This window comes from Mesorhizobium sp. M0862 (genome assembly GCF_040319795.1).
In the GTDB taxonomy this organism is placed as follows: Bacteria; Pseudomonadota; Alphaproteobacteria; order Rhizobiales; family Rhizobiaceae; genus Mesorhizobium.
Genome location: NZ_JAMYOJ010000005.1, coordinates 163,945 through 219,476, shown reverse-complemented (window position 1 = coordinate 219,476; position 55,532 = coordinate 163,945). Strand labels below are relative to the sequence as shown.

Genomic DNA, 55,532 nt, shown 5'->3' with positions numbered 1-55,532 from the left:
CAACACGCTAACGCGGACGAAGGACGTGTTCGTCCCGATCGACCTGTCGAATGTGCGCATGTATGTCTGCGGCCCAACCGTCTACGACTTTGCCCATATCGGCAATGCGCGTCCGGCTATCGTCTTCGACGTGCTGTTCCGTTTGCTGCGTCACCTCTACGGCGAGACTGGTGTCACGTATGTGCGCAACATCACAGATGTCGACGACAAGATTAACGCCCGCGCGCTGCGCGATTTCGGCGCCGAGATCGCGTCGGGAAACCTGACGCTCAACGAAGCGATCCGCCGCGTCACCGAAAAGACCGCCGATCAGTACCACAAGGATGTCGCCGCACTAGGCTGCTTGCCGCCGACGGTCGAGCCGCGCGCCACCGAGTTCGTGGCGCGCCGCGCCGACGGCAAGGTTGACATGATCACCCTCATCGAACGTTTGATCGAACGCGGCCACGCCTATGTCGCCGCCGGCGAAGTGCTGTTCGACACCGCCTCGATGCCGGAATATGGCGAGCTGTCGAAGCGTAATCTCGACGAACAGCAGGCCGGTGCGCGAATTGCCGTCGACGCTCACAAGAAGAACCCGGGCGATTTCGTGCTGTGGAAATTGTCGTCACCGGAAGAGCCCGGCTGGGACAGCCCATGGGGCAGGGGCCGGCCCGGTTGGCACATCGAATGCTCGGCCATGTCGGCCGCCTATCTCGGCGATGTCTTCGATATCCATGGCGGCGGCTTGGACCTGATCTTCCCCCACCATGAGAACGAGATCGCCCAGTCGCGTTGCGCCCACGGCACCGACGTCATGGCCAATGTCTGGATGCACAACGGCTTCCTGCAGGTCGAGGGCCAGAAAATGTCGAAGAGCCTCGGCAATTTCTACGCCATCGCCGAACTGCTGGAGACCGACACTTTCGGCGGCCGCAAATGGCCGGGCGAGGTGCTGCGGCTGGCGATGCTGATGACGCATTACCGCGAGCCGATCGACTTTTCCGTACGCAAGCTGGAAGAGGCCGAGAATACGCTGCGCAAATGGAAGCGCGCCGCCGATCTCGCCCCGTCGGCAGGGCAAGTTCCGGCGGAGGTTGTGGCGGCGCTGTCTGACGACCTCGCCACCTATGCCGCCTTCCAGCAGCTCACGCAGCTTGCCGGTGAGGCCGCGGAGGGCAACGAAGCGGCCGCATCGCTGAAGGCATCGCTGTTGTTCCTCGGCTTCGATATCGGCGCGGCCAAGGTCGACGAGGTTGCGGTCGCCAAGGCGATCGCCAAGCGCTTGGAACTGATCGCAGCGAAAAACTGGGCCGAAGCCGATCGCATCCGCGATGAGCTTCTGGCGCAGGGCGTGCAGCTGAAAGACGGCAAGGATCCTATCACTGGCGAACGCGTGACGACGTGGGAGGTAAAGCGGTGAGGGTGGCGCGAGACACCGTTGTAAGATTGGCGAAGGCCGGAGCGACAGCCAATCTCCCCCCTTGCGGGGGAGATGTCCGGCAGGACAGAGGGGGGTGTGAAGGAACGCCAGCGTTCCTTCTTGCCCACTTTCATTTCGGTCACTTTCTGAGAACGCAATGGCTGCCGGTTGAGACGCTGGCGGGACAGCACTCCCCTCTGTCCTGCCGGACATCTCCCCCGCAAGGGGGGAGATCAGCCCTCGCCTCGGTTTTCGCTAATCGCCAGCGCGGAGTGGCCTGAGCATGGGTCACGACCTCGTTCCATCGCGTCAGCGCAAGAATGCAAAGTCCATGCGTCGCGTCATGACCGATGCCGAGCTGAAACTGTGGAATGAGTTGCGGGCTCACCGGCTGATGGGGATGAGCTTTCGCCGACAGGTACCGATTAGGCCCTACATTGTCGACTTCGCCTGTTCGGCCCACCACCTCGTAGTCGAGGTTGATGGCAGTCAGCATGCCGACGTAGAAGATGCAGAACGCGACAAGGCACGCAGCGCTCAATTGAGTGCCAGTGGCTGGACCATCCTGCGCTTCTGGAACGACGACGTCATCCGCGATATCGACAATGTCTGCCAGCACATCGTGATCGAGGCCGGCTTGGCCGGCGCCGACGTGCCGGCGCCAGCAAGGGAGGAACTTGTTTCATGATCGACCATCTCGGCATCAATGTCGCCGATTTCGGCGCGTCGAAAGCCTTTTATGACCAGGCGATGGCGCCGCTTGGCGCCTCGCTGATCTACATGGTGCCACTGGAATATACCGGCGGCGCCAAGGTCGGCGGTTATGGCCGCGACCGGCCGGTGTTCTGGCTGCAGGCCAGCGATGACAAGCCGAGGACCCATCAGCACGTCGCCTTCACCGCGCGCAGCCGCGCCGAGGTCGACGCCTTCCATGCCGCGGCGCTCGCCGCCGGCGGCAAGGACAATGGCGGGCCGGGGCTGCGCCCGCATTATCACCCGGACTATTACGGCGCCTTCGTCTTGGATCCCGACGGCAACAATGTCGAGGCCGTCTGCCATGCGCCCGAATGACTATGAAACGGAGTGAAACGCCATGAGCCTCGACAACCGGCCGATCTACACCGGCGGCTGCCAGTGCGGCGCGGTGCGCTTTCGCGTCGAGGGTGCGCTGGGTGACGCCTCGATCTGCCATTGCCGCATGTGCCAGAAGGCGTTCGGCTCATTTTACGCGCCCCTGGTCTCGGTGCGTGGCGCCAAACTCGACTGGACGCGCGGCGAACCGAAATATTTCGCCTCGTCCAGCCATGTCGATCGTGGCTTTTGCGCCAATTGCGGCACGCCGCTGACCTTTACCGCGCCCGACGGCATCGGCCTCGCCATTGGCGCCTTCGACAATCCGGCTGATATCGTGCCGCTGATCCAGTGGGGCACGGAGGCAAAACTTCCCTATGTCGATACCATCCCGCAATTGCCGGCCGAGGACACTATGGCCGACATGTCGTCGGCGCCTTATCTCGCCGAGCTCGTCTCCTACCAGCATCCCGACCATGACACCGACCAATGGGACACCGAACACCGGCCGCCAGAGGGAAAATCATGACGGATGAAGTTCGAACCGGCGGCTGCCAGTGCGGCGCCGTGCGTTTCCGCATCAAGGGCAAGCTCGGCCGGGCGTCCATCTGCCATTGCCGCATGTGCCAGAAACAGTTCGGGTCGTTTTTCGGCGCCCTGGTGACAGTGCCCAAGGATGGCGTCGAATGGGTGCGCGAGGAGCCGACCTACTTCCAGTCGTCGGTCAACATCGATCGCGGCTTCTGTGCCCGCTGCGGTACACCGCTGACCTATCGCCAACCTGGCGCACTGGAGATCGCCATCGGCGCCTTCGACGACCGCTCCGATCTGGCGCCGCAAATCCAGGTCAACTACGCGGTCCGATTGCCTTGGGTGGAAACGATCTTTGACCAGCCCGTGCATCAGGATCCGGATTTCTACTCCCGCCAGGAGCAGATCATCTCGTTCCAGCATCCCGACCACGAAACCACGGACTGGCCCGCGCACGGCCTGAAGATATGAGCAATGAAATGAACAGTGAACTTCGTACTCTTTATCCCGAGATCGAGGCCTTCGAGTCCGGCATGCTCGATGTCGGCGACGGCCATCATATCTATTGGGAGCGCTCCGGCACCAGGGGCGCCAAGCCGGCCGTGTTCCTGCATGGCGGTCCTGGCGGCGGCTTCTCGCCAAAACATCGGCAATTGTTCGACCCGAAGCTTTACGACGTCATCCTGTTCGACCAGCGCGGCTGCGGGAAATCGACACCCAACGCCTCGCTCGAGGCCAACACCACCTGGCACCTGGTTGCCGACATCGAGCGGCTGCGTGAGATGTGCGGCTTCGAAAAATGGCTGGTGTTCGGCGGCTCGTGGGGCTCGACGCTGGCGCTGGCCTATGCCGAGACGCATCCTAATCGCGTCAGCGAGCTTGTCGTGCGCGGCATCTACACGCTGACCCGCGCCGAGCTCGAATGGTACTATCAGTTCGGCGTCTCCGAGATGTTCCCCGACAAATGGGAGCGTTTCCTGGCGCCAATTCCTGAAGCCGAGCGCGGCGACATGATGGCCGCTTACCGCAGGCGGTTGGTCGGCGCCGATGGCAAGGCGCAGCTGGAAGCCGCCCTTGCCTGGAGCCTGTGGGAAGGTGAGACGATCACGCTGCTACCGGAGCCGGAGACCAGCGACAAGTTCGGCGAGGACCACTTCGCCATCGCCTTTGCCCGCATCGAGAACCACTATTTCGTCCACGCCGGCTGGCTGGAGGAGGGGCAGCTTCTGCGCGATGCCCATAAGCTCGCGGATATTCCCGGCACAATCGTCCACGGCCGCTACGACATGCCGTGCCCGGCGCGCTATGCCTGGGCCCTGCACAAGGCCTGGCCGAAGGCGGATTTCCACCTCATTGAAGGCGCCGGCCATTCCTATTCGGAGCCGGGGATTCTGGATCGGCTGATACGCGCGACGGATGGGTTTGCGAGGAAATGACAGCGCGTGGCACCCCCCTCTGTCCTGCCGGACATCTCCCCCTCAAGGGGGGAGATTGGCTGTCATCGGCGCTTTCGCAAATCTTCATCGCTGCAGGAAACGATCCGACGCTAAAGCTGCCGATCTTCCCCCTTGAGGGGGAGATGGCCGGCAGGCCAGAGGGGGGTGCTCGCGCGCCAACAGAACAATGACCAAACAACGCCTCTATCTCTTCGACACAACCCTCCGCGATGGCCAGCAGACGCCGGGCATCGACTTTTCCGTCGAGGACAAGATCGCGATTGCCAAGCTGCTCGATGAGTTCGGCATGGACTATGTCGAAGGCGGCTATCCCGGCGCCAATCCGACCGACACCGCCTTCTTCCAGCAGAAGCGCACGGCGAAGGCAAAGTTCGTCGCCTTCGGCATGACCAAGCGGGCAGGCGTGTCGGCATCCAACGACCCGGGCCTGGCAGCGCTCGTGCAGTCCAAGTCCGACGCCATCTGCTTCGTCGCCAAGAGCTGGGACTATCATGTCCGCGTCGCGCTCGGCTGCACCAATGAGGAAAACCTCGACTCCATCAAGGCTTCGGTCGAAGCAGCAATCGCCGCGGGCAAGGAAGCGATGGTCGATTGCGAGCATTTCTTCGACGGCTTCAAGGCCAATCCGGACTACGCACTGGCCTGCGCCAGGACTGCCTATGAAGCCGGCGCGCGCTGGGTGGTGTTGTGCGACACCAATGGCGGCACGCAGCCCTCGGAAGTGCGCGCCATCGTCGACAAGGTCATTGTTTCAGGTATTCCGGGCGGCCATCTCGGCATCCATGCCCATGACGACACCGGCCAGGCGGTGGCCAATTCGCTCGCCGCCGTCGAGGCCGGCGTGCGCCAGATCCAAGGCACGCTGAACGGCATCGGCGAGCGCTGCGGCAACGCCAATCTGGTCTCGATCGTACCGACGCTGGCGCTGAAGCCGGCCTTCGCCGATCGGTTTGAAACCGGCATCTCGGCCGAGGCGCTGACCGGGATATCCCGGCTTTCCCGCGCCTTCGACGAATTGCTGAACCGCGCTCCGGAAGCGCAGGCGCCCTATGTCGGCGCCTCGGCCTTCGCCACCAAGGCCGGCATCCATGCCTCCGCACTGGCCAAGGAGCCGGCGACCTATGAACATGTGCCGCCCGAGGCGGTAGGCAACCGCCGCCGCGTTATGGTTTCGGACCAGGGCGGCAAGGCCAATTTCCTCGCCGAGCTGAAGCGGCGCGGCATCGATGTGCCCAGAGACGACCATCGTCTCGATGCGCTGATCTCGGTGGTCAAGGAGCGCGAGGCCGAGGGCTACGCCTATGAGGGCGCCGATGCCTCCTTCGAGCTGTTGGCGCGCAAAATGCTGCACGGCCTGCCGGAGTTCTTCAACGTCACTTCGTTCCGCTGCATGGTCGAGCGCCGCTTCGATGCCAACGGCCAGTTGAAGACGGTCTCCGAAGCCATCGTCAAGGTGATGGTCGAGGGCGAGGAGAAGATGTCGGTGGCCGAAGGCCACGGCCCGGTCAACGCGCTCGACATCGCGTTGCGCAAGGACCTCGGCAAATTCCAGAGCGAGATCGCCGACATGGAGCTCGCCGATTTCAAGGTGCGTATCCTCAATGGCGGCACCGAGGCGATCACCCGCGTCCTGATCGAATCGCATGACGGCACCGGCGCCCGCTGGTGGACGGTCGGCGTCTCGGAAAACATCATCGACGCCTCCTTCCAGGCGCTGATGGATTCGATCGTCTACAAGCTGATGAAGAACCGCGACATGGCGGGATTGGTGGCGGCGGAGTAAGCTTGCAGGACTTGGGTTCCTCGCCCCTCGAAGTGGGGCGAGGAACTGGCGGCGCCCCTTGAACCATCAGCGGAAGTCCATTGATCCATCATAATTTTGCGATGGTTTTGGATGGCCCACTGGGCCATAGCGTTTGCCATGGCCAGCAACACGATCCAGCCCGACGCCGACTCCAAAGCCCGTAGCGGCTTTCTCCTCGCGCTCGGCGCTTATCTGCTATGGGGGCTGTTGCCCTTCTACATGAAGGCGGTTGCGCATCTGCCGCTGATCGAGGTGATCGCCCACCGCATCGTCTGGTCGGTGCCGATTGCTGCTGCAGTGCTGGTCTGGGCCGGCCGCACAGCCGATTTCAAGGCGGCGATCCGCTCGCCGCGCAGCATCGCCATGGCGGCGCTGACGGCGACCCTGATCTCCGTCAACTGGGCCATCTATGTCTGGGCGATCTCGGTCGACCGCACCGTCGAGACCGCGCTCGGATACTACATCAACCCATTAGTTAGCATCGTCGTCGGCGCGTTGTTGCTCGGCGAGAAGCTCGACCGGCTGCAGATCGCGGCCGTGTTGCTGGCGGCGGTCGCAGTTGCCGTTCTGACCGTCGATGCCGGCAAATTGCCTTGGGTGTCGTTGGCGCTGGCGTTTTCCTTCGCTGCCTATGGGTTCTTCCGCAAGACGCTGCCGATCGGCCCGAGCCAGGGCTTTCTGCTCGAAGTGCTTTTGCTGTCGGTGCCGGCGCTTGCCTACATCGTCTTCCTGGTCGTCAACGGCCAGGACCATTTCATCTCCAGCAACGGCACCGATATGGCTTTGCTCATCGGCTGCGGCCCAGTCACCTCGGTGCCGCTGCTTCTGTTCGCCTTCGGCGCCAAGCTTCTGCGCCTCTCCACCATCGGCATCATGCAGTACATCGCACCGACCATGGTGTTCCTGATCGCCGTGCTGATTTTCGACGAGCCGTTCGGCACCACGCAAGCAATTGCCTTCGCGCTGATCTGGGCGGCATTGGCGATGTATTCCTGGTCGATGTTTCGTGGCCGTGAAATCAGCCCGGTGGCGTTGGCCCCGAAGTAGGGAGCCTTTCGATGTACGTGCTGCATATCGCCAACAAGAACTATTCGTCATGGTCGCTGCGGCCATGGGTGCTGATGCGCACCCTCGACATTCCGTTCGAGGAGCAATTGACGCCGTTTCCGACCGGGCCCAGTTTCGATCTTTACCGGGCGTTCTCGCCCAGCGGGCGCGTGCCTTGCCTGGTGGATGACGGCTGGGCTGTCTGGGATTCGCTGGCTATTGCCGAGTATCTCGCCGAGCGCCACCATGGTGTGTGGCCTGCCGAGGCCAAGGCGCGAGCCTGGGCGCGCTCGGCCGCCGCCGAAATGCATTCTGGTTTCACGGCCTTGCGCGGCGCATGCCCGATGAATTGCGGCTTGCGGGTGAAACCGTTGCCGATGTCGGACGCGCTGAAGCAGGATCTGTTCCGTTTGGGCGATCTCTGGAACGATGGCCTTGCCCTGTTCGGCGGGCCGTTCCTTGCCGGCGGCCATTTTACCGCCGTCGACGCCTTCTTTGCTCCGGTGGCGTTCCGTGTGCTATCCTATGGGCTGTCTTTCGAAGGGGCAGCTGCAGCCTATCCCCCGCAATTGCTTGGCCTGCCGGCCATGCAGGAATGGTATGCGGCGGGTCTCGCCGAGACCTGGCGGGAGCCGGACCATGAGGCGGAGGTCGCTGCCGCCGGCACCATCGTCGAGGATCTTCGCGCTACGGCGTGATGGGCATTCCAGGAAAAGCGCGCCGCGTTCCCTTGGGAATTGCGTGAAAACAAAGGGATCGGGGCGTTACGTCCGCCCGAGCCGCCTTACGAACATGTAGGTCGCCGCGGCGATCACGATCGAAACCGCCGAGACCACCCAGAAGCCCATCGGCGTATTGACCATGGGCAGGCCACCGACATTCATGCCGAACAGGCCTGATATGATGGTCATCGGCAACAGCACCGCCGTCATCACCGACAGCACATAGAGCAGCTGGTTGGACTGCATTGTCAGCTTGGCCATCAACTCGTCCTGCAGCAACCTTGCGCGTGCCTGCAACTGCTCGCCGTCGTGATAGAGCGTGTGTGCCCGGTGCGAGAGCCTTGTCGCCATGTCATTGATCCGATCGGGCAGCTCATTGCGATGCGAATGGTCGAGATGGCGAAAAAGGTTTGTGAGCGTCGCCATCTGCCGGTGGATGACCACCAGTTGACGGCGCGCCTCGACCAGCGACTGCCGCTCGCCGTGCCAGGCATCGCGCACGATACGGTCCTCGATGCCGTCCAGCGTATCGCCAAGACCGTGGAGCTCGGCCGCCATGCCGTCGAGCGACTGGCCCATGACCGCTTCGACCAGGTCGGCGGGGGAGCGGAATTTGCGCGAGCCGCTCTCCACCGCCTTGCGGATGAGATCGACCGATTCCAGTGGCTGCTTGCGCGCGCCGATCAGCGTGTTATCGTTGAGCGCAAAACGGAAATGGCCGAGCCCGCGCGTTTCCGCCGAATAGTCGTGGCGCAGATCCGGCAGGTCGCCATAAAGCCAGGCATCCTCGAGATCGATGTGGCAACCCTGGCTGGCGCCGAGGAAAGCTTCGCGAACCGGCCCGGGCAGAGCCTGCTCGGCGGCGATCTCATGACGGGCGCGCAGGTCGGACAGCTGGTAGCTGCGCCATGTCCATGCAACCTCGGCCGCGTCCTTGGTGCGCAGGCCCTCGGCGGTGAAATGGTAGATGAAGAACAGCCCGTGCTCGTCGGGCAGGCAAGGCGACAGGCCTTCCGTGTTGAGAGCAATGTTCACGGCTCGCCTCGCCAAGAAATTTCGACCAGGTTCAGATTTCGACTATGCCGACGCGCGGATGCCGACCCGTCCTTCGTAACACGAGTGAGGCGGGTTCCGTGTGACGGTTTCTTGACAGGCGATCACAGTTTGTCGAGCAGCGTTTAGAGTGTTTGCTGCTATCGCCGACGAATGGAGCTCACCCATCGCAACGGTCCGGTCAATCGCCAGCCGCGTGACGCAAGCGCCGCATCGCGCTCCGCCACCAGGTCGTCTCGGATCCTGGCCAGCGCGCTACGCTCGGCTACGAGGCCGTCTTGGGCCAGGGCGAGCGCGTCACGCTCCGCCATGAAGCTGTCTCGGGCTTGGATGAGGTCCTGCTGGGCGTGAGCAAGCGCATCACGCTCCGCCATGAAGCTGTCTCGGGCTTGGATGAGGTCCTGCTGGGCGTGAGCAAGCGCGTCACGCTCCGCCATGAAGCTGTCTCGGTCTCGGATGAGGGCCTGTTGGGCGTCAGCGAGGGCGTCACGCTCGACGATGCCCTTTTCCAGTTCGCCGTGTAGCCGTTTAGCGGCCAGGTTCCCTGCGGCAACGGCCTTGCCAACCACATCGCAGCTCTCATCGAACGTCGCCCGCACCCTGTCGAGCTGGTCGCGCAAGTCCTGGCTGTCGCCTTCAGACGCCATACTGCGCAAAATGGCATAGGCGCTGCGGACTAATGGCGTGTCATCCGGATGGTTTTGCAGATCAGCGACCGAGGCCCGCTGATGATGCAGGTCCTTGTCCAGGAACTCGGCGATTGCGGTGTCGGCCTGATCGGACGTGACAGGCCAGACGATTCCGGTCTCCCTGGCCGCGCGGTCCATCTGATGTCGCCAGTCGCTCAACAGGTCTTCGTGGCGCAGGATACAGCGCGGCATGTGTCGCGAATGATGCTCCGCTTCGAGCACGTGCCTGAGCCACAGCATGAACGCTGTCGGCAGTTCCATTTGATCCCGTTCCTGCAGCGAACAGGCGACTTCGAGCGGGTTGCGGACAGGCAGAAATGCGATCGGGTCAATCCTGAGATCGGCCAGGATCGAGGCTATGAAGGGGAGGAACCGGCAGATCCGCGGATCCTTGACGAAAAACAGGGGGGCATCGCCGAACTCGCTGGCAATGATCGCCGTCATCATGGGCCGAAATCGCTCGGCTGCCGGCGACTGCAGCCACTGCCGATCTAGCGGCAGCCAATCTTGCCAGGAGGAGGCGGCCGCCGTGAGCAGGTGGTCGTCGGCGATGGTGAGTGGGGTACTTTCCCAATGTCCCTTGGGATTGTGGAGGCTCCCGGGCAGCAGATGTTTCGGCGGCGTGGCTCCATGCGCGGCGACGAGGGCGCCGAGCGCCGAGGTGCCGCTGCGGTGCATTCCGAGGACCAGGATCGCCGTCCTTGGTTCCGACGCGATCTCGCCCTTCGCGGCCTTCAATCGCTCGCGCGGATTCATCTCCCCTTTGTCTCGCTCTCCAAATTTCCGTTCCCGCCCAATGTTCTCCGTTAACCAACTGCGAAGCGGGCTGCAAATGGAAATCGTCGCCAACGTGCTTACATTGCGCACAAGACGGAGCTCAAGAAAAGCTGGACAGATCGAAGTCAGCTGCCCCAACGCTACAGATCCTTGCCAAGCAGATGCAGTCGATCAGTGGCTTCGCATTGGACTTCTGCTTCTGGGCCAGGCTGGCCTTGTTGCTGTCGCCGATCCAGGTGTTGCCCAGTGTTTCGTAGCCGGCAGCCTTGAGCGCCAGCACGACGCGGCGCAGTTGGTGCGCCAGGCCGACGACACCAACCGGGCTCAATTCCTGGCCGCCTGCGCCAAGGCCGGCTTCGTCCTCACATCTTGTCAATTACAGACTGCACGCCTTCCGTCGGCGCATCGACCGACGACCCCGCCACCATGATGGCGGCGACGATGGCCTCGGGGTCTTCGACCACCAGCGGCTTGACCCGTTGCGCGGTGTGGATGAAGCCTTCGCTGGCCATATGGTCGAGCAGCGCCAGCATCGGATCCCAGAATCCTTGAACGTTGGCGAAGACGATCGGCTTGCGGTGATGGCCGAGCTGGCCCCAGGTCATGATCTCGACGATTTCCTCGACCGTGCCGATGCCGCCGGGCAGCGCCACAAAGGCGTCGGATTTCTCGAACATCTTGTGCTTGCGCTCGTGCATGTTGTCGGTGATCAGCAACTCGTCGAGCCGGTCAAGCGCGGTTTCGGTCGCCTCCTTGTTGATGAGGAAGCGCGGAATGATGCCCGTTACCTTGCCGCCGGCCTTGAGCGCGCCTTCGGCGACTGCGCCCATAATGCCTTTGGTGCCGCCGCCATAGACCAGCCGCAGGCCGGCTTTGGCGAGCGAGCGGCCAAGCAGGTGCCCGGCCTTGGCATAGATTTCATCGCGGCCCGGAGACGAGCCGCAATAGACGCAGACGGATCGAATCGTGTTCATTCGTGATTGGTGATTGGGTCTGAATGCGGGGTCAAGCCCCAAGGGCTGACAAGCCCGGGCTTTTTCTTGTCGGTGCCGGCAAAACACGCTAGACCGGCTTCAGGTGGCTAAGGGGTAGGGGAAATATGGCTGTTAATCCATTGAAGGCGTTTCTGTTCGCGGCCGGTGGGACCGTCGCGGTCGTCGGAACCGCCTATGTATCGGGCGCACTCGACCCGTATCTGAATCCCACGCCGCCTGCGGCGATTGCATCGCTGACGCCGCCGGCTGAAAAGCCGGCCGATCCGGGGACCGAGGGAAGGCTGCCGCCGGCGCCCGCCGCGCCCACCGATGCCAAGGCTCCCGCAGCACCCGCGCCTGCCGACGCAACGGCTCCCGCGACCGAAGCTGCGGCTCCGGCGGCACCTGCCGCGCCCGTTGCTGCCCCAGCAACCCCAGCACCGGCCGCGGCCGGCCCGGTTGCGCCGAGCTTCGACGTCGTGCGCGTCGAAAGCAACGGCTCGATCGTCGTTGCCGGCAATGCTGCGCCCAATTCGAAGATCGAGATCCTCAACGGCTCCTCGGTGCTTGGCTCGACTGTCGCCGGTCCGGACGGCGCCTTCGTCATCGTTCTCGATGATCCGCTGAAGCCCGGCGACTATACGATTGCGTTGCGCGCGACGGCCGGCGATGTGGTTACCCCTTCCGTGCAGACCGCCGTCGTTTCGGTTCCCAAGGACGCCGCCGGCCAGGTGCTGGCGATGGTCGAGGAACCCGGCAAGCCGGCCGAGCTGCTTAGCGTCCCGGCGCCTGAGACCAAGCCCGCGGCGCCGGGCGCCGGCGATCAGGCTGCTGCCCCGGCCGCCGATGCACCTGCCGCGACCGCACCCGCCGCTCCCGCTGAAACCGCGCCTGCAGCTCCGGCTGTGGAAGCCGCCGCCGCTCCGGCAACACCGGTGCCGGCACCGGCGGCACCGGCAACGCCGCCGGCTGCCGCCGTGGCTGAACCCAAGATCGTCGTCGAAGCGGTCGAGATCGACGGCGACAAAATTTTCGTTGCCGGTCTGGCTGACGCCGGCCGCAAGGTGCGCGCCTATGCCAACGATATCCTGCTTGGTGATGCGGTGACCTCGCCCGACGGTCATTTCCTGGTCGAGGCGACGCGCGATATCCCGGTCGGCAACTACACCATCCATGTCGACGGTCTCGATGCGGACGGCGTGAAGGTGGTAGCGCGTGCCGCCGTGCCGTTCGAGCGCGAACCCGGCGAGGCGATCGCCGCCGTGGCGCCCGCGGAGGCCAAGCCCGCCGAGACCAAGCCCGCCGAAGCAAAGCTTGCTGAGCCGGCCGCACCGGCTGCTGCCGAAGCACCGGCCGCTCCGAAGCCTGCGGCGCCAGCCATTGTCGCGGCTGCCCCTGCGAAGCCCGCACCGGCTGCTGCCGCATCCGCACCAGCCGCACCGGCGGCTGAAGCCCCGGCTCCGGCTGCCCCGGCGGTTGCCGAGGCACCTGCGTCACCGGCAGCGCCCGCCGCTGAGGCTTCAGCCGTCGTCGCGGCGGCAACGCCCGACGTGCCCGAGACGGTGGCGCCAAAGCTCGAACATGCCGACGGCGCGGTCATCATCCGCAGGCACGACACGCTGTGGCGGATCTCGCGGCGCGTCTACGGTCACGGCGTGCGCTTCTCGACCATCTATCTCGCCAACCAGGACCAGATCAGCGATCCCGACCGCATCTGGCCGGGGCAGGTGTTCAAGGTTCCGGAAAAGTCCAAGGAAGGCGAAGCCGCCGACCTCAAGGCGATGGGCGAGCAAGCGACGACGGCGCAGACGAAGACGCAGTAGTTTGGCGATTGGCTAATCTCCCCCCAAGTGGGGGAGATTGCCGGCAGGCCAGAGGGGGTCGCCGCGCATAGAACGCCGACCTTCTCTTTGCTGCAAACGACGTTGCGTCAGGACGTACCGACCCCCTCTGTCGCCTTCGGCGACATCTCCCTCTCGAGGGGGGAGATTAGGTCGCTCTACCCATCGGGTTAGCTTGCCACGCACCCGTTCATCGTCTATCGCCGATGAACGATGGCAGACTCGCTCGCTGAACCAGACCACGCAAACTGCGCACCGCCCCAAAGCCGCGCCGTTGCCGCGAGCTTCGCCGCACTCTCGCACCCGGCGCGCATCGAGATCCTTAGACATCTCTCGGCCAGCAATTCCTGCTGCTGCCGCGAGGTGGTCGATCATCTCGATCTGGCGCAGTCCACCGTGTCCCAGCATCTGAAGATCCTGGTCGAAGCCGGGCTGGTCCGCTTCGAGCCCGACCGCCAGCGCTCGCGCTATCAACTCGACCGCGCCGCGCTCGCCGACGTTTCCGCATCGCTGACCGCACTCGTCAATTCCTGCTGCTCCGGCCGCTGATTTCTCACCCAAAAGGCAAGACAAGGTGGCAGAAAAAACCGTTTCCGATAGCTCGACCTTCGGCACCTTGCGCAATCTGTGGCCCTATATGTGGCCGGCCGACCGCGCCGATCTCAGGGCACGCGTCACTTGGGCAACGCTGCTTCTGGTCGTTGCCAAGTTGACACTGGTTGCCGGGCCGTACTTCTTCAAATGGGCGACCGATTCTCTAGCCGGTGACGCCAAATCGCCGCCGCCGCTGCCATCCTTCCTGCTGGCGCCGGTGATGCTGGTCGTCGCCTACAATGTCGTGCGGCTGGTGCAACTCGGCTTCAACCAGCTGCGCGATGCGCTGTTTGCCCGCGTTGGCCAGTATGCGGTGCGCCAGCTTGCGTTCCGCACCTTCGTTCACATGCACCAGTTGTCGCTGCGCTTTCACCTCGAGCGCCGCACCGGCGGCCTGTCGCGCATCATCGAGCGCGGCACCAAGGGCATCGAGACGATCGTGCGCTTCATCATGCTGAACACGGCGCCGACCATCCTCGAATTCGCGCTGACCACCGGCATCTTCGCCTACACTTATGGCTGGAAATATGTGGTCGTGGTGGCGGCCACGGTGTGGCTCTACGTCTGGTTCACGGTGCGCGCCAGCGACTGGCGCATCTCGATCCGCCGCGACATGAACGACAGCGACACCGACGCCAACACCAAGGCGATCGACTCGCTGCTCAACTACGAGACCGTCAAATACTTCAACAACGAGGGTATGGAGGCTGAGCGCTTCGACCGTTCGATGGCGCGCTATGAAATGGCGGCGACCAGGATATGGACCTCGCTCGGCTGGCTGAATTTCGGCCAGGGCATCATCTTCGGTCTCGGCACCGTCATCGTCATGTGCATGTCGGCGCTGGAGGTGCAGGCCGGCACGCAGACGGTCGGCGATTTCGTCTTCATCAACGCCATGCTGATGCAGCTTTCGGTGCCGCTCAATTTCATCGGCTTCATCTACCGCGAAATCCGCCAGGGGCTGACCGACATCGAGCAGATGTTCGACCTGCTCGATGTGCCGCAGGAAATCACCGACAAGCCGGATGCCAAGCCGCTCACTGTTACAGCCGGCAAGGTCGAGTTCCGCGACGTGCACTTCGCCTACGACCCCAGCCGCAAGATTCTGAAGGGCGTCTCCTTCGAAGTTCCGGCCGGCAAGACGGTGGCCATCGTGGGCCCGTCCGGCGCCGGCAAGTCGACGATTTCGCGGCTCTTGTTCCGCTTCTACGACGTCCAGGGCGGTCAGGTGCTGATCGACGGCCAGGATGTCCGTGATGTGACGCAGGCGAGCCTGCGCGGCGCCATCGGCATGGTGCCGCAGGACACCGTGCTGTTCAACGACACCGTCGCCTACAACATCCGTTACGGCCGCATCGGCGCCAGCGAGGAAGACATGCAGAAAGCCGCCGAGCTTGCCCAGATCGGCCCGTTCATCGAACGACTGCCCGAAGGCTACCGCTCGATGGTCGGCGAGCGCGGGCTAAAACTGTCGGGCGGCGAAAAGCAGCGCGTGGCGATTGCCCGCACGATTTTGAAGGCGCCGCCGATCCTGATGCTCGACGAGGCGACCTCGGCGCTGGATAGCCACACCGAGCAGGAGATCCAGGCCGCCCTCGACCTGGTCAGCAAGGGCCGCACCACCATCGTCATTGCCCACCGCCTGTCGACGGTGATCACCGCCGACGAGATCATCGTACTCAAGGACGGCGAGATCGCCGAACGCGGCACCCATGCCGAGCTGATGCGCCAACATGGCCTCTACGCCTCGATGTGGGATCGCCAGCGCGAGGCGACGGAAGCCGAAGAGCGTCTGCGCATTGCACGCGAGAGCGATGAGCTGGGGGTGGTCGTCCGCAGAAGGACGTCGGAGGTGAACTAGGGGCGGAGCGCTATCTCCCCCCTTGAGGGGGAGATGTCGCCGAAGGCGACAGAGGGGGTCGCAGCGCGTGGAGCGCTAACCTTCATCGGTCGCAAGGGGGGCGCATCCAGTCGAACCGACCCCCTCTGGCCTGCCGGCCATCTCCCCCTCAAGGGGGGAGATATGCAGCGTCGTCGCCATCATCACCACCGAAAGTTTCCCCTTGACCTCAACCTAAGTTGAGATCGCAAACCCGTTCCTGAGCCACCGAACCCAAGTCGTTCAAGAACGGAGACAGATTCAAATGGATAAACTTGCCGAGGCAGCCGTGTTCAGGGTCGACAAATTCGTCGTTCCTGCCGAGGCCCGTGAAGAAATCCTTCGCAAGGTCAGGGCGACTCATGAATTGCTGCGTCTGCAGCAAGGCTTCGTCCAGGATTTCGTGCTCGAGCAATTTTCGGGCCCGGGCGAGTTCAACCTGGTCACCATTGTCGAATGGGAAAACCAGGCGGCCGTCGACAATGTCGTGCCGATCGTCAAGGCAGCCCATGAGCGGGCGGGCTTCAACCCGCAGGAGACCATTGCCCGGCTGGGTGTGAAGGCCGATATCGCCAACTATCAGCGTCTACCCGAGATGTAAGACGGCCAGCCGACGCCATGTGCGGGCGCTTCGACGCTCAGCACCTGGCCAGTGCGGGCATCGCTGATCATGTTCTCGAAACCACGCCATTCGGCGGCGACGATGAACAGTGTCGTGCCATCCGGCCCGCCCAGCATGCAGGCAAAGCAGCCGCGATCGGCATCGACTGTCTGCAACACCTCGCCACCTTCCCGCACCCGCACGCAGCGCTTGTTGGGAACATCCGCGTACCAGGCAGCCCCTTCGGCATCGAGGCAGATGCCGTCGGGAAAGCCATCGAGATCGGCCCAGACCCGGCGGTTGGAAAGCCCGCCATCCTCCGCGATATCGAAGGCGGTCAGCCGGTTGGCATGCGACTCCGCCACGATCAGTGTCCTGTTGTCCGGCGTCACCGCCATGCCGTTGGCGAAAGCGATGTTCTCGGCCACTTGTCGAACCGAGCCGTCCGGCGTGATCAGCACGATGGTGCCGGGCCCGAAATGCTCGCCCGGTGCAGGCGCCGACCCGCCGCCATTGACATAGATGTTGCCGCGCCCGTCGACGACGATCTCGTTCCACGGGCTCTTTGACAGTTCTCTCAAATCGGCATGGGTGGCGAGCGTCCCGTCCGCGTCCTGCCGCAGCAACAGCCCTTCGCGCCCCGAAATGACCAGCAGCCGCCCGTCCGGCAGCCAGTCGATCGAATAGGGTAGTATCGCAGGCACCGTGAGCATCACCTCGCTCTTGCCGCCCACACCCACCGCGACGATCTCGCCGGTGCCCCAATTACAGACCCAAAGTCGTCCCTCGTGCCAGCGCGGCGACTCCCCGAAAGCGAGGCCTTCTGTAATGACCTTGGCGTTCAAGGCGACTGATTTCGAGGATGGCATTGCGGATCCCTTGGTTTGTCGCCTCGCCGCAATTCGGCATTGTCGCGAAGCGCTTTCCTGCCAAGGACGTGTGAATCTGTGGCGCCCCGACATGACCGACAATTTTGGCAAACCATCGTGCGGATGCCTCTGGATCAGAGTGCCTTTAATCCTTGAGGGCAGCGGAAATAACCCGTTCGCGCAAGTTTTGCGACCAAGAGAGTATTTTCGATGTTCGGTTTCTTTTCCCGCAAATCCAAGAAAACGCCCGAGAAGTCGGCATCAGATTCTGGAAAGCAGTTGGAATTCGGCCTGCCGTTGCCAGTCGTCGTACTGCGTTCGAACGTCGAGGATCCTGATGAAAAGCCGTTTTTTCTCGTCTTCGCTGTCATGCAATTCGTCACAGCGATGGTTTCCAAAGGACTCTATCGTTATCCCGAAATCGACACCAAGGCGATGCAGGTCCTTCATGCCGACTCGTACTCTTCGGAGGTAAAGAACGGCGGCCATAGTCAATTCATCCACAATGCCGGGCAGGAAATCGGCGCCATGATTGCCAACGCACGAGCTGGACTCACTGCTTGTGGCGCAAAGGGCCAGCTTGCGACTTTGGAAAAGATGTCCAGCTGGATTGCAGACCATCCCAACGAAGCCGCCCGGCAGACGGGCTTCGAGGGCGGGCGGGATGATTTTCTCGATACACTTGATCATGCGTTCTACGTTGCGGATGAGGCCGCGCCCATGGAAAACCTTTTGGCGCGCTGGATCGCGTCATGGCCTGATCTGCAAGTTGTCGATAGTGACGATTACGACGACGTCATACACCGGCTGGTGATGGCCAATCCGAAGCGCGAAGGCAGGCTTCTTCATAAGTCCGTTGGCAACTTGGCAGGCCAGATGATCTTGAGCTGGCGCGATGTCGGGGCCGGCCTTGCCTGCGCCAAGATCGCGCCGCCCGAGATCAAAATCGCGTTCGGCATGGCAAGGATGCTGAACATAGAAGGAGAGAAACAGCTGGTTTTTCAACTTCAGACCAGCGCGAAGAAGACCCGACTATGCAGTGCGACGGAGACACACGTCACAGTCTACGAGTACATCGCTCCAGAAGAGTTGCTTGTCATACCGCCAGGCGAGAGCCCGCTAGCGGCTAACGCCCCGAAAGTTGGCGCCAAGCTTGGCATTGCTGAAGAGCCCGAGATCACAGCGGTCATTGAGTTGGCGGAACAATACCATGCTCCCGCCGCCGTCGACCTCCTGCTCCGCAAGGCAGGCTTCGACCCGACGGATGCCATCGTTTCTGCGAATTCGGTGGTGCAGAAGGAGGAAGGAGCAATCGTGAATTGGGTGGTGCTGGCATCAGGCCAAGTCTTCATTTTCCAATCGTTGCGGAACGGCGGTGTGCTCTTGCGCGGTAAGGATGATGAAAGCCTCGCTGAGGCCGCTATGGCCGAGCTCAATGCCCACTTTGATCGCTCCGCTGCGGCGGGTTAGCGACAGCAAGCCTACTTTTTCTCAGTCAGGAAGAACGTGCCATCGGCATGGCCGTTGGCACCGCATGACAGGGGCTCCGATCTGCCATCCTTGCCGGCGCCGCTCTGCTCGACGACAAGCGCATCGCCGTCGCGTCGGAAGGTAAAGACAAAACCGGTTGGGTTGTCGTTGTCGACGGCACGGTCGACCAGCCGCAGAGTGTTGCGCTCCTCGACCGTGCCGTCGATCTCGCATGACCCACTTTCCGAGACTGGATTGGAAACGACATCTTCCGAGATTTCGACCTTGCCTCCGCCAACAGCCTTGATGTCGACGCTGCCGCGCACGCTGCTCCATGTGCCGATCAAACCTGCATCGGGGGGCTTGCGTATGCCGGACAGGAAGGTTGCGGGGTCGCGCAGGAATTCGCCGAGATCGAAAGTCTGTTGGTCCTTGGGCGAACTTTCGTTGAAGCCGGCGATCTGGTCGCGATACGCGATGAAATCGCTTTGGTCGTCCCGCAGCGCCTTGCCGGCATGAGCATCGAGCCTCTTCAGCAGCGCGGTATAATTCTTCGCGACGTCGGCATCGGCTTGCGCCAGGACCGGATCGGCGCAAATGGCCTTTTCCGCCACGCTGGCGGCCTTGGCGCAGTCGAAGGATGGCTTGCCTTGCGCAACTGCGTGGTCGCTCGCTGCCACAAGTACGGTCAAAACGGCACCCACGGCTGACGATCGTATGGCAACAAGATACGTTTTGCCTGAATTTGGCGCCATGGCAGTCGGCCTTTTCGCCGCACGTTCAGCCGGCGTTGGCTCGAATTCTGGCGGCAAAGCAGCCGACAGGCAAGCACGTCACCGTTCCTGCCGGCTGCGGACGATGCGGCCTTGCCCAATGTTGCGTTGCGGCAACGGAGCCTTTCCGGTATTGAGGCCGGACCTGAAACAGGGACCGCCCCCATCCCATGAGCCCCATCCGATGAGCCTTGTCGATTCGATCAAGAATGCCTTCGTTCCGATCCATCGCGAGGGCTATCCGTTCATTGCCGCCTTTGGTGCGGGCACGCTGTTCCTCGGCTATTTCTCCTCGGTGCTGTTCTGGATCGGCCTGATCCTGACCGCCTGGTGCGTCTATTTCTTCCGTGACCCCGGGCGTGTCACCCCGGTCGATGACAGGCTGGTGGTCAGTCCCGCCGACGGCGTCATCTCGGCGGTCGGCCCGGCCGTGCCGCCGCGCGAGCTTGGCCTCGGCAACACCGAGATGACCCGCATCTCAGTGTTCATGAACGTCTTTTCCTGCCATGTGAACCGCGCTCCGGTGCGCGGCCGCATCATCAAAATCGAGCACCGGCCGGGCAAGTTCCTCAATGCCGAACTCGACAAGGCAAGCTCGGAGAACGAGCGCAACGGGCTGGTCATAGACAGTCCCAACGGCATCGTTGTCGCCGTGCAGATCGCCGGCCTGGTGGCACGCCGCATCGTCTGCTGGGCCGAGACCGGCGGTTCGATCGCCATCGGCGAACGCTTCGGCTTGATCCGCTTCGGCTCGCGCGTCGATGTCTTCCTGCCTTCGACCGCGGTGCCGCGCGTCGCCGTCGGCCAGACGGCGGTCGGAGGTGAAACTGTGCTCGCCGAATTCGGCGGCATCGCCGCAACCCCGCTCGTCAGGATCTCGTAAGCGGTGGGCGCGCCGTTTAAAAAGTTCGAGGCACATGGCAGCGGCGGCCCTCGCATCCGCGAAATTCCGATGCGCATGGTGCTGCCCAATCTGGTGACCGTGCTTGCCATCTGCGCCGGCCTGTCCGGCATCCGCTTCGGCTTCGAGGGCCGTTTCGAGCCGGCCGTGGTGATGGTGCTGCTCGCAGCCTTCCTGGACGGCATAGACGGGCGCCTGGCGCGCATGTTGAAGGCGACATCCAAATTCGGCGCGCAGATGGATTCGCTGGCCGACATCGTCAATTTCGGCGTCGCACCAGCACTGGTGCTCTACGCCTTCCTGCTCGACCGCGCCGGCTCATTCGGCTGGATCGCAGCCCTTCTGTTCACCATCGCCTGTGGCCTGCGGCTCGCCCGCTTCAACGTGCTCGACGAAGATCATGACCGGCCGATCTGGCAGAGCGAATACTTCGTCGGCGTGCCGGCGCCGGCTGGCGCCGTGCTGGTTATGCTGCCGCTCTATCTGTCGTTCCTGCGGCTCGGTCTCGAGCCCGACCGCCTGACGGCCTTCGTCGCCACCGGCTTCACCGTCCTGGTCGCTTTCCTGCTGGTCAGCCGGCTGCCGGTCTATTCCGGCAAAAGCCTGAAAGTGCCGGGCGACAAGGTGCTGCCGATCATCCTGGCGGTCGTGCTCTACGTGCTGCTGTTGATGACCTATCCCTGGTACACGCTGACTGCCTCTGTCGCGGGCTATCTCATCTTCCTGCCTTTCAGCGTGCGGGCGTATTCGAAGCGCGCCAAGCGCGAGGGCGAAAAAGTGCCGCCTTCGGATATCGGGTAGTTGTTATCTCCCCCCAGGGGGAGATGTCGCCGAAGGCGACAGAGGGGGTCGGTACGCCCCGGACGCGACCTCGTTTGAGCGAAGAGGACGTCGGCGCTTCACGCGAGGTGACCCCCTCTGGCCTGCCGGCGATCTCCCCCTCGAGGAGGGAGATAAGCTAAGCCGCCAGGCCCAACCCCAGCTTCTCGATCGCCAGGTTCTGCGTCGAGACATAATCCGTCTTGCCGGAACCCAGCACCGGGATCTCCTCGACCTTGACGATGTCGTTGGGCACCATCAGCTCGGCCGCCCCTGCTTTCTTGCCGAAGGCGCGCAGTTCTTCCGGATCGGCGTCGTCGGCGGTGGTGACCAGCACGATGCGCTCGCCGCGCCTCTTGTCCGGCACCGCCACCGCGGCGTGGCGCTCTTCCGGCCACAGCGACTGCACCAGCATCTCGACGGCACCCAACGACACCATCTCGCCAGCGATCTTGGCGAAGCGTTTTGCCCGGCCGCGAATGGTGATGAAGCCTTCGCGGTCTACCGAGACGATGTCGCCGGTGTCGTGCCAGCCGTCCAGCGGCTGCAATTCGCCGGGCCGGTCAGCGGTCATGTAGCCCATCATCAAATTCGGCCCGTCGAGCCACAGGCGGCCGGCACCCTCGATACCCTGGACCGGTTCGAGCTTCATGCGCATCGCCGGCAACAACCGTCCGACCGTGCCGTCGCGACCATGGATGGCGGTGTTGACGGCGACGACCGGAGCGGCCTCCGTCAGCCCGAACCCCTCGATGATCGAGGCATCGAAGCGCTCACGATAAACGCGCCGCGTCTCCGGCTTCACCGCTTCCGCGCCGGCGACGACGAAGCGCAGGCTGGAGAAATCGCCATCCTTGGCCGTGCGGGCATAGTTGGCAAGGAAAGTGTCGGTGCCGAACATGATGGTCGGCTTCACCTTGCGGGCGATCTCCGGGATGATCTTGTAGTGCAGCGGTGACGGGTAGAGGAACAGTTTCACCCCGGTCACCAGCGGCAGGATGGTGCCGCCGGTCAGGCCGAAAGAGTGAAAAACCGGCAGTACGTTGAGCAGGATGTCGGAGGGCGAAATGGTAATGCGCGCCTCAGCCTGCATGGCGTTGGCGTGGAGATTGCGATGCGACAGCACCACGGCCTTGGGCGTGCCTTCCGAGCCTGAGGTGAACAGGATTGCGGCGGGCTTGGCCGCAGCCTGCCGCTGCAGCGGGAACCGCCAGAGCACCGCTGCTGCGAGCCTTTCCAGTGTGGTGACGCTTGCGCGCACATCCTCCAGCCACAGCATCTTGGCGCCGCCGGCCTCGACCGCGGCGATGATGTCGGCAAGCGCCGCCTTCTCGACGAACGCGCGCGAGGAAACCACTGTTCGGATGACTGCCGTGCGCACCGCGGCGGTTACGCTGGCCGGCCCTGCCGTGTAGTTGATCATCGCCGCTACCCGGCCGGCCGAGAGCAGGCCGACGAAGGACAGCACCACGCCATTGGCGTTGGGCAGCAAAACCCCGACCGCTTCGCCGGGCGCCGCCACCGCCTCGAAACGGCGGCCGAGCACGCGCGCGCCGATGAACATTTTTCGATAGCTGAGCGAGCCGCTGATCACATCCTCGATGATCGGGTGCGAGGCGCCGGTGCGATCCGCGGCATCGCGCATGGCCAGGAACAGGCCGCGATCGAGGTTGCTGCCATAAAGCCGCGCCTCGGCGATGCGGTCGAACAACGCATTTGTGTTGGAAGCCTGGTCGGGGTTGCGCGCCACCAGTTCGGCAATCGTCATTGGTTCCAGCACGCTGATCGAGAGTTTTGGGAACCAGTGGCGCGGCGCCCGGTTCTTTGGCGTCAAGGAAACCGGCAGGTCGCGCGCGCCGGTGACGAAGATCGGCACGATGCGGGCGTCGGCCTGCATGGCGATGCGGGTGACGGCGCGGAACAGGCGAAACGTCTTCACATCGGGCTCGACGTCATCGGGCAGATAGACTGCAAGCCGGCCTTTACCCTTCAGCACCCTGACCAGCCGCCGGCTGACGAAGAGATGCTCGGCGTTGAAGGCGATGGTGCGGCCAAGCTCGCGCCAAGGCTCCATCCAGGGCGAGCGCGCCGAGGCCTCGTCGAGAATGTGCAGCGTGTCGTCGGGCAGCAGCGACAGCATCAGCGCCGGCTCGAAGCGCGACTGGTGCGAGACCACATAGATCACCGGCGTCGGCGCGTTGCGGGCAATGCGGATGCGCCGGTCCTCCATCCGGTAGGTAAGCTTGAACGGCACATAGAGCAGCGCCTGGGTGAAGCGCAGGTCCAGGCGAAAGGTCTCGATCGCGCCAATCAGCAGCCAGGCCACCACGAGGCCTGCAAGCAGCGCCAGTGCCAGGATCATGCCGCGTCTCTCCCAACGGTCCGGTATGCGGCTCTTCGTCCGCTTGGAGAGCAGAGGGTAGCGCAATGGGGGGCAAGGTCAATGCGCGGGTGCGAGGGAGCGGTGTTCCACCTGACCTCACCAGGCAATGATCCAAACGCAGACCTTGAAATATTGCGACACGTGTCGTAAATAAAGCGACACGTGACGGAGAGGTAATATGGCCAGTTCCCCGGTGGGTTTTGCCGAGGCACCGCATATGGAGCCGGAGTTCGAACGGATGGTCGACCTGTTTGGTGGACGGAAGGTTCTTGGATTCTCGGTAGCCAGTCCTCTTGAGGCACATGAAATGATCCTGCATGGAATTCCGGGCCAGGCGCTCGAAAGCCTCGTCAGGCATCTGATGGTCATTGATCCCGCCGATGCGTTTGAGACCGCGTTCGGCATGAGCGAGCGGACATTTCAGCGGCGCAAAGCGGATCACTCCAAGACCCTCAGTCGGGAGCAAGGTTCCAGAACCTGGAACTTCGCCAAGCTCCTGACAAAGGCCACGTCCGTGCTCGGGACTCAGGAAGAAGCGGAAAAATGGATGATCGAGCCTGCCATGGGTTTGGACAATCGCCGGCCGATCGATCTGCTGGCCACGGCGGCGGGCACTGCGCTTGTGCAGGAGTTTCTTGAGCGGCTCGACTATGGTGTCTACGCGTGACGCCTTTGCCGGGCTCCCTCGGAACAGGGCAGGTTTTGGGCTGGAGGCTTGATCATAGACGCTTCAAGGCGAGCTGGGACAGTGGCGAAGGAGCCTTCAAGCTTGGGGGAAGGTGGAACAGCAAAGGGATCAGAGCCGTATATGCGTCCATCGACCCGTCGACCGCCATCTTGGAGGTGGCGGTCCACAAGGGGTTTCGCACGCTGGATGCTGTCCCTCACGTGCTGACGGCATTCGACATCGTCGATCCATCAGAGATTTATGTGGTCCAAACCGACGATATTCCGAACGCGAACTGGCTGCGTCCCGGCATCCCAGGCGCGGGACAGCAGCAGTTCGGCGATGGTCTGCTGGCAAAGCATCCGTTCTTTCTGATCCCCAGCGCGGTATCCCAGCACAGCTGGAACCTGGTATTCGATCCCAATCGGGCGGCAGGCCTTTATAGCTTGCATCTCCGGGAGGATTTCGTGCTTGATACAAGGCTTCATCCTCCCGCTGGGTAGCAATCAGGCCGTGGCCTTCAGCCGCCCACTGATGAACCGGAACTCCTGCGACTTGCCGCCATAACCGTAAGCAGCGGCCGGGACTTCATGCACGAAGGCATAGCTTTCCTCGTGCACACCACCCAGCAACTTACCAAAGGCCTCAAAGATCGCCTTCAGATAAGCCTCCAGTTCCAGCTTGGTGTTGGTGCCGTCGACCACCTTGATGTCGAGCCAGAAGGTGTTGGCGCCATGCTCCGCCAGCGATTTGCCGCCGGCGAACCAATGCTGCGGGTCGACATAGGTGACGGCGACGGCGGTAATCGTCGGGTCCTTGCGCAGATGGGTTGCCGTCAGCTCGGTGATTTCCTTGGCGATTGTGGCGGACAGCTTGGCGTCGGGCTTGCCGGTGACGCTGATGTTGATGATGGGCATTTTTCTCTCCTTCGTTTGAGCGGCGTCTGTTTGCCGTTGGAGAGACAATGCCATCATCTTTGAATCAAAAAAATCGAATTGTTTCGAACAAAAGGTTCTGTATTATCGAAGCATGCAAGCTCTCGATCCCGATCTGCTCAAAACCTTCCTTGCCTTTGTCGATGGCGGCTCGCTGGCTCAGGCTGCGTCTGCTGTCGGCCGCTCGCCCTCGGCGGTGACCGCGCAGATGCAGCGTCTGGAGGAGATCGTCGGCGAACCGCTGCTGGTGGCGCAGGGGCGCGGGCGCGGGCTGACGCCGGCCGGCGAGGATCTTGTCGGTCATGCCCGCCGCATTCTTGCCGTGCACAGCGAGGCCTGGCTGGCGCTCAAGGGCGCGCGTGCCGCTGGTCGCGTCGCCATCGGCACGACACAGGATTTCGCCGATAGCGGCCTGCCGGAGCTGCTGCGCGCCTTCGCGACCAGCCATCCGCGCGTCAGGGTCGAACTCCGCGTTGGCCGTTCGGCCGAGCTTGGCGAGGCGCTGCAGGCCGGGCAGCTCGATCTGGCCGTTGTCATGCGCAAGACGCCGGCCAATGACGAAGTCGGGCTGTTCAGTGAGCCGATGCTGTGGCTGTGCTCGCAAAAAGGGCTTGCCGTGCGGGAAGAGGAATTGCCGCTGGCGCTGCTCGACCCCTATTGCGGCTTTCGCGAAGCAGCACTCGCGGCCCTCGATGCTGCCGGCCGCCGCTACCGCATTGCCGCCGGCAGCGCCAGCCTTGCCGGCTTGCGCACGGCGGTCAATGCCGGCATCGCGCTGACCTTGCGCACCGCCCGCTTTGCCCATTCAGGCATTGCCGAAGCACCGCGCGAATTCGCCCTGCCGCCGGTGCCGACAGCGCAATTCGCGATAAAACTCGGCCAGGGCGCCGAGCGGCCGGCGCGCGATCTTGCCATCCTGCTCAGCGACAACCTCGCCTTGCCCGGCTTTGCCGGCTGATGTCCAAAGAAAAAGCCGACCTTTACGGTCGGCTTTGAGGAGGACGGGTCGAGGGGTTTGGGGGGACTTGGGGGGTGACCCGTCGCACATAAAACTGCCTGATCCGCATGATGGTTCCATGACTTGGAAAATAATTATTGGGTTGCCGCACTTTTTCTCGCGGCCAGCCAGTCGCGCCCCGCATGGGCGAAAACCGCGCACAGTACTATGGCGCCGCCGATCAGGCTGGCGGCCGGCGCGATCTCGCCGAGGAACAGGAAGGCGAACAGGATCGCAAACGGCACTTCGGCGGCACCGAGAAGGCCGGACTCGGGCGCAGGGATCAGCCGCGAGCCTTCCGTCCACAGGATCGACGCCGCCGCGAACGATCCTCCGAAGGCGACGAGCAGCACGGCGTCGCGAGCAGAAATCGCCAGGGGGTCGGTGACGAACCAGCCGAGCACGAACAGCAGAAGCGCCGAGACTGCGCCCGCCCACACCACCGGCGTGTCGCGGAAGGCGCGCACCATGATCATGTAGAGCGCGCTGCCGGCGGTCATCAGCAGCGCGAGCCCATCGCCAAACAGATGACCGCTGCCGAAGCCGGAGCCGACCATCATCGCCACGCCGCACAGCGAAACGGCGGCGGCGGCAAGCGTCTGCGCCCGGAACGGCTCGCGCACCAGCACGAAGGCGAGCAGCGCGGTGATGAAGGGCGCGGTGGCGTAGATGACCGCGACATTGGCGACATAGGTGAATTTGAACGCCGAGATGAAGGCGATGCTGGCCGCGGCGCCCTCGAGGGCCAGCAACCAGCCGCGCCAGCCAAGCCGCAAGCTTTCCCGCCCGCCGGAGCGGCGCCGGCGCCACAGCACATAGAAGGTGATCAGGATCGCGCCGACAAAGCCGCGCCAGCAAGTGATGGTCAGCGGGTCGGCGTGGATCGATTTGGTCAGCACGCCGGTCAGGGCGAAGAAAGCCGCCGAGGCCGCCACCAGCATGATGCCGAGCGTACGATCGGCAGCGGTATCTGTGGTGCCTGGGCCGTCGAGCGCTTCCGTCATCTCAGCAGCCTATCCGTCTTCTCCTGCCACCATGCTGTCAGCACGGGGTACTCATAGCCGCTTGCGGAAATGCTCGTTGCCGATGATCAGCAGGCCGGCGCCGACGATCAACGCCGCCCCCAGAAACACCTCGCGACGCGGCACGTCGCCCCAGATCGCAAAGCCGAGCCCGAAGGCCCAGACCAATGAGGTGTATTCGAACGGCGCCACGATCGACACCGGCGCCCGCTTCATGCCTTCGAACAGCATAAATTGCGCCACGCCGCCGAGCGCGCCGACGCTGATCAAAAGCAGCAACTGGCGCCAGTCCGGCATCTGCCAGACCAACAGCGCCGGCACCGTGGAAAACACCAGGAAGTAGAAATTGTTGAGCACAAGCTGGATCAGCGTGCGCTCGGCCAGCGCCGTCTTGCGCAACAGCACCACGGCAATGCCCCACAGCACTGCCGCAGCCAGTACCAAGAGCATCGGCACGGACAAGCCGAGACGAGTGGGATCACAGGCGATGAAGACGCCGACGAAGCCGATGAACACCGCCAGCCAGCGCAACAGCGGCACCTTTTCGCCAAGCATCACCACCGACAGCACGGTGACGATGATCGGGGCGGCGTAATAGATGGTGGTGAGTTCGGCCAGCTGCAGGGAGCGGGCCGCGTTGTAGTAGCAGAGCCAGGCGCCGAGCGTGAAGGCGCTGCGCACCAGCATCGGCCGCACGATGGGCGAGCGCATTGTGTCGGCAAAGATGGGCGGTCCGCCGATTGCAGCACAGCCGATAAGCACAGCGATCGAGCGGAAGAACATGATCTGCCAGACGCTGATGCCGACGACCAGAAGCTTGATCGCGGCGTCCTGCGTCGAAAACAGGAAATAGGCGCAGCCGGTGAACAGGATGCCGGCAAGCACCCTTTCGCGGGTTTCCAGAATGGCAATATCGGCCATGCGGCGTGTCCGGCGCTGTCAAGAGGACGAAGAAGAAGCCTGCCCCAATCAGGCTCCCATTGCAGGCTACACGGGCGAAAGCCTGCGGGGCGCTACGCCAGTGGCAAGCTTGCGTTGGCGCAGCCTGGCCGACAGCGTGGGCACGCCGTTCACTGTGTTGCCTGGTAGAGCTCCGAAGCGGCCTCCTTCAGGGCGCGCCGGCCGCCCGGCCTGAGATACATCATGTGGCCGCCCTCGATGACGTCGAGACGGATGGGTTTTGCCCCGCCGAGCGTCGGGATTTGGCTCACCAGATAGCGTGAGGCCAGATAGGGAGTGACCAGATCGGTGTCGCCGTTGACGATCACCACGCCGAGCCCCGGGTTGAGCGAGCGCGCCCGCTGCAGATCGTCCATCACCCCGGCATAGCCTTGCCGCGAGCCGCCATAGTCCCAGGCGTGGGTCACATCGCCATTGAGCAACCTGTAGCTGACATCGGTGCGAAAATTCAGCTCGTCGCGCGCATAACCGACAAAGGCCGAGGTCAGCGCCGGCACGCTGCGGTCGAGCACCGGATCCGGGCCGGCGCTGCGGGCGCTCTCCGGGGCGATGTCGCTGGTGGCGATGGTGCCGTCATACGGGCTGAGCACTTTGCCACTGGGGCGCTGGAATTCGCGCGCGAACAGGGCGGTCGGGATGCGGGCGAAATTGCGTTGCACGAGGTCGAGCGGCAGGCCGGTGATCTCGGCCACGCGCTGGCTGGCCAGCCGCCCACCCTGTTCCAGCCCGCCGGCCAGAGCGGTGAGGTAGTCACCCATAGCATAGTGTTCGACCTCGGCGAGCTTTTCGCGCAGCGCCTCGCCGCTGAGGCCTTCGCTGCGCAGGCGCACCGCCGCCAGCGAGGGCAGTTCCAGCGCCCAATGCAGTGGCTGGAATTCGTCGGGCAGCACCAGCGTGAACTCCAGTGCAGGCGAGATCAGCACGATGCCGTTGGGGCTCAGGCCGACATCTTCCTGCAGGGTCCTGGCGAGAAGTGCCGCGCGGAACCCGCCATAGCTTTCGCCGGCAAGGAAGAGCGGCGATCCGGTGCGGCCGTTCTGGGCGAGATAGAGCCGGATGAAAGCGCCGATCGAACTGGCGTCCTGGCTGACGCCCCAAAAATCTTTTGTGTCCTGGCCGGGGGCCTCGCGGCTGTAGCCGGTGCCGACCGGATCGACGAAGACGAGGTCGGTCATGTCGAGCCAGCTGTCGGGATTGTCGATCAGCTTTTGCGGCGGCGGCAGGAATTGGCCATCGGCGCCGGTCGCGACGACACGCGGGCCGAGTGCGCCGAGATGCAGATAGGCGGATGCCGCGCCCGGGCCGCCATTGAAGACGAAGGTGATGGGGCGAGCCTTCTCCGCGCCCGCCAGTGGCGGCAGCGTATAGGCGACATAGAAGATTTCCGCGGTGACCTCGCCCTTGCCGGATAGCAGTGACAGCGTGCCGGCCTTAGCCTGATAGTCCAGCTTGCGCCCGGCAATGGTGATTGAATGGCTGGTCGTCTGCGGTGCCGGCAGCAGCGACAGCACGCCGCCTGCCGGTGCGGGGCGCTCGGGCGTTTCGGCGACGACTGGCTGCGCGAAGGCTGCAAGCACCAACAGGGTAAGCGAGATCAGTTTCAGCTTGAACGGCATGATGCCTCCGCGGGAATGACTCTGCTTAGGTATGGCTCGGGCGGTCGAAGTCAAAGTAACTCTTCGCGAGCTAGCGTTCCTTCACGCCCCCTCTGTCCTGCCGGACATCCCCCACAGGGATGGAGATTGGATGTCGCGACCGCCTTCGCTAATCGCCGGCGTAGAAAGCGCCATCGGCGAAGCTGCAGATCTCCCCCCTGTGGGGAGGTGGCCGGCAGGCAGAGGGGGGCGCTGTCTCGCCGGCATATCAGTGCTATCAAAGCGCGACGGACTCGAAAAGGAATGCAACATGGACGCCACCGCACTCAAGGCCATGCAGGCACCGATCAAGGAGGCTTATCGCGACGATTCCTCGCGAGCGCTGATCACGCTTCGCGCCAAAGGCTCCATCGACGACCAGTCGATTGCCTGCAAGGTCGAGACGGGCAGGGCGCTGGCGGTCGCCGGCCTGCATCCGGCGACCGGCGGTTCCGGGCTCGAATTGTGTTCGGGCGATATGCTTTTGGAGGCGCTGGTGGCGTGCGCCGGCGTGACGCTGAAGGCAGTGGCGACGGCGCTGGAATTCAGGCTTGGCGCAGCCACCGTCGAGGCCGAAGGCGATCTCGACTTTCGCGGCACGCTGGGCGTGGCCAAGGACGCCCCCGTGGGCTTTCGCGCCATCCGGCTGAATTTCAACCTCGACACGGATGAGCCGCAGGCGCGCATCGATTCGCTCATCAAGCTGACCGAACGCTATTGCGTGGTGTTCCAGACCATCAACAGCAAGCCGGAGCTGACGGTGAGTGCGCGCGCCTGATCTCCCCCCTTGAGGGGGAGATGTCGCCGAAGGCGACAGAGGGGGTCGGGCCGACTGGACGCGACGCCCTTTGTGCGGAAGGAGGTTGGCACTCTACGCGAGGCGACCCCCTCTGGCCTGCCGGCCATCTCCCCCTCGAGGGGGGAGATTGCGCTACTGCGCAGCAGGCTCTTCCGCGTCGCCCTCATCGGTAAACGGCGAGGCGCTCGGCACGCAGTTGACCGCCCAGCCGGCCGGCGTCGGCTGCTTCTGATATTCGGTAATCGCGTTTGTGCACTGTTCGCGGGTGTCGAAGGTGCTGGGCAGCACCACCATGCCGCCTTGCGGGCCGGCGATCACCAGGTACCAGACCAATGCTACGCTGGGAGCAGCCATGGGAATTCCTCGCTTTGCTGAGTGTCGGAGTCGGGTCGACCCTAGCAACTCCCGGCTGATGGCGAAAGCAGGGCGAGCGGGGAGGGACCTGCCGGATCATCACAGACCCGTGAACGAACCGCTCCCAGACGTCTCTCAGTTCGTCGCAAAGCAGTAGAACAGGCCGTCGCCGCCGGTGCCTTTCAGCGCCTCCTGGCTGCAGCCGCCGCGCGAGGCATGCGAGGAGTTCCAGGATTTCGCCGCCGCCGACTCATCAAGGCCGGTGCGGTCGTGATGGCCCATCATCGCCGCGCCCTCCGCGCCGCTCAAGGTCCAGTCGCCGCAGGTCTGGTCGGCGAGCTTGGTGCCGTCAGGCTTCGAGCCGGTCAATATGTCGTGCCGGTTCGGCTTGTCGCCGCGGCCATTGACCACTTGGCCCTTCTCGGTCAGTGCCGTCTGCTTGTTGATGGCGTTGGCGTTGCTGTGCAGCGAGGCGACGTCATCGGCAATCTTCTCGCCCTTGGCGTTGACCCAGGGACCCTTGCCGATACGGTCGCGCGCATCGACATTGGCGCTCGAGAGATAGGCGTGCCATTCCTTGCCGGTAACCCCAGCCGCTTCCGCCAGCGAGGCGCAATGCGCGTCGGCACCCTTGAGACCGCCGAGATCGGCGCCCTTGCCGGAACCGACGCTGGTGACGAAGAAACTCATCTTGGCGTCTTGCGCCAGCGCCACCCCGGCTGTGGCGGCAATCGCGGCGGCGGCAACGAGAAGAAGTCTACGCATGTCGGTCCTCCGGTTTCGAATGTCCTACATTCGAAGAAACGTAACTGGAGGCCTGTTTAATCCCGCTACAACCCGGTTTATTCCGGCTGCCGGTAGGCGACGAAGCGGTTGTTCTTGACCTGGAAGATCAGCCCCGTCTCTTTCATCTCGGGGCTCGCCAGCGGCACGATGCGTTTTGCCACCTCTGACGGGTGCGGCAGCGTTTCCGGATCCTCGCCGGGCGCGGCCTGCGCACGCATGGCGGTGCGGGTGGCGCCGGGGTCGACCGCATTGATGCGGAGCGGCAGGCTCTGCGTCTCATGCGCCCAGGAACGCGTCATGGCTTCCACAGCCGCCTTCGACGCCGCATAGGGCGCCCAGAAGGCGCGCGCCGAATGCGCGGCCCCGGACGACATGAGAATGGCGCGGCCGGCGTCGGACAGCCTGAGCAGCGGGTCGACCGAGCGGATCAGCCGCCAGGTCGAGGTGACATTGATGGTCATAACCTTCTCGAAGGTTTTGGCCTCGACATGGCCGATCGGCGAGATGACGCCGAGCACACCGGCATTGGCCACCAGAATGTCGAGCTTGCCCCAGCGCTCGTGAATGGCGCCGCCCAGCCGGTCGATGCCGGCCATGTCTGAGAGGTCGAGAGGCACCAACGTCGCTTCGCCCTTGCCGGTTTTCGCGCGCTCGGCCTTGATCTGGTCGTCGAGTTCTTCCAGCCCGCCGACGGTCCGGGCTACCGCAATGACATGGGCCCCAGCGGCGGCAAGTTCCTTGGCGATGAAGTAGCCGATGCCGCGCGAGGCGCCGGTAACGACCGCGACGCGGCCGGAGAGGTCGAGGGTCATGCGAGCGCTTTCAAGGATAGCAGTTGGGCTTTACGCCCCGTTGTTCGCCAGCAGCGACAGCGTGCGCACATTGTCGTGACCTTCGAAGTCGAGCAGGCGGGTCGGGTACTGGCCGGTGAAACAGGCGTCGCAGAATTGCGGCTGCTCATTGTCGCGGCTGGCTTCGCCGACGGCGCGGTAGAGCCCGTCAATGGTGAGGAAGCCGAGCGAATCGACACGGATGAACTCGGCCATTTCCTCGATCGACATGCGCGATGCCAAAAGCTTCGACTTCTCCGGCGTGTCGACGCCGTAGAAGCACGACGCGCTGGTCGGCGGCGAGGCGATGCGCATATGCACTTCCTTGGCGCCGGCGTCGCGCACCATCTGCACGATTTTCTGGCTGGTGGTGCCGCGCACGATCGAATCGTCGACCAACACCACGCGCTTGCCCTCGATCATCCGGCGGTTGGCGTTGTGCTTGAGCTTGACGCCCATATGGCGGATCGAATCGCCGGGCTGGATGAAGGTTCGGCCGACATAGTGGTTGCGGATGATACCGAGTTCGAAGGGGATGCCTGCCGCCTGGGAGAAGCCGATTGCCGCCGGCGTGCCGGAATCCGGCACCGGCACGACGATATCGGCCTCGACCGGGCTTTCCTGCGCCAATTCGGCGCCGATACGCTTGCGCACTTCGTAGACATTGCGGCCTTCGACCGAGGAGTCCGGGCGGGCGAAATAGACATATTCGAAGATGCAGAAGCGGGTCTTCTGCGGCTCGAAGGGGAACAGGCTCTCGATGCCCTTCGAGGTCACCACGACCATTTCGCCGGGCTTCAGGTCGCGCACGAAGCGGGCGCCGATAATGTCGAGCGCGCAGGTTTCGGAGGCCAGGATCCAGGCGCCGTCCAGGTCGCCGAGCACCAGCGGGCGGATGCCGAGCGGATCGCGGCAGCCGATCATCTTCTTGGAGGTCATCGCGACCAGCGAGAAAGCGCCTTCGACCTGACGCACGGCGTCGATGAAGCGCGAATTCAAATCGCGTTCCTTACTGGTGGCAACGAGATGCAGCAGCGTCTCGGTGTCGGAGGTCGACGAGAAGATCGCGCCCTGCTTCTGCAGCGCGCGCTGCACGGTCATGGCGTTGGTGAGATTGCCGTTATGGGCGACGGCAAAGCCGCCATCGGCGAGTTCGGCGAAGAAGGGCTGGATGTTGCGCATGCCGGCGCCGCCGGTCGTGGCATAGCGCGTGTGGCCGATGGCACGGTTGCCTTGCAGGCTGTCGATGACGTGCTGCTTGGTGAAGGTGTCGCCGATCAGGCCGACATGGCGTTCGACATGGAACTGCGTGCCGTCATAGGAGACGATGCCGGCCGCTTCCTGGCCGCGATGCTGCAGCGCATGCAGGCCTAGCGTTACGATGGCCGCAGCGTCCTGCCGGCCGAAAATGCCGAACACCCCGCATTCGTCGTGGAAATGATCGTCTGCTTCGGCGGAAAGCACGTCGTCCGCGTCTGCCTTCGAAACTGCCATGGGGCTCAAGCTCCGCTAAAATGGCCATATAGTGCGATAGCGCCGCGAAAGCAACGTAGTCAGGCCGGAACTGCCGGGATGGCGCCTGTCCGGCACCATCCGTCCGTATCAGTTTGCCGGCGCGGCCGGAGCCGGAGCAGCGGGCGCGGGTGCGTTATCGGCCGGAGCGTCGGTCTCGTCGTCGGGCGCCGGCGTATCGTCACCGGTTGCCGGAGCATCCGCCGCCGGTGCATCGGCCGCCGGAGGCGTCTCGGCTGCCGCCTGATTCGGATTGAGCTTCTTCAGGATGGCGTTTTCCGGATCTTCGGGCAGCAGGCTTTCCAGCTTGGCGCCGATGGTCTCGAGCAGCGGCTTCGACTTGGCGTTGGCGATCCAGGCAGGGGCCTTGGCGCCGGCCAGCCAGTTGAAGAACAGTAGCGCCACGGCGACTACGAGGACGCCGCGCGCGGCGCCATAGAGGAAGCCCAGCGTACGGTCGAGCGCGCCGATCCTGGAATCGATGATCCAGTCGGCAAGCTTCATGGTGATGACGGAAACGACGATCAGCGCGATGAGGAAGACGATGCCGGCGGATGCCGCCATGGCGATCTTGTCGCTTTCGACATAGGGCTGAACGTAAGGCAGCACCGGCTTGTAGAAGAAGAATGCCGCCGCGGCGGCAGCCGCCCAGGACACGACGGACAGGATTTCGCGTGACAGGCCGCGAACCATGGCGAGCATCGCCGAGACCAGGGTGAAGCCGACGAGAATTCCGTCCAGCAGCGTAATCGGCATGTCTTTCGCCCCACTCAGATTGTCTTTTCACGGCTCGGGCGAGCCGCGTCAATCTTCCACGTCGACACGGCTGCGCCGTGAGCCGGCTATGCGTGCGACGAGATCGGCAAGTTCGGTCGGCTGGAAAGCGCCGGCCCCGATCCCCCCGACAACCTCCTCGCTGCCCAAGGGCAGAACCGCACTTCCAAAACCCAGCTTTTCGGCCTCTTTAAGGCGCTGCTGCGCATGCGCAACCGGCCTCACTGCACCCGACAGGCTGATTTCGCCGAAATAGACGCAATCGGCGGGAAGGGCAAGACCGGTGAGCGACGAAACCAGTGCAGCGGCAACCGCCAGATCGGCCGCCGGCTCGGAAATCCGGTAGCCGCCGGCGACGTTGAGGTAGACATCGTGGGTGCCGAAGCGCACGCCGCAATGGGCTTCGAGTACGGCAAGGATCATCGACAGCCGTGCGCCGTCCCAGCCGACGACGGCACGGCGCGGCGTGCCCAATGTGGACGGCGCCACCAGTGCCTGGATCTCGACCAGCACCGGACGTGTCCCTTCCATGCCGGCAAATACCGCGGCACCCGGCGATTTTGCGTGGCGTTCGCCGAGGAACAGCTCCGACGGATTGGCGACCTCGCGCAAGCCCTTGTCCGACATCTCGAAGACGCCGATCTCGTCGGTCGGCCCAAAACGGTTCTTCACCGTGCGCAGGATGCGGTAGTGATGGCCGCCTTCGCCTTCGAAATAGAGAACGGCGTCGACCATGTGCTCGACGACGCGCGGACCGGCGATCTGGCCTTCCTTGGTGACATGGCCGACCAGCACGATGGCAGCACCGGTGGATTTGGCGTAGCGGATCATCGCTTGCGCCGAGGCGCGCACCTGGGTGACGGTGCCGGGCGCCGAGTCGGCCATGTCGGTCCACAGCGTCTGGATGGAATCGAGGATGACGAGGTCCGGCCTTCTGCCGTCGGCTATTGTTGCCAGGATATCCTCGACATTGGTCTCCGCGGCAAGTTCGACCGGCGTGTCGGCGACGCCAAGCCGCTGCGCCCGCAGCCGGATCTGCGCGACAGCCTCTTCGCCCGAGACATAGACGATGCGGTGGCCTTTTGACGCCAATGCTGCTGCGGCCTGGGTAAGCAGCGTCGACTTGCCGATGCCGGGATCGCCGCCGACCAGCAGCGCCGAGCCGCGCACGAAACCGCCGCCGGTGGCGCGGTCGAGTTCGCCAATGCCGGAGATGATCCGCGGCGCATCCTCGATGTCACCGGACAGGCTGGTCAGCACCACGGCGCGGCCCTTGCGCGCATTGCGCGTGTTGGCCGGTCCCGAGCCGATGCCGCCGGACGTGCCTTCCTCGACGAGTGTGTTCCACTCGCCGCAGGCATCGCATTTGCCGGCCCAGCGCTGATGCACCGACCCGCAATTCTGGCAGATGAACTGGACGCGCGATTTAGCCATGGAGTGATGCTGCCTGCAAATGACCGAAGGAGGGTGATCTTGCACACCCCCCTCTGTCCTGCCGGACATCTCCCCCGCAAGGGGGGAGATTGGCTATCGTCGCTGCTTTCGCCAATCCCCAACGTCGCAAGATGAGCGCCATTCGCAAAGCTGCTGATCTCCCCCCTTGCGGGGGAGATGGCCGGCAGGCCAGAGGGGGGTGTGACGGAGCGCTGCGGTAGGCCAAAAAGCTACTCGAACCTCTCCGCAATATGATGCTCTTCGGCGAGGTCGGAAAACCGTGTGAACTCGCCATGGAAGGCGAGGCTCACCGAACCTGTCGGGCCGTGGCGCTGCTTGGCGACGATGACTTCGGCCTTGCCGCGCATCTCGTTCATCTCGTGTTCCCACTTGATGTAATCGTCGGTGCCGGGCTTCGGTTCGCGGTTCTTCAGATAATATTCCTCGCGGTAGACGAACATCACCACGTCGGCGTCCTGCTCGATCGAGCCGGATTCGCGAAGATCGGACAGCTGCGGGCGTTTGTCTTCGCGGCTTTCGACCTGACGCGACAGCTGCGACAGCGCGATGATCGGAACGGAGAGTTCCTTGGCCAGCGCCTTGAGGCCGGTGGTGATCTCGGTGATTTCCTGCACCCGGTTCTGTGACGATTTCGCGCTCGACCCCTGCATCAGCTGGATATAGTCGATGACGATGAGGTCGAGGCCGCGCTGACGCTTCAGCCGCCGCGCCCGCGCCGACAGCTGCGCGATCGAGATACCGCCGGTCTGGTCGATGAACAGCGGGATCTTCTGCATGGTCTGCGAGCAGGCGACCAGCTTTTCGAAATCCATCTCCGAAATCTCGCCGCGGCGGATTTTTGACGACGAAATTTCCGTCTGTTCGGAAATGATGCGGGTGGCGAGCTGCTCGGACGACATTTCCAGCGAGAAGAAGCCGACGACGCCGCCATTGGCTGCCTTGAACGAGCCGTCGGCCTGCTGCGCCGGCTCATACATCTCGGCAATGTTGAAGGCGATGTTGGTGGCGAGCGACGTCTTGCCCATGCCCGGACGGCCGGCAATGATGATCAGATCCGACGCCTGCAGGCCACCCATGCGGCGGTCGAGATCGCGCATGCCGGTGGCGAGGCCCGACAAATGGCCGTCGCGCATATAGGCGGCGTTGGCCATGTCGACGGCGGTCTTGACCGCGTCGGTGAAGCTCTCGAAGCCGCCATCATAGCGGCCGGTTTCGGCCAGTTCGAACAGCCGCCGCTCGGCATCCTCGATCTGTTCGGACGGCGCCATGTCGACCGGCGCGTCATAGGCGATGTTGACCATGTCCTCGCCGACGGTAATCAGTGCCCGGCGCGTGGCCAGATCGTAGATGGCGCGGCCATAATCGGTGGCATTGACGACGGTGACGGCTTCGACCGCCAGACGAACCACATATTGCGCCACCGTCATGTCGCCGACCTTCTCGTCGGCCGGCAGGAAGGTTTTCAGCGTGATCGGCGTCGCCACCTTGCCCATGCGGATTAGCTCGGCCGCGACCTCGAAGATTTTCCGGTGCAGCGGCTCGTAGAAATGGCCGGCCTTGAGGAAGTCGGAGACGCGGTAGAAGGCATCGTTGTTGACGAGGATGGCGCCGAGCAGCGCCTGCTCGGCCTCGATGTTGTTCGGCGCTTCACGATAAAGCGGTTGCTGCTCCGCCACGCCGAATTTTCGCGCTGCCTCTGCCATGATGTCCCCGATTTTGATCCCGGCTTCTCGATATCAGAACGAGATAAATCGGTGCTGACCTTTCTGCATCACCGCACGACCAATCAACCTCGATGCCCCGTTGTTCACAGGGGCGGCAAACCGTCCACAGAAGAGTGTTTCCGCGCCCCGATTCCGGTTGACTCAGAAAGGCGCTGACTTCTATCCGAGTCGTTGGAACAGAGCAAGAACAATCTCGGTGATTACCCGCTTCTTCCGTCCAATGTATCGCCCCAGTCCAGCCGCCGCGCTGCCTTGAACAGCTCGCCCTCGCGCTTGGTGAAAAGTGTCTCGCCGGCGCCGCCATCCGGCTGGCACAGTTTGAGCAGCACCTTGCCGGAGCCCGATTTCGGCGGCGCAATCACGCGCGGCTGACGTACAGGCGCGGCTTGCCGCGACGCCGCGACGTAGATGAATTTCTCGTCCTCCCACGGCACGTCGGCGTCCTTGGCCAGGCGGTGCCGGCGCGAGCGGGCGACGCGGCGCGAAAAATGGCACCAGTCGGGCGGCTCAAGCGGGCAGGGCGCCTCATGCGGACAAGGCGCCAGCACGTGCGCCCCGGCCTCCAGCAATTGCCTGCGCACTGCCAGGATGCGCTGCCAGCCGGCCGGTGTGCCGGGCTCGACGATCAGCAGTGTGTCGCCGGTCAACTGCCAGAGCCGGCCGACAAGCTTCGGCAGCGATGCCGGCGCGATCTCGTCCAGCACATAGGCGCAGGTGACCAGATCGGCAGGCTTGAGATCGGCAAGGTCGATGGTCACGTCGCCGGCGCGCCAGTCCATCCTGGTGGCGATGGTATCAAGGGCGAGCGACTGGCCAACCTTGCGCACCGCGGCGCTTGCTTCAACCAGAACCGCCTCTTCGAGGTCGGGCCACAGGTCTGTAGTGGCCCAAAGCACCGTGCCAGGACCGGCGCCGACATCGAGCAAGCTCGTTGGCTGGAAATCGGGCCGCGCATAGGCGAGTTCGTCGAGACCGGCCCGTACCGCCGCGTAGGTCGCCGGCAGCCGCGTCGCCAGATAGGCTTTTACCGCCATCTCTTCGGCCATGTGCAGGCGGCCGTCGCGCAATTCGGCGCGGTAGCGGTCAGACAGCGTCTTCGCCGCCTGGCGCAGCACCGCCAGCGGTATCGTTTCGAGCAGGCGCTCGACGCCTTGTCGCAGCGAGGCGGGGAGTTCCACGCTCAGGCTCCGCGTGGCGCGAGCACCGAGGCGCGGGCGAACTCGACAAGGGTGGTGGCGATGGTGGGCAGGCAGGTCATTAAAAAAGGTCTCGCGAGAACGAGACCTTTTTCAGTGTCAGAGCCGTCAATGGCAAGCGGCAATCGCAATCGAGGCGTTATTCGCGATCCGCCACCTTGCGACGGCGCGCTGGCTTGGCCGCAACGGACCTGACAGCAACGGACCTGGCAGGCACAGACCTGGCGACAGCAGGCTCGGCGGCCGCCGCCTCCTGACGATGCCCCATTTCGCGCATTTCGAGCGCCTTTTCACATTTGGCCATGTAGTCGCGCGTCATCGGCAGCGTGTCGTTCTTCTTGGCGATCTGGATCTGGAAGATCACCAGATCCTGCCAGCGGAAGGCGGCTTCCGAAGCCGCCAGATAGAACTCCCACATCCTGCAGAAGCGCTCGTCATAGATGGCCTTGGCCTTGTCCCGGTTGGCGGCAAAGCGCTGGCCCCAATGCTTCAGCGTATCGGCATAGTGCAGCCGCAGAATCTCGATGTCGGTGACTACAAGGCCCGACTTCTCGATCGCCGGCATCACCTCCGACAGCGAAGGAATGTAGCCGCCCGGAAAAATGTACTTGCGGATGAAGGCGCTGGTCGCCCACGGCACGCCGGAGCGGCCGATCGTGTGCAAGAGCATGACGCCGTCCGGCTTCAACAGCGTCGCCGACTTGTCGAAGAAAGTGCGGAAGTGGTTGACGCCGACATGCTCGAACATGCCGACCGAGACGATGCGGTCGAAGCGTTCGTTGAGTTCGCGGTAGTCCTTGAGGTCGAAATGCACGCGGTCCTGCAAGCCTTGCGCATGCGCCCGGTCGGTGGCGACGCCGTGCTGCTCGGTCGACAGCGTCACGCCTTGCACGTCGACATCGAAAGCCTTGGCGAGATAGAGGCCGAGCCCACCCCAGCCGGAGCCGATATCGAGCACGGTCTGGCCGGCCTTTAGCCTGAGCTTGGCGGCGATATGGCGTTTCTTGGCCATCTGCGCCTCGTCGAGCGTCATGTCCGGCTGTTCGAAATAGGCGCAGGAATACTGCATGTCGTCGTCTAGGAAGAGCCGGTAGAGGTCACCCGACAAATCATAGTGGCGCTGCACGTTGCGGCGCGCCCGTGATGCGGTGTTGATCTGCTGCAGGCGGCGAAAGGCGTGGCGCAGACCCTCGATGGCCTTCGACCAGGTGGCGTCGATACCGCCGCTGCCCATGTTCTGGAAGGCGATGCGCATCATACCCAGTACGCCGCCCTCGATGATGTCGAGTTCGCCGTCCATATAGGCTTCCGGCACGGCCAGCATCGGATCGAAGGTAATGGCGCGCTCGGCATGCGCGGTCTTGATGTGCATATGCACCGGCTCGCCGCTGCCGTCGCCGAAAACCACTGTCGAGCCCTTCGGCCCGGTGACTTTCAGATTGCCCGTACGCACCAGGCGGTCGAGAACGCGCTTCAACAGAATATTCATCACCAAATGTCCCCTCACGGTCAGACTGGCGGACCAATTCTGCAACAATATATAGGGGTTCGAAAAGTTCCATTTGGCACAAAAATGCCCGGGCGAGAGGCCCGGGCATTGGTCCAGAAAGGCTGGATGACGAGGAAGTGATTGGAGCGCTGCTCCCCTCGCTTCCCGATCAGGCCCCGTGCGGGATCAGGCGTTGTCTTCTTCGCCGCCTTCGAACTCGGTGTTCGGGTCGAAGAAGTTCTCCGGCCGTGCGTTGTCGTTGATGTCATCGCCATAGATGGCTTCGGCGGTGGTCAGCGTCTCGCCCTTGGCCTGGCGCTCGGCTTCGTCGGCCGTGCGGGCGATGTTGAGGCTGATGGTGACCTCGACTTCCGGATGCAGCGCAATCGCCACATTGGTGACGCCGATAGTCTTGATCGGCTGGTTGAGCTGGATCTGGTTGCGGTTGACCGAGAACCCTTCGGCGGTCAGCAGGTCGGCGATGTCGCGGGTCGACACCGAACCGTAGAGCTGGCCTGTCTCGCCGGCCGAACGTACGGCGATGAAGCTCTTGCCGTCGAGCTTTTCGGCAACCTGGCTGGCTTCCGACTTGCGCTCGAGGTTGCGGGCTTCGAGCTGCGCGCGCTGCCCTTCGAACTTCTTCTTGTTGGCTTCGTTGGCGCGCAGCGCCTTGCCCTGCGGCAAGAGGAAGTTGCGGGCAAAGCCGTCCTTGACCTTGACGGTATCACCCATCTGGCCGAGGCGGGAAACGCGTTCGAGAAGAATCACTTGCATGGTCTTGTTCCTTCGTCTGGCACCGACCGCGGGATCGGCGCCGAATTGAATGGAACAGGTCAGGAAGCTCTGAGCGCCTTGGCGCCGGTGTCGCTGTCCTGCCTGTCGCGGCAGTTAGAGGCTTTTCAGCTCAACTCGGGATTTCAATGCATGTCGCCAAAAGTGGTCCCGGTTTTGGGACAACGACATGCATCATCAAATTACCCCTGCGGCGCCCGTCGCCGTGGGAGAAGGAAGCAGGCGGCGAACCGCCCGCTCGAAAGTCTTAGCGAACCACGTAGGGCAGCAGGCCGAGGAAGCGGGCGCGCTTGATCGCCTTGGCGAGTTCGCGCTGCTTCTTCTGGCTGACGGCGGTGATGCGCGACGGCACGATCTTGCCGCGCTCGGAAATGTAGCGCTGCAGAAGACGCACGTCCTTGTAGTCGATCTTGGGCGCGTTGGCGCCGGAGAACGGGCAGGTCTTGCGGCGGCGATGGAACGGGCGCCGGGTCGGGATCTGATTGATGTCGACCATTATTCTGCACCTCCTTCAACGCCTTCGCGCGGACGGCGCGGACCACGATCGCCACCGGCGTCGCCAAATGAGCGCGGCGGACGATCGCCACGGTCGCCGCGATCACGGTCGCCGAACGAGCGCGGACCACGATCACCACGGTCGCGGTCGCCGAAGCCGCCGCGTTCCGAGCGCTCTTCGCGCTTCTGCATCATGGCCGACGGGCCTTCCTCATGCGCCTCGACCTTGACGGTCAGGAAACGCAGCACGTCCTCGGACAGGCCCATCTGGCGCTCCATCTCGTTGAGCGCTGCCGGCGGGCAGTTGAGGTCCATAAGCGTGTAGTAAGCCTTCCGGTTCTTGTTGACCCGGTAGGTGAGGGACTTCAGTCCCCAGTTCTCGACCCGGCCGACGGACCCGCCATTTGCGGAGATGACGCCCTTGTACTGTTCGACAAGCGCATCGACCTGCTGCTGCGAGAGGTCCTGCCGGGCAAGGAACACATGTTCGTATAGAGCCATAGTGGTTCAGTGCCTTTCTTCGTTTCTCTCCCGGATCCTCGCGGCAAAAGCCTCTGCAACTTCTCTGACCCGCTGATCCCGAAGGGGCGGGGAAGAAAGGAGCATTTCGAGACGGTCGAGAGCGGAGACACGGGAGGCGGAAGCGCTTCTGGCTTCACACGAAGGTTTTGGGTAAAACCTCCGGCCCTCCGTTCAGCCCCCAGCAAGGACCGGCAGATTGCGGGCGTCTATATAGCAATTTGGCTGGAAGGCAAGGGTAACGCATGCTCCGGACAGCGTCCTGGCGTCGCAGGGTTGGATAAAGACCAGGCATCAACTCGTATGCGGGGTACCACCGTTGATCGTTTCGGGGAAGAAGTCCGGAGCCGCCTTACGCTTGCCGAACATCATGTCGTATTGCAGCAAGCGGTAATCGTTGATCGCCGGATCAACGTCCTTCTGCCGCGCCCAGTCCGGCGTGGCCTCACCTGACGGTGTCAAAAGCAGATTGCGGTCGACGACGCGATAGCGTTCGCGCAGCGCGCCCAGGAAGCCGGTGTAGTAGGGGTGCGTGATCCCGGCCGTTGTCAGGATGTGGTAGGGCAGGAAGGCCGGGCTCACGGCGCCCATATCCTGCGCCGGACCGGTGCGGTTAGACCAGATGACCAGCGGCGTCTGATGATGCTCCAGTGCCGCCGCCGGCGTCGGTTCCTTGCGCGGCGCGACATTGTCCTTCAGGTAACCGGTTTCGACATAGACGGGGCCGAGCGGCGGCAGATGGTCGCCGAAGAAGGCGATGACCGTCGGCCGGTCGCGCTTCTTCGCCCATTCGATCAGCCGCTCGAGGCCGCGATCGGCATCGGCGGAGCCTTCGGCATAGCTGAGCAGCGATTCCCGCGCCCATGTGCTGATCGGCGCCGCGACCTTGTGGGTCGGATTGTAATAGCGGTACGGCTCGTAGGGACCGTGGTTCTGCAGGCTGACGGCGAAGAAGAACACCGGCCGCTCGCTGGCGTCGGCCTCTGCGATGATCTCGTCGGTCATCGAGGCATCGGAAGCCAGCGGCCCGCGCTTTTCCAGTGGCGGCAGCGTCTCTTCCGAGCGGAAATCGTTGAAGCCGAAATCGGCATAGACGGCGCCCCTGTTCCAGAACCAGTTGGTGCCCGGATGGATGGCGCGCGCCCGGTAGCCCTCGCTTTTCAGGAAGGTCGCCAGCGACGGCGTCGGCGTGCGCACATATTGCTGGTAGGGGATCGAGCCCGCCGGCAGGAAGGCATTGGAAAAGCCGGTCAGCGCCTCGAATTCGATGTTGGCGGTCATGCCGCCGAATTCCGGCGAAAACATATAGCCGGAACGCAGCGCCCTCACATTGGGGATCGGGTCAGGCGTGATTGTGACGCCGGGCAGCTTGGTCGGATCCCAGAAAGATTCGCTCATCACCACGATGATGTCGGGTTTCTCATCCGGTACCGAGGCCGCCACAGCAGGCCTGTCGATCGCGTCGATCGCCTTGTCGGAATAGCCCGCCGGCGCCGAGACATGCGCCATCGGCACGTTGAGCGCGAAGGCCAGCGCAAACCCGTTGGAGGCGTAGTTCTCCTTCTGGTCCCACATGATCGGGATGATCTGCAGCCGGTCGCGGGTCCACGAGAAGGTGGCGTAGTCCATGATTGAGACGAAGAAGGCGAGCAGCGGCACTGCCAGCGTCAGCCGCGCCAGCCGCCCTTTGCGGCTGAGGATCGGAACCTTGCGGCGCCACAACCGCCAGCCATAGATCAGCAGCGACAGGCCGGCGACGATGCCGACCGCCATGGCGAGCGCCGTCCAGGGCCGTTCGCGCACCAGGAGCGGCATCAGTGCCATGATCTGGCGCGAATAAAGAAAATCGGTTGGGTAGAGCGGATCGCCGAGATAATGCGACTTCTGATGCCCGACAAAGGCCAGCGCCAGCGTCAGCGGCGCCACGATCATCAGGCTCTGGTGACTGCGGCCAAGCACGGCGTCCAGTCCCATCAGCACCAATGCAAAGACAATGATGGTGGTCCAGCCCGGCTTGAATGGCTGCAGGAAGAAGTCGACCGTGCCGAAGAAGTCGCCGCGCACGATCCATTCGATGGCGAACACCAGGATGGCGGAGGCAAGCAGCGTGACCAGACCGTAGCGGATGACCGGCCATCTGCGCCCCGGCAGGTAGCCGGTGGACGGATCGTCTTCCAAGAACTGTGGCGCGGGTACGGTCGCGCCCTTCCTGATCCTAGCCACGTCTCTTCCCCCGGCCCAAGCAACGCGCATTTCCACTCGCGCCACCGTTCTGTCATAGAACTGTCATGCAAAAGCTAGCGCCTGTGGCGAAAATAAGAAGAGCCAGCAAACGATTCGTGAGCGGTTTTCATCAGGTGTGATCGGCAAAAAGCCTTTGGGAACAGGGACTCGAGGTCAGCTCCGGTTCAAGCGAGAGCCGAAATGCCGCCTTCGGGCTTGACTTGGCGGTCCGCCTTGCGTCACAGGCAGGAAAAATCAGCCGCTGGAGAGCGCCCAAATGGCCGTCGCATTCACCTTTCCGGGACAGGGCAGCCAGGCTGTCGGCATGGGCAAGGACCTCGCCGACGCCTTCCCCGAGGCACGCAGGGTGTTCGAGGAAGTCGATGATGCGCTGGGCGAAAAGCTGTCGAAACTGATCTGGGAAGGCCCGGAAGAGGCGCTGACCCTGACTGCCAATGCCCAGCCGGCGCTGATGGCGGTCTCGCTGGCGGGAATCCGCTCGCTGGAAGCGCGCGGCTTTTCGCTGAAGGACAAGGTTGCCTACGTTGCCGGTCATTCGCTCGGCGAATATTCCGCCCTTGCCGCGGCCGGTTTCGTTTCGGTCGCCGATGCCGCCCGGCTGCTGCGCATCCGCGGCAACGCCATGCAGGCGGCGGTGCCGGCCGGCGAGGGCGCCATGGCGGCGATCATCGGACTGGAACAGCCCGACGTCGAAGCCGCTTGCACCGAGGCCGCAACGGGATCCGGCAAGGTCTGCCAGATCGCCAACGACAATGGCGGCGGCCAGCTGGTGATCTCCGGCGCCAGGGCGGCGGTGGAACTCGCCGCGAAACTGTGCACCGAAAAGGGCGCCAAGCGGGCGCTGATGCTGCAGGTCTCCGCACCCTTCCATTCGGCGCTGATGGCGCCGGCGGCCGATGTCATGCGCGAGGCGCTGGCCGGCGTGACCAAGAATGCACCGGTGGTGCCCGTCGTCTCCAACGTCACTGTAGTCCCGACCAGCGACCCCGACGAGATCGCGCGCCGCCTGGTCGAGCAGATCACCGGCCGCGTGCGCTGGCGCGAAACGGTGGAGTGGTTCGGCGCCAATGGCGTCGCCACGCTCTTTGAGATCGGCGCCGGCAAGGTGCTTTCCGGCCTGGCGCGGCGGATCAGCCGCGACATCGCCACATCGGCCGTCGGCACGCCGGCCGATGTCGAGGCGGCGCTGGCCGCGCTTGCATAATCCACTGGCGATTCAACCCCTCCCGTGGGAAGGGTGTTCTCTTAAGATCAGGAGACGAAAATGTTCGAACTGACCGGCCGCAAGGCGCTCGTCACCGGCGCATCGGGCGGCATTGGCGAGGCGATTGCCCGGGTGCTGCATGCGCAAGGCGCCATTGTCGGCTTGCACGGCACCCGCGTCGAGAAACTGGAGACCCTGGCCGGCGAACTCGGCGACCGGGTAAAGCTGTTCCCGGCCAATCTTGCCGACCGTGACGAGGTCAAGGCGCTTGGCCAGAAGGCCGAAGCCGAACTCGAAGGCGTCGACATACTGGTCAACAATGCCGGCATCACCAAGGACGGCCTGTTCGTGCGCATGGCGGACGCGGATTGGGACAGCGTGCTGGAGGTGAACCTCACCGCCGTGTTCCGGCTGACCCGCGAGCTGACCCATCCGATGATGCGCCGCCGCCATGGCCGCATCATCAACATCACCTCGGTGGTCGGCGTCACCGGCAATCCTGGCCAGACCAATTATTGCGCCTCCAAGGCCGGCATGATCGGCTTTTCCAAGTCGCTGGCGCAGGAGATCGCCACCCGCAACATCACCGTCAACTGCGTCGCCCCGGGCTTTATCGAATCGGCCATGACCGACAAGCTCAACGACAAGCAGAAAGACGCGATAATGGCCGCGATCCCGACGCGCCGCATGGGCACGAGTGTTGAAGTGGCGTCGGCCGTCGCCTATCTCGCCTCCAACGAGGCAGCCTACGTCACCGGCCAGACCATCCATGTCAACGGTGGCATGGCCATGATCTGACAGGATATTGCCGGGTGATAAGAAGACATGGCCGGCTTGTGAAAAGAGACCATTTCGCCTTGGACCTCAGCCATTTTTCGTGTAATGCGGCCCGCAACCCGGCGGTTCGGGCAAAAACCGGTCCGGCATCGTTGCGTTTCCGGCAGGACCATCTTTCAGCTTGATTAGCGGCATTCTGCCCGCTAACGAAGACAGACAAACAAAAGACGAGGATGCCCCAAATGAGTGACACCGCAGAGCGCGTCAAGAAGATCGTCATCGAACATCTTGGCGTCGATGCCGACAAGGTGACGGAGCAGGCGAGCTTCATCGATGATCTGGGCGCGGACAGCCTCGACACGGTCGAACTCGTCATGGCCTTCGAAGAAGAGTTCGGCGTCGAGATTCCGGACGATGCGGCCGAGACCATCCTGACCGTCGGCGATGCCGTGAAGTACATCGACAAGGCTTCGGCCTGACACTATCCGCAGTCATCACCGGGGAGGACCTGCGATGAGGCGTGTCGTCGTCACGGGCCTTGGCCTGGTTTCGCCGTTCGGCATGGGCTTCGAGCACAGCTGGAAGGAACTTCTGACCGGCCGCAGCGCCGCCAAGCGCGTCACCGAGTTCGAAGTGGAAGATCTTGCCTGCAAGATCGCCCACGTCATTCCTCGCGGTGACGGCACCAACGGCACGCTCAATCCCGAAGCCGTGCTCGAGCCCAAGGAACTGCGCAAGATCGGCGACTTCATCCTTTACGGGATTGCGGCCGCCGACGAAGCGCTGAAGGATTCCGGCTGGGAGCCCAGCACCGAAGCCGAGCGCTGCGCCACCGGCGTCATGATCGGCTCCGGCATTGGCGGCCTCGAGGGCATCGCCGAGAACGCTATCATCCTGAAAGAGCGCGGACCGCGCCGTATCAGTCCATTCTTCATTCCCGGCAACATTATCAACCTGGTATCTGGCCAGGTATCGATCCGGCATGGGCTGAAAGGCCCCAACCACGCCGTCGTCACCGCCTGCTCGACCGGCGCGCACGCCATTGGCGATGCCGCCCGGCTGATCATCTTCGGCGATGCCGACGTGATGCTGGCCGGCGGCGCGGAATCGCCGGTGACCAGACTATCGCTTGCCGGCTTCGCTGCTTGCCGGGCACTGTCCACCGACCGCAACGACACGCCTGAGAAGGCCTCGCGTCCCTATGACCGCGACCGTGACGGCTTCGTCATGGGCGAGGGCGCCGGCGTCGTGGTGCTGGAAGAACTCGAACACGCCAAGGCGCGCGGCGCCAAGATCTATGCCGAGGTCACCGGCTACGGCCTGACCGGCGATGCCTATCACATCACCGCACCGGCCGAAGACGGCGACGGCGCCTTCCGCTGCATGACGGCGGCGCTGAACCGGGCCAAGCTGACGCCCGCCGACGTCGACTACATCAACGCGCACGGCACCTCGACCATGGCCGACACGATCGAACTCGGCGCCGTCGAGCGGCTGGTCGGCAACGCCGCCTCGAAAATCTCGATGTCGTCGACCAAGTCGTCGATCGGCCATCTCCTGGGTGCCGCGGGCGCCGCCGAGGCGATCTTTTCGATCCTCGCTATCAGAGACAACATCGCGCCAGCCACCATCAATCTTGACAACCCGGAACGCGAAACCGCGATCGATCTTGTTCCGAACACGCCACGGCATCGCCAGGTCGACGTGGCGCTGTCCAACTCCTTCGGCTTCGGCGGCACCAACGCTTCGCTGGTATTCCAGCGTTATACAGGCTGATTGCGGTATCGACCGGCGCGCCAGCGGTCTGTCGTCAATTTTGCCATATTCAAGCCTACTCTGCCGCTGGGGATTCGTCGCATCGGCCTGAAACCGAAGGCGCTTTTTTAAAAGCACGATGCGTAGGCTTGAAATGTTAGGGCACGCTGTGCGTCCAATCGGGCGCATGGTCGCTCTAAGAGATCAGATGGTAGGGCGCTAATGAACACCAATCCGGGCGGCAGCGGACAATTCGGACAAAACCAGCAGACCGGCCCGATCGTGCCGAAGACCGCGGCCGAAGCTTTGCGCCCGGAAGCCGGCACACCACCACCAAAGCGCTCGCGCGCCTCGCGCAGCCAAGTCGTCGTGTTCATGAACTTCGTCATCTCCGCGGTGATGTTGATGATCCTCGCCGCCGGCGTTTCGCTCTATTTCGGCAAGCAGGCATTCAACGAACCGGGCCCGTCGGTGGCCGGCGACACCTTCCTGGTCAAGCCGAGCACCGGCGTCCAGGATATTGCCGACCAGCTCGAACGGCGTGGGCTGATCAGCGATGCCCGCATCTTCCGCATCGCCGTGCGGGTCTATGGCAATGATTCAGCGCTGAAGGCAGGCGAATACGAGATAAAGCCGCGCGCCTCCATGCGCGACATCATGGAGCTTCTGAAGAGCGGCAAGTCGGTGATGTATTCGCTGACCATTCCCGAGGGCCTGACGGTCGAGCAGGCGCTGCAGCGCATCGCCGAGCAGGATGCGCTGACCGGCGACATGCCGGCCGCCAAGCCGGCTGAGGGCAGCCTCGCCACCGACACGCTGCGCTTTACCCGCGGCGCCACGCGCCAACAGATGGTCGACAAGCTGCTCGCCGACCAGAAGAAGCTGGTCGACGAGGTCTGGCAGCGGCGCGCGCCCGACCTGCCTCTGGCCAATGTCGACGACTTCGTCACCTTGGCCTCCATTGTCGAAAAGGAAACCGGCCGGGGCGACGAGCGCTCGCGCGTTGCCGCCGTCTTCCTCAACCGTCTGGCCAAGGGCATGCGGCTGCAATCCGATCCGACCATCATCTACGGCCTGTTCGGCGGCAAGGGCAAACCCGCCGACCGGCCGATTTATCAGTCTGACATCCAGAAACAGACGCCTTACAACACCTATCTGATCAACGGCCTGCCGCCGACGCCGATCGCCAATCCCGGCCGCGCCGCGCTCGAAGCCGTCGCCAACCCGTCGAAGACCGATGATCTCTATTTCGTCGCCGACGGCACCGGCGGCCACGTCTTTGCCACCACGCTTGCCGAGCACAATGAGAACGTTGCCCGCTACCGGGCACTGCAGAAGAAGCAGGCTGAAGACGCCGCCAAGGGCGCCAAGACTCCGGGCCAGACCGATGCACCGGCGGATGGCAACGACAACGGTGACGCAAGTGGCGATGCCGCCGGTGACAGCGGTGATGCCGGCGATAGGGGTGCCGCCCAATAGCAGGCCGGCGCTTTCAGACGGATCGACCTTAAGCGATGCGGACAGAGGCGGACGCGCTGCTGCTTTGAACGAGTAGCGGGGTTCGAAGCGTTTTCGGTCTTGCTCGGGTGCCTCTGCTTCTCGATTTCAGCCCTGCGAGATCGAAACGACAGCGGAAATCAACATCTTGCTGGTGTTGCGATTCTGACATTCGCGCCGCCCGTGATATCGAACGCATGCGCGATTTGTAGAATCGGACCATCAGGGAGACACGAGCCGCATCATGAATTTGCAGAGCATGACCGGATTTGCACGCACTGTTGCCGAACATGACGGCGCCTCGATCGCCTGGGAGGTCAAGTCGGTCAACGGCAAGAGCGTCGAGGTCAGGTTGCGGTTGCCGCAAGGTTTCGAGCGGCTCGAACCGACTGTGCGGCAGACGCTGCAGAAGCGCTTTTCGCGTGGCAATTTCCAGGCGACGCTGACCGTCGGCCGCGCCGCCGGCCAGCAGGCGCAGCCGGTGGTCAACGAAGCCTTCCTCAGGGATCTGGCGGGCTTGGCCAAGCGGCTGCAGGACCAGTTCGGTGTTGGTCCGGCAACTGCCGACGGTCTGCTTTCTCTGCGCGGCGTGCTCGATATCCCTGAAACCAGCGAAACCGAGGAGGTGCGGGCAGCACTCGACGCGTCAATCCTGTCGGCGCTGGAAACGGCGCTTACAGGTCTCGAGCAGGCACGCCAGAGCGAGGGCGAAGCGCTGCGTTCGCTGCTTTCCGGCCATATCGACGCCATTGAGGCGCTGACGCTTCAAGCCGAGGCCGACCCGTCGCGCGAACCGGCGGCGATCCGCGAGCGGATCGCCGAACAGGTGCGGCTGCTGATGGATGCGTCGGCCAATCTCGATGCCGGCCGGCTGCACATGGAAGCGGCGTTCCTGGCCACCAAGGCCGATATCCGTGAAGAGATCGATCGGCTGAAGACGCATGTGGCGTCGGGCAGAGCGCTGCTGGCAAATGGCGGCGCCATCGGCCGCAAGCTCGATTTTCTGGCGCAGGAATTCAACCGCGAATCGAATACGCTGTGTTCCAAGTCAAACGCCGCCACTGTCACCGCCATCGGGCTGGAACTCAAGGCGGTGGTCGACCAGTTTCGCGAACAGGTCCAGAATCTGGAGTAAACCCGAATGGGTGCCAAGGAGCCGATGGTTGCCAGGGATCTCGGATCCCGCATTCGCCGCCGCGGGCTGATGCTGGTCCTGTCGTCGCCGTCGGGCGCCGGCAAGTCGACGATCGCGCGCAACCTGCTGGAAAGCGACGGCAGCCTGGAATTATCGGTCTCGGTCACCACCAGGCCACGCCGCGGCTCGGAGATCGAGGGCGTCCACTATCACTTCCGCACCACGCGCGAGTTCGAGCGGCTGCGCGATTCCGACGCGTTGCTCGAATGGGCCGAGGTGCACGGCAATTGCTACGCGACGCCGCGCGAGCCGGCCGAACTGGCGCTGGCGCAGGGCCGTGACATGCTCTTCGACATCGACTGGCAAGGCGCCCAGCAGCTCAAGGAGAAGATGCGCGCCGACATCGTCTCGATCTTCATCCTGCCGCCGTCGATGAAGGAATTGAAGTCGCGCCTCAAGCGCCGCGCCGAGGACCAGGAGCACGTGATCGAGACCAGGCTGAAGAACGCCCGCAACGAGATCGAGCACTGGAAGGAATATGACTTTGTCATCGTCAACGACGATCTCGACCGCGCCTTCGCCGAAGTGCGTGGCATCGTGACGGCGGAAAGGCTGCGGCGCGACCGCCGGCCCGGGCTGTTCGATTTCGTCTCGGGGTTGCTGGACGAGAAGACGGAATAGCTCGTCCACCGCTGGCAATCTAAATTAGCCGCATCAGCTGCCTGGCAGATCGTCCGGCCAACGCTGCGCTCCGTGAAGCACGCGCAGGATTCGAATCGTGCTGTTGGTCAGCTGATAGGCCGCGACATATGGCGTGCCGACGATGACGCTCTCTCGTGTCCCTGCAAGCCCGCCGATCCGGCCGCTTTGGGGAAGGTCCCGAAGACGGTTGATTGCGGCGACGATCCGCTCATCGGTGGCGATCGCGGCCGCAGGATTGTCGGCCTCGATATGCGCGAAGATGCCGTCGCGATCTGAAAGCGCGAATGGCGACCAGACGATGTTCAAGATTTAGGTTCACCCGAACGCCGCGCCGCAGCGCGTCTCTCGGCAAAATGCGCCTCGACTTGATCATCAGGAATGTCTTGTCGGGTGTCGTCGAGCGCTTCGCGAACCTTGGCGCGAAACCATAAATCATACGCCTCGTTGTTTGTGACGAGATCGATGGGCAGCGCACCCTCGTTGGCGGTTCGGGTGAGCAATATCCGCACCGCATCCGAGACCGTCAGCCCCATGCTTTCGAGCACCGCCGAAGCTCGATCCCGGATGTCGGCGTCGATACGCGTCTGGACCAGTGCATTTGCTGGCATGGCAATCTCCTTCGACGTCAATGTAATGCGTTTGAATGACGATTGCTAGGCGGCGCTAGCGCCGCCGGTCAAACCGCGTTTGTCAGCCGCACGAATTCCTCGACGCTGAGCGTCTCCGCACGCCGGGTCGGATCGATGCCGGCGCGCGTCAGCAGTGCCTCGCCACCCAGGCTCTTCACGCTCTGCCGCAGCATTTTCCGGCGCTGGCCGAAAGCGGCTTCGGTGACGCGACCGAGTTTTTTCACGTCGGTTGACAAAGGGCTGGCGCGCGGCACCAGATGCACCACCGAGGACGTTACCTTGGGTGGCGGCGTGAACGCTTGCGGCGGCACGTCGAAGGCGATCCTCGCCTCGGTCCGCCAGCCCGCCAGCACGCCGAGCCGGCCATAAGCATCGCTGCCGGCACCGGCGACAATGCGCTCGGCCACCTCGCGCTGGAACATCAGCGTCATCGATTGATAGAAGGGTGGCCAGTCCGCCACGGTCAGCCAACGGATCAACAGCTCGGTGCCGATATTGTAGGGCAGGTTGGCGGCAATCCTCACCGGGCCGTCTTGTGACGCGGTCTTGGCAAGAGCGGCAAAATCCGTCTTCAGCGCATCGCCGCTGATCACCTCGAGCCGGCCCGGATAGTGGTTGGAGACCTCGGCCAAGGCCGCAAGGCAGCGTTCGTCGCGCTCGATGGCGACGACGCGGCCGGCACCGGCAGCGAGCAGCGCCCTGGTCAGCCCGCCGGGGCCGGGGCCGACCTCGATCACCGTGCTGTCGCTGAGGTCGCCGGCGACCCGCGCGATCTTGCCGGTCAAATTGAGGTCGAGCAGGAAATTCTGGCCAAGCGCCTTCTTTGCCTGCAGTCCATGGCGCTCGATCACCTCGCGCAGCGGCGGCAGCCCGTCAATGCTCATGAATTTTGGGCTCATGATTTGGGCTCATGATTTTTGGCTCATGCAGCTGCGGGCTTTGCGCCGGTATCGGTCAGCCGGCGGGCCAGCTTCAGCGCCGCGATCAGGCTGTCGGGACGTGCGATGCCCTTGCCGGCGATGTCGAAGGCTGTGCCGTGATCGGGCGAGGTGCGGATGAACGGCAGGCCAAGCGTGACGTTGACGGCCTCGTCGAAGGCCAGCGCCTTGGCCGGGATCAACGCCTGGTCATGGTACATGCAGACCGCCACGTCGTAGCCGGCGCGGGCGCGCGCATGAAACATCGTATCGGCCGGCAGCGGCCCGAAGGCATCGATGCCTTGCGCCCGCAACATGTCGACCGCAGGACGAATGATGCGCTCGTCCTCTGTCCCCATGGCGCCGCTTTCGCCGGCATGCGGATTGAGGCCGGCAAGCGCGAGCCTCGGCCTGGCGATGCCGAAACGGCGTGCAAGATCGCCGGCGGTGATGCGCGCGATGGCAACGATCAGCTCCGTCGTCAGCGTCTTCGGCACCTCGGCCAGCGCGATGTGGATGGTGACAGGAACGGTGCGCAATTCGGGGCCGGCGATCAGCATCACCGGCGTCACCGTGCCGCCGGTGTGGAGCGAGGCCAGATGCGCCAGATATTCGGTGTGACCGGGAAAGCCGAAGCCGGCATCGTAAAGCGGCTTCTTCGCGATCGGACAGGTGACGACCGCGGCCGCGTGACCGGCAAGGCAGTCGGCGACGGCGCGATCGATGGCCTCGATGATGCCGGCGGCATTGGCCGGGTCGGGCCGGCCGGGATCGTCGGTGAAGTGGGCCGCCAGCGGCACCACGGGCAAGGCGTGTTGAAAGACACCAGCTGCTTGGGCCGGCACCGTCTCGGCGATTGCCACCGCCGCGCCGAGCCGGCGCGCCCGCGCGGCAATCAGCGCCGGATCGGCGAGAAGATAGAAGGGCGCGGCACCGGAACCGCGGGCGCTCTGCCACGCGGCAATGGCGATTTCCGGACCGACGCCGGATGGATCGCCGACGCTCAGCGCCAGCGGAAGCTCTGTCTCACGCACGGCTGGGCCGGTTCAGCGCGTAACGATCTTGGCTTTCGCCTTCAGCTCTTCGACATATTTGGCCGAGAGCTCGTCGGCGTTCTTGTCGCTGCCTTCGCTCTGGAACACCATCTGGGCCGCCTTGTCGTCGGAAACCTCGCGCGACGAGCAGATGCCGATGAATTCAATGCCACGATCGGTCTCGCGCACGGCCGTGGCGCCGCCCAGCTTGGTGGCCTTGATCTGCTCGGCCCAGTCCGGCGGCAGTTGTGGCGCCAGCAATCGGGGGAGGTCGCGAACGGTGACGTCGATCAGGCCCTTGGCGAATTCACGCGTGGTGTTGCAGCCATTGAAGCGGGCTCGCATGGCTTCGGCCTCGCGCTTGCGTTTGGCGAGTGTGGCACTGCGCTCGGCCTTCGGCACCACGAAGATCACCTGCTGCAGCATGTACTCGGTGGCGCTTGGCTTGGCGCCGCCTTTTTCGAGCATGCGCTTGACCAGATCCTGTTCGCTCACCTCCCCGCCGCCGCCGCCGTAGCGTGCGCTCAGCGCCTGGTTCCACGCCATCTGGGAGCGGATGAATTCCTTGAAATGCTCCTTGGTCACGCCGGACTGCGCCATGACACCGTCGAGCTGCTTGAGCTGCATCTTGTTGCTCGAGGCAAAGCGCTGATAGGCAGCCTCTACCTGGGCGTCGGAGATGCGGATGCCGAGACGCCTGGCCTCCGCCATACGCAGCGTCTGGTCGATCATTTCCTGACCCGCGTCACCCTTCTTGCGCTGCAGTTTCAGGAAGGCAGCCCGGTGCGCGATGTCGCCGGTGGTGATCGGCATGTTGTTGACGACATACTTGATTTCACTGGCGAAGGCCGGCGGTACCATCGTGGTGACAGAGACCGAGGTCGCCGCGAACAGGAGCGCGAATCCTGCCGAAAACAGGTATTTCCTCATCGAAAGCATCCCATTCTAGCCCGGTTTTGGCCGATTCCAGCCCGATATTGGCGAAATCCGTGCCCGCTTTATGCGGCAAAACGATGTCGTCAGCCGGCTCTACTGGATGGA

The 55,532-nt window shown here is 63.7% G+C and carries 57 protein-coding genes (2 of these 57 only partly in view); 27 read left to right on the top strand and 30 right to left on the bottom strand.

What is annotated here, in order from left to right; genetic code table 11:
- The 9 genes from cysS to NKI15_RS10045 form a co-directional block, all read left to right on the top strand.
- Positions 1–1,402: the 3' portion of a cysteine--tRNA ligase gene (cysS, locus tag NKI15_RS10085; protein ID WP_023805687.1), read on the top strand. The gene continues 32 nt to the left of window position 1, outside the view; 1,402 of the gene's 1,434 nt are visible here — the last part of the coding sequence; its start codon lies beyond the left edge, outside the window; the stop codon is at positions 1,400–1,402.
- Between the two features lie 283 nt (positions 1,403–1,685).
- A complete protein-coding gene (locus NKI15_RS10080) occupies positions 1,686–2,090 on the top strand; it encodes an endonuclease domain-containing protein (RefSeq protein ID WP_023684473.1) in 405 nt (134 codons plus the stop codon).
- The gene (locus NKI15_RS10075) at positions 2,087–2,473 is read left to right on the top strand and encodes a VOC family protein (protein ID WP_023684472.1); all 387 of its coding nucleotides are present in this window, start codon (positions 2,087–2,089) and stop codon (positions 2,471–2,473) included. Before NKI15_RS10080 ends, NKI15_RS10075 begins: the two co-directional genes overlap by 4 nt.
- Before the next feature lie 22 nt (positions 2,474–2,495).
- Positions 2,496–3,002, top strand: a complete 507-nt coding sequence (locus NKI15_RS10070; RefSeq protein ID WP_023705379.1) for a GFA family protein — start codon at positions 2,496–2,498, stop codon at positions 3,000–3,002.
- Complete coding sequence (locus NKI15_RS10065) at positions 2,999–3,475, top strand: GFA family protein (RefSeq protein WP_023684470.1); 477 nt, start codon at positions 2,999–3,001, stop codon at positions 3,473–3,475. The genes NKI15_RS10070 and NKI15_RS10065 overlap by 4 nt, the downstream gene beginning before the upstream one ends.
- A gap of 8 nt (positions 3,476–3,483) precedes the next feature.
- Positions 3,484–4,440, top strand: coding sequence for a prolyl aminopeptidase (gene pip, locus NKI15_RS10060; RefSeq protein WP_023824156.1), 957 nt, complete (start codon positions 3,484–3,486; stop codon positions 4,438–4,440).
- A gap of 187 nt (positions 4,441–4,627) precedes the next feature.
- The gene (gene cimA / locus NKI15_RS10055) at positions 4,628–6,244 is read left to right on the top strand and encodes a citramalate synthase (protein WP_023709768.1); all 1,617 of its coding nucleotides are present in this window, start codon (positions 4,628–4,630) and stop codon (positions 6,242–6,244) included.
- 138 nt (positions 6,245–6,382) lie between these two features.
- Positions 6,383–7,312: an EamA family transporter RarD gene (gene rarD, locus NKI15_RS10050; RefSeq protein WP_023824155.1), complete on the top strand. Its 930-nt coding sequence runs from the start codon at positions 6,383–6,385 to the stop codon at positions 7,310–7,312.
- An 11-nt stretch (positions 7,313–7,323) separates the two neighbouring features.
- Entirely contained in the window at positions 7,324–8,010 is a 687-nt protein-coding gene (locus NKI15_RS10045; protein ID WP_023673578.1) for a glutathione S-transferase family protein, read from the top strand.
- 66 nt (positions 8,011–8,076) lie between these two features.
- Here NKI15_RS10045 and NKI15_RS10040 read toward each other — a convergent pair whose 3' ends face one another.
- From NKI15_RS10040 to NKI15_RS10025, 4 genes are all read right to left on the bottom strand, one after another.
- The gene (locus NKI15_RS10040) at positions 8,077–9,069 is read right to left on the bottom strand and encodes a transporter (protein WP_352886064.1); all 993 of its coding nucleotides are present in this window, start codon (positions 9,067–9,069) and stop codon (positions 8,077–8,079) included.
- 158 nt (positions 9,070–9,227) lie between these two features.
- A complete protein-coding gene (locus NKI15_RS10035) occupies positions 9,228–10,532 on the bottom strand; it encodes a sulfotransferase family protein (protein WP_352886063.1) in 1,305 nt (434 codons plus the stop codon).
- Between the two features lie 121 nt (positions 10,533–10,653).
- The gene (locus tag NKI15_RS10030) at positions 10,654–10,929 is read right to left on the bottom strand and encodes a hypothetical protein (RefSeq protein WP_023727585.1); all 276 of its coding nucleotides are present in this window, start codon (positions 10,927–10,929) and stop codon (positions 10,654–10,656) included.
- The gene (locus tag NKI15_RS10025; protein ID WP_023673582.1) at positions 10,916–11,527 is read right to left on the bottom strand and encodes an LOG family protein; all 612 of its coding nucleotides are present in this window, start codon (positions 11,525–11,527) and stop codon (positions 10,916–10,918) included. Before NKI15_RS10025 ends, NKI15_RS10030 begins: the two co-directional genes overlap by 14 nt.
- Before the next feature lie 125 nt (positions 11,528–11,652).
- Here NKI15_RS10025 and NKI15_RS10020 point away from each other — a divergent pair, with 125 nt between their 5' ends.
- From NKI15_RS10020 to NKI15_RS10005, 4 genes are all read left to right on the top strand, one after another.
- Complete coding sequence (locus NKI15_RS10020; protein ID WP_352886061.1) at positions 11,653–13,350, top strand: LysM peptidoglycan-binding domain-containing protein; 1,698 nt, start codon at positions 11,653–11,655, stop codon at positions 13,348–13,350.
- A gap of 231 nt (positions 13,351–13,581) precedes the next feature.
- Positions 13,582–13,917, top strand: a complete 336-nt coding sequence (locus NKI15_RS10015) for an ArsR/SmtB family transcription factor (protein ID WP_023703210.1) — start codon at positions 13,582–13,584, stop codon at positions 13,915–13,917.
- Between the two features lie 25 nt (positions 13,918–13,942).
- Positions 13,943–15,823: an ABCB family ABC transporter ATP-binding protein/permease gene (locus NKI15_RS10010; RefSeq protein ID WP_023747930.1), complete on the top strand. Its 1,881-nt coding sequence runs from the start codon at positions 13,943–13,945 to the stop codon at positions 15,821–15,823.
- A gap of 283 nt (positions 15,824–16,106) precedes the next feature.
- The gene (locus NKI15_RS10005; RefSeq protein ID WP_023685667.1) at positions 16,107–16,442 is read left to right on the top strand and encodes an antibiotic biosynthesis monooxygenase; all 336 of its coding nucleotides are present in this window, start codon (positions 16,107–16,109) and stop codon (positions 16,440–16,442) included.
- Here the strand turns inward: NKI15_RS10005 and NKI15_RS10000 are convergent.
- Complete coding sequence (locus NKI15_RS10000; protein WP_023685668.1) at positions 16,421–17,311, bottom strand: SMP-30/gluconolactonase/LRE family protein; 891 nt, start codon at positions 17,309–17,311, stop codon at positions 16,421–16,423. The genes NKI15_RS10005 and NKI15_RS10000 overlap by 22 nt on opposite strands.
- A 210-nt stretch (positions 17,312–17,521) precedes the next feature.
- Here NKI15_RS10000 and NKI15_RS09995 point away from each other — a divergent pair, with 210 nt between their 5' ends.
- Entirely contained in the window at positions 17,522–18,781 is a 1,260-nt protein-coding gene (locus NKI15_RS09995; RefSeq protein WP_023747928.1) for a DMP19 family protein, read from the top strand.
- A gap of 11 nt (positions 18,782–18,792) precedes the next feature.
- Here NKI15_RS09995 and NKI15_RS09990 read toward each other — a convergent pair whose 3' ends face one another.
- Positions 18,793–19,473 carry a lysozyme inhibitor LprI family protein gene (locus NKI15_RS09990; RefSeq protein ID WP_198020994.1) on the bottom strand — a complete coding sequence of 227 codons (681 nt, stop codon included), beginning with the start codon at positions 19,471–19,473 and terminating at the stop codon, positions 18,793–18,795.
- Between NKI15_RS09990 and NKI15_RS09985 the strand changes: the two genes are divergently transcribed.
- Together NKI15_RS09985 and pssA are read left to right on the top strand one after the other, a co-directional pair.
- Entirely contained in the window at positions 19,379–20,437 is a 1,059-nt protein-coding gene (locus tag NKI15_RS09985; RefSeq protein WP_348524476.1) for a phosphatidylserine decarboxylase, read from the top strand. The two genes, NKI15_RS09990 and NKI15_RS09985, sit on opposite strands and share 95 nt — an antisense overlap.
- 3 nt (positions 20,438–20,440) lie before the next feature.
- Positions 20,441–21,256 (top strand): CDP-diacylglycerol--serine O-phosphatidyltransferase, encoded by an 816-nt coding sequence (gene pssA, locus NKI15_RS09980; RefSeq protein ID WP_023672701.1) that lies wholly within the window; start codon positions 20,441–20,443, stop codon positions 21,254–21,256.
- A 157-nt stretch (positions 21,257–21,413) separates the two neighbouring features.
- Here pssA and NKI15_RS09975 read toward each other — a convergent pair whose 3' ends face one another.
- Positions 21,414–23,636 (bottom strand): AMP-binding protein, encoded by a 2,223-nt coding sequence (locus NKI15_RS09975; protein WP_023747925.1) that lies wholly within the window; start codon positions 23,634–23,636, stop codon positions 21,414–21,416.
- 199 nt (positions 23,637–23,835) lie between these two features.
- Here NKI15_RS09975 and NKI15_RS09970 point away from each other — a divergent pair, with 199 nt between their 5' ends.
- A complete protein-coding gene (locus NKI15_RS09970; RefSeq protein ID WP_023747924.1) occupies positions 23,836–24,324 on the top strand; it encodes an Xre family toxin-antitoxin system antitoxin in 489 nt (162 codons plus the stop codon).
- Positions 24,321–24,827 carry an RES family NAD+ phosphorylase gene (locus tag NKI15_RS09965; RefSeq protein ID WP_023747923.1) on the top strand — a complete coding sequence of 169 codons (507 nt, stop codon included), beginning with the start codon at positions 24,321–24,323 and terminating at the stop codon, positions 24,825–24,827. The genes NKI15_RS09970 and NKI15_RS09965 overlap by 4 nt, the downstream gene beginning before the upstream one ends.
- A 3-nt stretch (positions 24,828–24,830) precedes the next feature.
- Here the strand turns inward: NKI15_RS09965 and NKI15_RS09960 are convergent, their stop codons facing one another.
- Complete coding sequence (locus NKI15_RS09960) at positions 24,831–25,241, bottom strand: tautomerase family protein (RefSeq protein ID WP_023672705.1); 411 nt, start codon at positions 25,239–25,241, stop codon at positions 24,831–24,833.
- 112 nt (positions 25,242–25,353) lie between these two features.
- On the opposite strand from NKI15_RS09960, the gene NKI15_RS09955 reads away from it, so the two are divergent.
- Positions 25,354–26,217 carry a LysR substrate-binding domain-containing protein gene (locus NKI15_RS09955; protein WP_023693978.1) on the top strand — a complete coding sequence of 288 codons (864 nt, stop codon included), beginning with the start codon at positions 25,354–25,356 and terminating at the stop codon, positions 26,215–26,217.
- 134 nt (positions 26,218–26,351) lie between these two features.
- Here the strand turns inward: NKI15_RS09955 and NKI15_RS09950 are convergent, their stop codons facing one another.
- The 3 genes from NKI15_RS09950 to NKI15_RS09940 form a co-directional block, all read right to left on the bottom strand.
- Positions 26,352–27,260: a DMT family transporter gene (locus NKI15_RS09950; RefSeq protein ID WP_023727358.1), complete on the bottom strand. Its 909-nt coding sequence runs from the start codon at positions 27,258–27,260 to the stop codon at positions 26,352–26,354.
- Positions 27,261–27,311: 51 nt separating this feature from the next.
- Complete coding sequence (locus NKI15_RS09945) at positions 27,312–28,199, bottom strand: DMT family transporter (protein WP_023689123.1); 888 nt, start codon at positions 28,197–28,199, stop codon at positions 27,312–27,314.
- A gap of 149 nt (positions 28,200–28,348) precedes the next feature.
- Positions 28,349–29,854 carry a S10 family peptidase gene (locus NKI15_RS09940; protein ID WP_023752519.1) on the bottom strand — a complete coding sequence of 502 codons (1,506 nt, stop codon included), beginning with the start codon at positions 29,852–29,854 and terminating at the stop codon, positions 28,349–28,351.
- 289 nt (positions 29,855–30,143) lie between these two features.
- On the opposite strand from NKI15_RS09940, the gene NKI15_RS09935 reads away from it, so the two are divergent.
- Positions 30,144–30,650 carry an OsmC family protein gene (locus tag NKI15_RS09935; protein WP_023672710.1) on the top strand — a complete coding sequence of 169 codons (507 nt, stop codon included), beginning with the start codon at positions 30,144–30,146 and terminating at the stop codon, positions 30,648–30,650.
- A 153-nt stretch (positions 30,651–30,803) separates the two neighbouring features.
- Here the strand turns inward: NKI15_RS09935 and NKI15_RS09930 are convergent, their stop codons facing one another.
- The 13 genes from NKI15_RS09930 to NKI15_RS09870 form a co-directional block, all read right to left on the bottom strand.
- Positions 30,804–31,025 carry a hypothetical protein gene (locus NKI15_RS09930; RefSeq protein WP_023689120.1) on the bottom strand — a complete coding sequence of 74 codons (222 nt, stop codon included), beginning with the start codon at positions 31,023–31,025 and terminating at the stop codon, positions 30,804–30,806.
- A gap of 135 nt (positions 31,026–31,160) precedes the next feature.
- Positions 31,161–31,790, bottom strand: a complete 630-nt coding sequence (locus NKI15_RS09925) for a hypothetical protein (protein ID WP_023752520.1) — start codon at positions 31,788–31,790, stop codon at positions 31,161–31,163.
- Between the two features lie 77 nt (positions 31,791–31,867).
- A complete protein-coding gene (locus NKI15_RS09920) occupies positions 31,868–32,623 on the bottom strand; it encodes an SDR family NAD(P)-dependent oxidoreductase (RefSeq protein WP_023672713.1) in 756 nt (251 codons plus the stop codon).
- A gap of 30 nt (positions 32,624–32,653) precedes the next feature.
- Positions 32,654–34,135, bottom strand: coding sequence for an amidophosphoribosyltransferase (purF, locus tag NKI15_RS09915; RefSeq protein ID WP_023672714.1), 1,482 nt, complete (start codon positions 34,133–34,135; stop codon positions 32,654–32,656).
- A 108-nt stretch (positions 34,136–34,243) separates the two neighbouring features.
- Positions 34,244–34,909 (bottom strand): CvpA family protein, encoded by a 666-nt coding sequence (locus NKI15_RS09910; protein WP_352514235.1) that lies wholly within the window; start codon positions 34,907–34,909, stop codon positions 34,244–34,246.
- A 48-nt stretch (positions 34,910–34,957) separates the two neighbouring features.
- Complete coding sequence (gene radA / locus NKI15_RS09905) at positions 34,958–36,361, bottom strand: DNA repair protein RadA (RefSeq protein ID WP_023672716.1); 1,404 nt, start codon at positions 36,359–36,361, stop codon at positions 34,958–34,960.
- Between the two features lie 230 nt (positions 36,362–36,591).
- Positions 36,592–38,085, bottom strand: coding sequence for a replicative DNA helicase (locus NKI15_RS09900; protein ID WP_023705363.1), 1,494 nt, complete (start codon positions 38,083–38,085; stop codon positions 36,592–36,594).
- A 221-nt stretch (positions 38,086–38,306) separates the two neighbouring features.
- Positions 38,307–39,284 carry a small ribosomal subunit Rsm22 family protein gene (locus tag NKI15_RS09895; protein WP_023705362.1) on the bottom strand — a complete coding sequence of 326 codons (978 nt, stop codon included), beginning with the start codon at positions 39,282–39,284 and terminating at the stop codon, positions 38,307–38,309.
- A 157-nt stretch (positions 39,285–39,441) separates the two neighbouring features.
- Positions 39,442–40,791 (bottom strand): cyclopropane fatty acid synthase, encoded by a 1,350-nt coding sequence (locus NKI15_RS09890; RefSeq protein ID WP_023672720.1) that lies wholly within the window; start codon positions 40,789–40,791, stop codon positions 39,442–39,444.
- Between the two features lie 186 nt (positions 40,792–40,977).
- Positions 40,978–41,565 carry a 50S ribosomal protein L9 gene (gene rplI, locus NKI15_RS09885; RefSeq protein ID WP_023672721.1) on the bottom strand — a complete coding sequence of 196 codons (588 nt, stop codon included), beginning with the start codon at positions 41,563–41,565 and terminating at the stop codon, positions 40,978–40,980.
- Positions 41,566–41,830: 265 nt separating this feature from the next.
- Positions 41,831–42,079, bottom strand: coding sequence for a 30S ribosomal protein S18 (gene rpsR, locus NKI15_RS09880; protein ID WP_006203718.1), 249 nt, complete (start codon positions 42,077–42,079; stop codon positions 41,831–41,833).
- Positions 42,079–42,579, bottom strand: coding sequence for a 30S ribosomal protein S6 (gene rpsF / locus NKI15_RS09875; protein ID WP_023672722.1), 501 nt, complete (start codon positions 42,577–42,579; stop codon positions 42,079–42,081). Before rpsF ends, rpsR begins: the two co-directional genes overlap by 1 nt.
- 312 nt (positions 42,580–42,891) lie before the next feature.
- Positions 42,892–44,850: an LTA synthase family protein gene (locus NKI15_RS09870; protein ID WP_031196569.1), complete on the bottom strand. Its 1,959-nt coding sequence runs from the start codon at positions 44,848–44,850 to the stop codon at positions 42,892–42,894.
- Between the two features lie 247 nt (positions 44,851–45,097).
- Here NKI15_RS09870 and fabD point away from each other — a divergent pair, with 247 nt between their 5' ends.
- The 7 genes from fabD (at position 45,098) to gmk (ending at position 51,890) form a co-directional block, all read left to right on the top strand.
- Positions 45,098–46,045 carry an ACP S-malonyltransferase gene (gene fabD / locus NKI15_RS09865; RefSeq protein ID WP_023705360.1) on the top strand — a complete coding sequence of 316 codons (948 nt, stop codon included), beginning with the start codon at positions 45,098–45,100 and terminating at the stop codon, positions 46,043–46,045.
- Between the two features lie 60 nt (positions 46,046–46,105).
- Positions 46,106–46,843, top strand: a complete 738-nt coding sequence (fabG, locus tag NKI15_RS09860) for a 3-oxoacyl-[acyl-carrier-protein] reductase (protein WP_023705359.1) — start codon at positions 46,106–46,108, stop codon at positions 46,841–46,843.
- A 221-nt stretch (positions 46,844–47,064) separates the two neighbouring features.
- Complete coding sequence (locus NKI15_RS09855; protein ID WP_006203723.1) at positions 47,065–47,301, top strand: acyl carrier protein; 237 nt, start codon at positions 47,065–47,067, stop codon at positions 47,299–47,301.
- Between the two features lie 34 nt (positions 47,302–47,335).
- A complete protein-coding gene (gene fabF / locus NKI15_RS09850) occupies positions 47,336–48,598 on the top strand; it encodes a beta-ketoacyl-ACP synthase II (protein ID WP_023685687.1) in 1,263 nt (420 codons plus the stop codon).
- 201 nt (positions 48,599–48,799) lie between these two features.
- Positions 48,800–50,056, top strand: coding sequence for an endolytic transglycosylase MltG (gene mltG, locus NKI15_RS09845; protein WP_023752524.1), 1,257 nt, complete (start codon positions 48,800–48,802; stop codon positions 50,054–50,056).
- A gap of 262 nt (positions 50,057–50,318) precedes the next feature.
- The gene (locus NKI15_RS09840; protein ID WP_023695597.1) at positions 50,319–51,209 is read left to right on the top strand and encodes a YicC/YloC family endoribonuclease; all 891 of its coding nucleotides are present in this window, start codon (positions 50,319–50,321) and stop codon (positions 51,207–51,209) included.
- Between the two features lie 6 nt (positions 51,210–51,215).
- Positions 51,216–51,890 (top strand): guanylate kinase, encoded by a 675-nt coding sequence (gene gmk / locus NKI15_RS09835; protein ID WP_031193552.1) that lies wholly within the window; start codon positions 51,216–51,218, stop codon positions 51,888–51,890.
- A 33-nt stretch (positions 51,891–51,923) separates the two neighbouring features.
- Here gmk and NKI15_RS09830 read toward each other — a convergent pair whose 3' ends face one another.
- From NKI15_RS09830 to NKI15_RS09805, 6 genes are all read right to left on the bottom strand, one after another.
- On the bottom strand, positions 51,924–52,217 hold the full coding sequence (locus NKI15_RS09830; protein ID WP_352886058.1) for a type II toxin-antitoxin system RelE/ParE family toxin: 294 nt from the start codon (positions 52,215–52,217) through the stop codon (positions 51,924–51,926).
- On the bottom strand, positions 52,214–52,519 hold the full coding sequence (locus NKI15_RS09825) for a type II toxin-antitoxin system RelB/DinJ family antitoxin (protein WP_023672731.1): 306 nt from the start codon (positions 52,517–52,519) through the stop codon (positions 52,214–52,216). Before NKI15_RS09825 ends, NKI15_RS09830 begins: the two co-directional genes overlap by 4 nt.
- A gap of 68 nt (positions 52,520–52,587) precedes the next feature.
- Positions 52,588–53,424, bottom strand: coding sequence for a 16S rRNA (adenine(1518)-N(6)/adenine(1519)-N(6))-dimethyltransferase RsmA (gene rsmA / locus NKI15_RS09820; protein WP_023705356.1), 837 nt, complete (start codon positions 53,422–53,424; stop codon positions 52,588–52,590).
- Positions 53,425–53,462: 38 nt separating this feature from the next.
- Positions 53,463–54,491: a 4-hydroxythreonine-4-phosphate dehydrogenase PdxA gene (pdxA, locus tag NKI15_RS09815; RefSeq protein WP_352514238.1), complete on the bottom strand. Its 1,029-nt coding sequence runs from the start codon at positions 54,489–54,491 to the stop codon at positions 53,463–53,465.
- A gap of 12 nt (positions 54,492–54,503) precedes the next feature.
- Positions 54,504–55,430, bottom strand: coding sequence for a peptidylprolyl isomerase (locus NKI15_RS09810; RefSeq protein ID WP_023705354.1), 927 nt, complete (start codon positions 55,428–55,430; stop codon positions 54,504–54,506).
- A gap of 90 nt (positions 55,431–55,520) precedes the next feature.
- Positions 55,521–55,532, bottom strand: the end of a protein-coding gene (locus NKI15_RS09805; RefSeq protein ID WP_352886057.1) for an LPS-assembly protein LptD. 2,421 nt of this gene lie beyond the right edge of the window; the window shows 12 of its 2,433 coding nt (coding positions 2,422–2,433); its start codon lies off the right edge, out of view — the gene reads right to left on this strand; its stop codon occupies positions 55,521–55,523.

Excerpts from the sequence above, each read along its gene's own strand:
- NKI15_RS10080 (WP_023684473.1), top strand. The coding sequence starts at position 1,686 with ATGGGTCACGACCTCGTTCCATCGCGTCAGCGCAAGAATGCAAAGTCC.
- NKI15_RS10075 (WP_023684472.1), top strand. The coding sequence starts at position 2,087 with ATGATCGACCATCTCGGCATCAATGTCGCCGATTTCGGCGCGTCGAAA.
- NKI15_RS10070 (WP_023705379.1), top strand. The coding sequence starts at position 2,496 with ATGAGCCTCGACAACCGGCCGATCTACACCGGCGGCTGCCAGTGCGGC.
- NKI15_RS10065 (WP_023684470.1), top strand. The coding sequence starts at position 2,999 with ATGACGGATGAAGTTCGAACCGGCGGCTGCCAGTGCGGCGCCGTGCGT.
- pip (WP_023824156.1), top strand. The coding sequence starts at position 3,484 with ATGAACAGTGAACTTCGTACTCTTTATCCCGAGATCGAGGCCTTCGAG.
- cimA (WP_023709768.1), top strand. The coding sequence starts at position 4,628 with ATGACCAAACAACGCCTCTATCTCTTCGACACAACCCTCCGCGATGGC.
- rarD (WP_023824155.1), top strand. The coding sequence starts at position 6,383 with ATGGCCAGCAACACGATCCAGCCCGACGCCGACTCCAAAGCCCGTAGC.
- NKI15_RS10045 (WP_023673578.1), top strand. The coding sequence starts at position 7,324 with ATGTACGTGCTGCATATCGCCAACAAGAACTATTCGTCATGGTCGCTG.
- NKI15_RS10035 (WP_352886063.1), bottom strand. The coding sequence starts at position 10,532 with ATGAATCCGCGCGAGCGATTGAAGGCCGCGAAGGGCGAGATCGCGTCG.
- NKI15_RS10025 (WP_023673582.1), bottom strand. The coding sequence starts at position 11,527 with ATGAACACGATTCGATCCGTCTGCGTCTATTGCGGCTCGTCTCCGGGC.
- NKI15_RS10020 (WP_352886061.1), top strand. The coding sequence starts at position 11,653 with ATGGCTGTTAATCCATTGAAGGCGTTTCTGTTCGCGGCCGGTGGGACC.
- NKI15_RS10015 (WP_023703210.1), top strand. The coding sequence starts at position 13,582 with ATGGCAGACTCGCTCGCTGAACCAGACCACGCAAACTGCGCACCGCCC.
- NKI15_RS10005 (WP_023685667.1), top strand. The coding sequence starts at position 16,107 with ATGGATAAACTTGCCGAGGCAGCCGTGTTCAGGGTCGACAAATTCGTC.
- NKI15_RS10000 (WP_023685668.1), bottom strand. The coding sequence starts at position 17,311 with ATGCCATCCTCGAAATCAGTCGCCTTGAACGCCAAGGTCATTACAGAA.
- NKI15_RS09995 (WP_023747928.1), top strand. The coding sequence starts at position 17,522 with ATGTTCGGTTTCTTTTCCCGCAAATCCAAGAAAACGCCCGAGAAGTCG.
- NKI15_RS09985 (WP_348524476.1), top strand. The coding sequence starts at position 19,379 with ATGGCCTTTTCCGCCACGCTGGCGGCCTTGGCGCAGTCGAAGGATGGC.
- NKI15_RS09975 (WP_023747925.1), bottom strand. The coding sequence starts at position 23,636 with ATGATCCTGGCACTGGCGCTGCTTGCAGGCCTCGTGGTGGCCTGGCTG.
- NKI15_RS09970 (WP_023747924.1), top strand. The coding sequence starts at position 23,836 with ATGGCCAGTTCCCCGGTGGGTTTTGCCGAGGCACCGCATATGGAGCCG.
- NKI15_RS09960 (WP_023672705.1), bottom strand. The coding sequence starts at position 25,241 with ATGCCCATCATCAACATCAGCGTCACCGGCAAGCCCGACGCCAAGCTG.
- NKI15_RS09955 (WP_023693978.1), top strand. The coding sequence starts at position 25,354 with ATGCAAGCTCTCGATCCCGATCTGCTCAAAACCTTCCTTGCCTTTGTC.
- NKI15_RS09950 (WP_023727358.1), bottom strand. The coding sequence starts at position 27,260 with ATGACGGAAGCGCTCGACGGCCCAGGCACCACAGATACCGCTGCCGAT.
- NKI15_RS09945 (WP_023689123.1), bottom strand. The coding sequence starts at position 28,199 with ATGGCCGATATTGCCATTCTGGAAACCCGCGAAAGGGTGCTTGCCGGC.
- NKI15_RS09940 (WP_023752519.1), bottom strand. The coding sequence starts at position 29,854 with ATGCCGTTCAAGCTGAAACTGATCTCGCTTACCCTGTTGGTGCTTGCA.
- NKI15_RS09935 (WP_023672710.1), top strand. The coding sequence starts at position 30,144 with ATGGACGCCACCGCACTCAAGGCCATGCAGGCACCGATCAAGGAGGCT.
- NKI15_RS09930 (WP_023689120.1), bottom strand. The coding sequence starts at position 31,025 with ATGGCTGCTCCCAGCGTAGCATTGGTCTGGTACCTGGTGATCGCCGGC.
- NKI15_RS09925 (WP_023752520.1), bottom strand. The coding sequence starts at position 31,790 with ATGCGTAGACTTCTTCTCGTTGCCGCCGCCGCGATTGCCGCCACAGCC.
- NKI15_RS09920 (WP_023672713.1), bottom strand. The coding sequence starts at position 32,623 with ATGACCCTCGACCTCTCCGGCCGCGTCGCGGTCGTTACCGGCGCCTCG.
- purF (WP_023672714.1), bottom strand. The coding sequence starts at position 34,135 with ATGGCAGTTTCGAAGGCAGACGCGGACGACGTGCTTTCCGCCGAAGCA.
- NKI15_RS09910 (WP_352514235.1), bottom strand. The coding sequence starts at position 34,909 with ATGCCGATTACGCTGCTGGACGGAATTCTCGTCGGCTTCACCCTGGTC.
- radA (WP_023672716.1), bottom strand. The coding sequence starts at position 36,361 with ATGGCTAAATCGCGCGTCCAGTTCATCTGCCAGAATTGCGGGTCGGTG.
- NKI15_RS09900 (WP_023705363.1), bottom strand. The coding sequence starts at position 38,085 with ATGGCAGAGGCAGCGCGAAAATTCGGCGTGGCGGAGCAGCAACCGCTT.
- NKI15_RS09890 (WP_023672720.1), bottom strand. The coding sequence starts at position 40,791 with ATGAATATTCTGTTGAAGCGCGTTCTCGACCGCCTGGTGCGTACGGGC.
- rplI (WP_023672721.1), bottom strand. The coding sequence starts at position 41,565 with ATGCAAGTGATTCTTCTCGAACGCGTTTCCCGCCTCGGCCAGATGGGT.
- rpsR (WP_006203718.1), bottom strand. The coding sequence starts at position 42,079 with ATGGTCGACATCAATCAGATCCCGACCCGGCGCCCGTTCCATCGCCGC.
- rpsF (WP_023672722.1), bottom strand. The coding sequence starts at position 42,579 with ATGGCTCTATACGAACATGTGTTCCTTGCCCGGCAGGACCTCTCGCAG.
- NKI15_RS09870 (WP_031196569.1), bottom strand. The coding sequence starts at position 44,850 with ATGCGCGTTGCTTGGGCCGGGGGAAGAGACGTGGCTAGGATCAGGAAG.
- fabD (WP_023705360.1), top strand. The coding sequence starts at position 45,098 with ATGGCCGTCGCATTCACCTTTCCGGGACAGGGCAGCCAGGCTGTCGGC.
- fabG (WP_023705359.1), top strand. The coding sequence starts at position 46,106 with ATGTTCGAACTGACCGGCCGCAAGGCGCTCGTCACCGGCGCATCGGGC.
- NKI15_RS09855 (WP_006203723.1), top strand. The coding sequence starts at position 47,065 with ATGAGTGACACCGCAGAGCGCGTCAAGAAGATCGTCATCGAACATCTT.
- fabF (WP_023685687.1), top strand. The coding sequence starts at position 47,336 with ATGAGGCGTGTCGTCGTCACGGGCCTTGGCCTGGTTTCGCCGTTCGGC.
- mltG (WP_023752524.1), top strand. The coding sequence starts at position 48,800 with ATGAACACCAATCCGGGCGGCAGCGGACAATTCGGACAAAACCAGCAG.
- NKI15_RS09840 (WP_023695597.1), top strand. The coding sequence starts at position 50,319 with ATGAATTTGCAGAGCATGACCGGATTTGCACGCACTGTTGCCGAACAT.
- gmk (WP_031193552.1), top strand. The coding sequence starts at position 51,216 with ATGGGTGCCAAGGAGCCGATGGTTGCCAGGGATCTCGGATCCCGCATT.
- NKI15_RS09825 (WP_023672731.1), bottom strand. The coding sequence starts at position 52,519 with ATGCCAGCAAATGCACTGGTCCAGACGCGTATCGACGCCGACATCCGG.
- rsmA (WP_023705356.1), bottom strand. The coding sequence starts at position 53,424 with ATGAGCATTGACGGGCTGCCGCCGCTGCGCGAGGTGATCGAGCGCCAT.
- NKI15_RS09810 (WP_023705354.1), bottom strand. The coding sequence starts at position 55,430 with ATGCTTTCGATGAGGAAATACCTGTTTTCGGCAGGATTCGCGCTCCTG.